Source organism: Tabrizicola soli (assembly GCF_015999335.1).
GTDB classification, from domain to species: Bacteria; Pseudomonadota; Alphaproteobacteria; order Rhodobacterales; family Rhodobacteraceae; genus Tabrizicola; species Tabrizicola soli.
Genome location: NZ_JAEACP010000017.1, coordinates 1 through 53,636, shown reverse-complemented (window position 1 = coordinate 53,636; position 53,636 = coordinate 1). Strand labels below are relative to the sequence as shown.

Genomic DNA, 53,636 nt, shown 5'->3' with positions numbered 1-53,636 from the left:
CGCTCCTTGCCCGGCTGAAGGCCAGGGCCGAGGCCGTGGCCATCGGCGCTCCCGACCGGATGGAGACGGAAGTCGGCCCCCTCTGCACCGCCCGCCAGCGCGAGCGTATCCTGGCGCTGATCGCCCGCTCGACCGCCGCCGGGGCCAGGCTGGTCACCGGCGGGCAGCTCTCCGAAGGGCCGGGCTTCTACTTCCCGCCGACGATCCTGGACTGTTCCGAAGCGCCCGACGCCCCCGCCCTGGCCGAGGAGTTCTTCGGCCCGGTCCTCTCGGTCGTGACCTTCGACACCGAGGCCGAGGCGCTGGCGCTGGCCAATGACACCGAATTCGGCTTGGCCTCGGGCGTCTTCACCCGCAGCCTGACCCGGGCGCACCGGATGATCCGGGGCATCCGCGCCGGGGTGGTCTGGGTCAACACCTATCGCGCGGTCTCGCCCATCGCGCCCTTCGGCGGGCACGGGCTCTCCGGCCATGGCCGCGAGGGCGGGCTGGCGGCGGCGCTGGACTATACCACGGTCAAGACCGTCTGGCTGCGAACCTCGGACGAGCCGATCCCCGATCCCTTCGTCATGCGCTGAGCATCCGCGCGCCCGCGCCGGGTTCCGCCCCGCTTCCGGCGGGAATGCGGCAGGAGGGCGGGTTGACAATCCGGCCCGTCGCGGGCCGACTACGGCGAGGGTCCAAGGGAGGCGAAGATGTTCCGCGCGCTGGTTCTGGAGAAGGAAGGCGATGCCGCCGTGGCCCGTCTGCGCGAGCTGGACGAGAGCGCGCTGCCGCCGGGCGACGTCACGGTGGCGGTCGAATATTCGACGCTGAACTACAAGGATGGCCTCGCGCTGTCGCCGAATGGCGGCGGGATCGTGCGCAGCTGGCCGCATGTGGCCGGGATCGACTTTGCCGGGACGGTCGAGGCCAGCGACGATCCCCGCTACCGGCCGGGCGACCGGGTGGTCCTGACCGGCTGGCGGGTGGGAGAGGCGCATTGGGGCGGCTATGCCCAGAAGGCGCGGGTCAGGGCGGACTGGCTGGTGCCGCTGCCCGAGGGCCTGACCACGCGGCAGGCGATGGCGGTCGGGACGGCCGGGTTCACCGCGATGCTGGCGGTGATGGCGCTGGAGGAGCACGGGCTGACCCCGGACAAGGGCGAGGTTCTGGTGACCGGCGCGGCGGGGGGCGTGGGGTCGGTGGCGGTCGCGATCCTGGCCCGGCTGGGCTATCGGGTCGCGGCGGTGACGGGGCGGCCGGAGACGGAGGGCTACCTGAAGGGCCTCGGGGCGGCCCGGATCGTGGCCCGCGAGGAGCTGGCCGAGACGGTGAAGCGGCCGCTGGAGAGCGAGACCTGGGCGGGCTGCGTCGATGCCGTCGGGGGCGCGATGCTGGCGCGGGTGCTGGGGCAGATGAAGCACGGGGCCTCGGTCGCGGCGGTGGGGCTGGCGGGAGGGGCGGCGCTGCCCGCCTCGGTGATCCCGTTCCTCTTGCGGGGGGTGAACCTGCTGGGGATCGACAGCGTGCCGGTCCCCTATGAGCGGCGGGTGCGGGCCTGGGGGCGGATCGTCACCGACCTGCCGATGGAGAAGCTGGAGGCGATGGTCCGGCCGGCGGTGCTGGCGGACCTGCCTGCCCTGGGGGCGGCGATCCTGAAGGGGGGCGTGCAGGGGCGGGTGGTGGTGGATGTGAACGGCTGAAGGCTGTCCACGCGTGGCGCGGTGGAGGGTGCAAGGGATTTCAAGGGGTTGGGTTTTGGCGTTAAGAGTTTGTAAAGGGGTGGGACCGACAGGCGACGCCAGGCGGGCATGAGGTGCCTCCATCGACAGCCCGGTGCGCCCGCCGGTGGGAGGGCGCGGTCCGGTGCCGGGATGGCGGGGGCGGGATGGTGCGCTGTAGCGCACCCTACGATAGTGCTGCTGGCGGCTTTCCGTGGCGGCGGGGGGCTGTTGACTCCCCCGGTTTCTCCTCTATAAGGCCGCCACGTCCCGGGTCACTCCCGGGGCTTTTCATTGGTGTTGGTGGCCCCCGCAAGGGGATGCCTGTCGCCCTTCGGGGAAAGGACAACGCCCTTCACACATCGAAGGAGATCAGCGGTGACCAAACGCACCTCTGCCAAGTACAAGATCGACCGCCGCATGGGCGAGAACATCTGGGGCCGTCCGAAGTCCCCGGTGAACAAGCGCGAATACGGCCCCGGCCAGCACGGCCAGCGCCGCAAGAACAAGCTTTCGGACTTCGGCACCCAGCTGCGCGCCAAGCAGAAGCTCAAGGGCTACTACGGCGACCTGACCGAAAAGCAGTTCCGCAAGATCTACGGCGAGGCCGAGCGCGTCAAGGGCGACACCGGCGAGATGCTGATCGGCCTGCTGGAGCGCCGGCTGGACGCGGTGGTCTACCGCGCCAAGTTCGTCCCGACCGTCTTCGCCGCCCGCCAGTTCGTGAACCACGGCCATGTGACCGTGAACGGCCAGCGCGTGAACATCGCCTCCTATCGCGTCAAGGAAGGCGACGTGATCGAGGTGCGCCAGAAGTCCAAGCAGCTGGCCATCGTGCTGGAAGCCGTGGCCCTGACCGAGCGTGACGTGCCGGACTATCTGGAAGTCGACCACAACAAGATGACCGCGAAGTTCGTGCGCACCCCGGGCCTGGGCGACGTGCCCTATCCGGTGCAGATGGAACCGAACCTGGTCGTCGAATACTACGCCAAGAACTGATCCTGAGGTGCGCTATAGCGCACCCTACATTCGGGGCCGCGCCGCAAGGTCGCGGCCCTTTCCGTTTCCGGCAAGGAGACCGCCATGACCGACAAACCCGGTGTCGAGACCCGCTTCGAGCAGGGGCTTTACGCCAGCCGCTGGCTGATGGCGCCCATGTATCTGGGGCTGGCGGTCTCGCTGGGGATGCTGATGGTCATCTTCTTCAAGGAAATGGCCTATTACCTGCCGCAGACGCTGGACATGCCGGCCGACCAGGCGATCCTGGCGGTGCTGACGCTGATCGACCTGTCGCTGGCGGGGAACCTCCTGTTGATCGTGCTGTTCTCCGGCTACGAGAACTTCGTCTCGAAGTTCGATTTCGATACCGGAACGGACCGCCCGGCCTGGATGGGCAAGGTCGATTTCTCGGGGCTGAAGATGAAGCTGATCGCCTCGATCGTGGCGATCTCGGGGATCCACCTGCTCAAGGTGTTCATGTCGCTGGGCAAGGGCGATCCGGCCCATGCGGCCAGCGCCGAGACGATACGGTGGATGGTGATCATCCACCTGACCTTCGTCGCCTCGGGCGTACTTCTGGCGCTGATGGACTGGCTGACGTCCAAGGCCAAGGAACATTGACGGAAGGGATGGACGGATGACCATAGGGATTCACGCCCGGATCGAAGGCGCGCTGGTGATGATCGGCTTCGGCTCGATCGGGCGCGGCGTGCTGCCGCTGATCGAGCGGCACATCGGGTTCGACCGCGCGCGCTTCACGGTGATCGAGCCTTCGGGCGATTTCGCCCATATCCTGCGCGACCGCGGGCTGCGCCACCTTCAGCTTGCGCTGACGCCCGAGAATCTGGCCGAGGTTCTGCAGAGCCTGTTCCCGGAAGGGCGCGGGATGATCGTGAACCTTTCGGTCGATGTCGATTCGGTCGCGGTGATGCAACTCGCCCGGAAGATCGGGGTGCAGTATGTCGACACGGTGGTGGAGCCCTGGCCCGGCTATTATTTCGGCGACATGCCCAATGCCGAGCGGACCGGCTATCGCCTGCGCGAGCGGGTGCGGGAGGTCCGGAAGGCCCATGCCGGCGGGCCGACGGCGGTGTCCTGCTGCGGCGCGAATCCGGGCATGGTGTCGTGGCTGGTGAAGGAGGCGCTCCTGCGGCTGGCGGCCGATCTGGGCATCGCGGCCGAACCCCGCCGGCGCGAGGACTGGGCGGCGCTGATGCAGGGGCTGGGCGTCAAGGGGATCCATATCGCCGAGCGCGACACCCAGGTCTCGAACCGGCCGAAGCCGCCGGGGGTCTTCGTGAACACCTGGTCGGTGGAGGGTTTCCTGTCGGAAGCCTTCCAGCCCGCCGAGCTTGGCTGGGGCACGCACGAGAAGAAGCTGCCGCCCGGCGGCCATGTCTTCGACTATGGGCCGGGCCATGCGATCTGGATCGACCGGCCGGGCGCGGATACCCGCGTGCGCAGCTGGTGCCCGGATGTCGGGCCGCAGTTCGGCTATGTCGTCACCCATAACGAGGCGCTGTCGATCCCGGAGTACTATACGGTCCACGACGGGGGCCGTGCGGTCTATCGCCCGACCTGCCACTACGCCTATCACCCCTGCAACGACGCCATCCTGTCGCTGCACGAGGTCAAGGGCGCGGGCCGGCTTCCGGCGGCGCAGCATATCCTGGCGGTCGAGGAGATCGTCTCGGGCGGGGACGACCTGGGGGTGCTGCTTTACGGCCATGCGAAGGGCGCGATGTGGTATGGCTCGCGGCTGACCAGCGCGGAGGCCAGGGGGCTTGCCCCCTGGCAGAACGCCACCGGGATGCAGGTGACCGGGGCGGTGCTGGCGGCGATGGTCTGGGCGGCCGAGAATCCGGACGAGGGAATCGTCGAGGCCGACGAGATGGACCATGTCCGCTGCCTGGAGGTCCAGCGCCCCTATCTGGGCCGGATCGAGTGCCATTACACCGACTGGACGCCGCTGCGGAACCGGATCAACCATTTCCCCGAGGATCGGGACGAGGGCGATCCCTGGCAGTTCACCAACTTCCTTGTGCCGTGAGCTGTCGAATCGCGCGCTGAAGCGCGAAATCCGGTCCTCTCGCCGTCGGGGCCTCGCCCCTCTTCCCCGGCTGACGGGGGGATATTCGGACCGATGTGAAGCCATGCGGACCGGGGCAGGCCCGGTCCCGGCGCGTCATTGCTCTGGCCTTGTGCGCGCGGGGAAGCTAAACGAGGCGGGACTTCCCGGGGGCCACGATGAACGACCAGATCACGCCACAGCCAGGCATCCTTGAGATCGCGCTTTACGAGGGCGGCAAGGCGCAAGTGGCGGGTGTGGCCAATGTGGTGAAGCTGTCGTCGAACGAGAACCCGTTCGGCCCCTCGGACAAGGCGAAGGAGGCGTTTTCCCGCTCTGTCCACGCGCTGCACCGCTATCCGGTCACCGACCATGCCGACCTGCGCCGCGCCATCGCCGAGGTGCATGGGCTGGACGCCCGGCGGATCATCTGCGGGGTGGGGTCGGACGAGATCATCACCTTCCTGTGCCAGGCCTATGCCGGCCCGCGCGACGAGGTGGTGTTCACCGAGCACGGCTTCCTGATGTACCGCATCTCCAGCCTTGCGGTGGGGGCGACGCCGGTCGAAGTGGCCGAGCGCGAGCGGACGACGGATGTGGACGCGATCCTGGCCGCCTGCAACCGGCGCACGAAGCTGGTGTTCATCGCCAATCCGAACAACCCGACCGGCACGATGATCTCGGCCGCCGAGATCGCCCGGCTGGCCGAGAACCTGCCGCCGCAGGCGCTCCTGGTGCTGGACGGGGCCTATGCGGAATATGTGGAAGGCTATGACGGCGGCGCGGCGCTGGTCGATGCGCGCGACAATGTGGTGATGACGCGGACCTTCTCCAAGATCTATGGCCTGGGCGGATTGCGGATCGGCTGGGGCTATGGGCCGAAGCATGTGATCGACGTGCTGAACCGGGTCCGGGGACCGTTCAACCTGTCCACCACCCAGCTGGACACCGCCGAGGCCGCCGTGCGCGACCAGGACTATGTCGCCAAGTGCCGGGCCGAGAACACGCGGATGCGCAGCTGGCTGGCCAATGCGCTGGCCGAGATCGGCGTGCCTTCGGACACGTCGATGGCGAATTTCATCCTGGCGCGCTTCCACAGCCAGGAGGAGGCCGAGGCCTGCGACGCCTTCCTGCAGAAGCAGGGGCTGATCGTGCGCCGGGTCGCGGGCTACAAGCTGCCGCATTGTCTGCGCATCACCATCGGGGACGAGGCCTCGTGCCGGCAGGTCGCCCACGCGGTGGCGCAGTTCAAGGGGGTCAAATGACCTATCCCCGCGTCGCCCTGATCGGATTGGGGCTGATCGCCTCGTCCATGGCGCATGCGATGCGGGCGGGGGGGCTGGCCGGAGAGATCGTGGGCTACGCCAGGTCGGCCGAGACCCGGGCGGTGGCGCGGGCGCTGTTCTGCGACCGGGTGACCGAGACGGCAGCCGAGGCGGTCGAGGGCGCGGACCTCGTGGTGCTGGCGGTTCCGGTGGGCGCGATGGGCGCGATCGCGGCCGAGATCGGGCCGCATCTGAAGCCGGGGGCGACGGTGACGGATGTCGGCTCGGTCAAGCAGGCGGTGGTCGATGCGGTGGCGCCGCACCTGCCGGCGGGCGTGCATTTCATCCCTGGTCACCCGATGGCGGGGACGGAATATTCCGGGCCGCGCTCGGGCTTCGCGACGCTGTTCCAGAACCGCTGGTGGCTGCTGACCCCGCCCGAGGGCTGCGATGCAGGGGCCCTGGCGCGGCTGCGCGGGCTGATCGAGGCGATGGGCGCCAAGGTCGACACGATGGATGCGGGGCACCATGACCTGGTGGTCGCGGTGGTCAGCCATGTGCCCCACGCCATCGCCTATACGATGGTGGGCGTGGCCGACCATATGCGGCGCGTCTCGCAATCCGAGGTGATCAAGTATTCCGCCGCCGGGTTCCGCGACTTCACCCGGATCGCGGCCAGCGATCCGACCATGTGGCGCGACGTGTTCCTGACCAACAAGGAGGCGGTGCTGGATATCCTGGGCCGTTTCGCCGAAGAGCTGTTCGTGCTGCAACGCGCGATCCGCATGGGCGACGGCGAGCATCTGCACGCCTATTTCACCCGCACCCGCGCGATCCGCCGGGGGATCATCGAGGCCGGGCAGGACACTGCCGCGCCGGATTTCGGCCGCGCCGTCACTCCGGCGCAGGATGGCTGAGCGCGTGCGGCGGGCGCTGGCGATCCTGGCCCTGTGCCTTGCCGGTCCGGCCCTTGCCGAGGCCCCCGCCACCTCCTTGCGGCCGATGCCGAATCCGTTGGGCGCTGCCGCGGTCGCTGCCGCCGCGCCCGAGGCACCGGTCGAAGCCGGGGCCGCCCCCGCCATGGCCGCATCCCTGCGCCCGCAGCCCCGGCCGGCGGATCTGGCGCGGCGCATCGCCGAGCTGCGGGCGGCGGCTGCGACCACCGGGCTTGACCTCGCCTCGGCCGCGAGGCCCGAGCCGGATCTTGCCGCCGAGGAACCGCCCAGCCGCAAGGAGCGGCGGAAGAAAAAGCGCGAGATGGCCTCGATGGAGGGTTCGGTCTGCGGGGTCGCCGCGATCAAGGGCGAGCCGATCGCGCCGATCGGGTCCAAGGTGAAGGGTTGCGGCGTCGCGGATCCGGTCCGCGTGACCTCGGTCGCGGGGGTGCGGCTAAGCCAGGCGGTGACGGTCGATTGCTCGATCGCGAAAAGCCTGAACGCCTGGGTTGGGGAGGTGGCGCAGCCGGCCTTCGACGGCAAGCTCTCGGAATTGCGGATCGCGGCGCATTACATCTGCCGGGGCCGCAACAACGTGAAGGGCGCGAAGATCAGCGAGCATGGCAAGGGCCGGGCGGTGGACGTGGCGGCATTCGTGCTGACCAGCGGCAAGACGGTGACGGTCGCGGGCGATTACGGCCGTCTTCTGCGGCGGATCTACAAGGCGGCCTGCCCCTATTTCCGCACCACGCTCGGCCCCGGTTCGGATGGCTATCACGAGGATCATTTCCACTTCGACACCTCGGCCCGCGATGGCGGGTCCTACTGCCGCTAGCCGGTCGGCCTCAGCATCCGGGGCGCCTCGCCCAGGGGCAGGAAGCCGAGCGAGACCCGGCCGTCGGCCAGGGTGAGCGGGAGTTTCAGCGCGTCCGGGTCGCCCGATTCCTGCGCCAGCGCGGTGAGGAGCCGGGTCAGCGTCTGCGCCTGTTCCGGCTTGATCGCCCCGGCGGCGACCAGCGCGGGGACCAGCGGTTGCCAGTTGGTCACCGCGATCTCGACCCGACCGGCGGCAAAGCCCTGGTCGTCGGGCGCGATCCGGCCGCTGGCGCTGGCGGAAAGCTCGCCCCAGGCGAGCAGGCTGTCGGTCAGTTCCAGCGCGGCGAGGCGCGGGTGCGTCTCGGCCGCGAAACGGTCGAGCGGCGCGGTGAGGCTGGCGGTGGCCACCAGGCGAAGGGTGGCGATGCGGGGGGGCAGGCCGGAGCCCTCCCCGATCCGCGCCATCACCTCGGGGTCGGGGGCGAGGTCGGAGGCGTTCAGCGCCAGGACATAGGCGTCCGGCGCGTCGCCCGCGCCCGGCACCTCCTCGTCCGCGCTGATCGAGGCGACCGCGCGCCCCGCCGCCGCCGTCCAGCCCGCGCTGGAGCTGGCGGTGAAGGGCCCGCTTTCCACGATCACCGAGGCCAGCGGCAGATCGGTCGCGGGCCGGGCGCGGAAGCTGGCGCGCAGGCCTTCGGCCGCCAGTTTCACCTCCTGGCCCGGCAGGGTGACGACCTGCTCGGGCGGCAGGGCGGCGATGATGTGCCAGGGCTTCCAGGTCATCGCGAAGACCTGGACGAAGGGGGCCTGCCAGCCGATGCCGCGGGCCGGGTCGCGCAGGACGGGGCCGGTGACGGTCAGGTCGAAGCGGTTGGGGAAGCCCGCCAGCGAAAGATCGGACTTTTCGGCCAGGATGCCTTGCGCGGCGGCACCGGCGAACCAGTCCTCGGCCGCCTGGCGGATCGCGCTTGACCCGAGGAACCAGTAGCCGGACCAGAGCCCGGTCAGCACCAGCACGAGGACAAGCAGTTTGCGCATCCGGCAGCCCTTTTCTTCGCCCGCTTCCCCGTGTCTACAGGGGCGAAACGACAAGGGCCAGCCATGCACGCACCACTCTGGGTCTTCGGCTATGGATCGCTGATCTGGAACCCCGGCTTTCCGGTGGCGGAACGGCGCATTGCCCGGATCTCGGGCTGGCATCGCAGCTTCTGCATGCGCTCGATCCACCATCGCGGCACGGTGGAGGAGCCGGGCCTCGTCCTGGCCCTGGACCGGGCCCGGGCCGCCAGCTGCACCGGCGTCGCCTTCCGGGTCGAGCCGGGGGCCGAGGAACCGACCCTCGCCAGCTTGCGCGAACGCGAGCTGATCTCCTCGGCCTATCTGGAGCGCGTCCTTCCGGTCGCCACCGAAGACGGCGCGCTTCAGGCGGTGACCTATGTCATCGACGCGGAGCACGACCAGTATTGCGGCGGGCTTCCGCTTGCCGAACAGGCCCGGATCATCGCCACGGCCAGCGGCGGCCGGGGACCGAACCGCGATTACCTCTGGTCCACCGTGGCGCATCTGGCCGAACTGGGCATCGGCGACCCCGAACTGGCCTGGCTGGCCGACGAGGTCCGCCGGCTGGCCTGACCTTTTGCTTGGCAGACGCCGCTCACCTGTTACTCTGCCCGCAACATCGAACCAGAGGGCAGGCATGTCCCAGCCATATCAACAGGCCGCCGTCACCACGACCTTCAGCCAGCCGATCCGGGCCATCACCCAGATGCTTCTGGTCTGCCTTCTGGTGGGCGCGGGGGCCTGGGCGATCCACGGCCAGATCATCGACATCCTGCGCACCAACCCGCTGTTGAACGGGCTTATCGCCTTCGTCTTCGTCATCGGCGTGCTCACCTGCTTCTGGCAGGTCTGGATCCTGGCGCAATCGGTCTACTGGATCGAGAATTTCGTCCGCGCCACGCCGGGCGCCGCAAGCGACCGGCCGCCGCTTCTCCTGGCCCCTCTCGCCTCGCTGCTGCGCACCCGCACGGCGCGGATGTCGATCTCGGCGACCTCGTCGCGCTCGATCCAGGATTCGGTCGTCCAGCGCATCGACGAGGCGCGCGACATCACCCGCTACCTGATCAATCTCCTGGTCTTCCTCGGCCTTCTGGGCACCTTCTGGGGCCTTGCCACCACCGTTCCGGCCGTGGTCGAGACCATCCGCTCGCTCGCCCCGCGCGAGGGCGAATCCGGGCTGGACGTGTTCGCCAAGCTGATGGGCGGCCTGGAAAGCCAGCTGGGCGGGATGGGGACGGCCTTTTCCTCCTCGCTTCTCGGGCTGGCGGGGTCGCTGGTGCTGGGGCTGCTGGAGCTGTTCGCCGGTCACGGCCAGAACCGTTTCACCCGCGAGCTGGAGGAATGGCTGTCCTCGATCACCCGGATCGGCCTTGCGGGCGAGGGCGAGGGCGGCGACCAGTCGGCGGTGGCGGCGATGATCGACCATATGGCGCTGCAGGTCGAGCAGTTGCAGGCGATGCACGAACAGGCCGAGGCCGGCCGCGGCGCCTTCGAGGCCCGGATCGCCGAGCTGACCGCCAGCCTCACGCGGCTGGGCGCGCGGCCGGAAGGACAGGGGGATGCGCTCTTGCAGCGGATCGCGGATGGCCAGGACCGGCTGATCGCGGCGCTGGCCGGCGAGGGGCCGGGAAGCGGCGACGCCGAAAGCCGGATGCGCCTGCGCTCGATCGACGTGCAACTCCTTCGGATCCTCGAGGAAATGTCGGCCGGCCGGCAGGAGAGCATCGCCGACCTCAAGGCCGACCTGCTGGCGCTGACCAATGCCGTGCGCCAGCTTGGCCGGGGGGCGGGGCGCTGATGGCCAGCTCCCGCCGCCGCGATTCCTCGCTGATCTGGCCGGGCTTCGTCGATGCGGTGACGACACTCCTGATGGTGCTGATGTTCGTGCTGACCATCTTCACCATGATGCAGGCGGTGCTGCGCGACCAGCTGACCACGCAGGGCACCGAACTGGACGAGCTGACCGCGCAGGTCGCCGACCTGGCCGGGGCGCTGGGGCTGGAGCGGGCGCGGGCCTCCGGCCTCGAGACCGAGATCGCCACCCTGCGCGCCGGTCTGGCCCAGGCGCGGGCCGAGGGCGAGCGGCAGGCGGGGCTGGTGGCGGGCCTGACCGCCGATCTTGCGGCGCGGGAGGGCGAACTGGCGGCGGCCTCGTCGCGGATCACCGATTTCGAGGCCCAGGTCGCCGCGCTGATCCTGGAGCGCGACACCGCGCGGGGCGAGGTGACGGATCTGAAAACCGAACAGGCGCGGCTGGTGAACGAGGCCGAGGCGATGACGCTGGCGCTGGCCAGGGCCCGGCAGGAGGTGGACGCGGGCGCCGAGGCCGCCCGCCTTGCCGCCGCGCGCCGCGAGGCGCTGGAGGCGCTGGTCGCCGAGCTGCGGGCCAAGGACGCCGCCAATACCGAAGCGGTGAGCGAGGCCGAGGCGGCGCGGCTGGCGGATGCGGCCGCGCTGCAGGCGCTGCGCGACCGGCTGGCCAATGCCGATACCGAGCTGACCGCGATGACCCTCGCGCTCGAGGCCGAGCGGAAGCGGGCCGAGGAGACGCTGACGCTGCTCGCCGCGGCGCGGAAGGTGGCCGACACGGCGGGCGAGAAGGACGCGGCACTGGCGGCGGCCGAGACCGAGCTGCTGGCCGAGCAGGAAAAGGCCCTGGCGGCGGCGCGGGAGGTGGAACTGCTGAACCAGCAGATCGCGGCGCTGCGCGGCCAGCTGGGCAGCCTGCAAGCGGTGCTGGACGAGGCGAAGGCGAAGGATTCGGCCGCGCAGGTGCAGCTGGAGAGCCTGGGGACCGAGCTGAACGCGGCGCTTGCCCAGATCGCCGCCGAACAGCGCCGCCGCGCCGAGATGGAGGCCGCCGAGGCGGCGCGGCTTGAGGCCGAGAACCTGGACCTCGCCCGTTTCCGGTCGGAATTCTTCGGCCAGCTCTCGACCCTTCTGCAGGGGCAGGAGGGGGTGCGTGTGGTGGGCGACCGTTTCGTCTTCTCCTCGGAGGTGCTGTTCAACCCCGGCTCGGCCGATCTTGCGCCCGAGGGCCGCGCCCAGATCGCGGGGGTGGTGCGGACGCTGGATGGGATCCGCGACCGGATCCCGGCGGGGATCGACTGGATCATCCGGGTGGACGGCCATACCGACGATGTGCCGCTTTCGGGCAGCGGCGCCTTTGCCGACAACTGGGAGTTGAGCCAGGCCAGGGCGCTGTCGGTGGTCCGCTTCATGCAGGACGAGTTGGGCTTCCCGCCCGAGCGGCTGGCTGCGACCGGGTTCGGCGAGTACCGGCCGGTGGCGCAGGGGGACGACGAGGTCGCGCGCGCCCTGAACCGGCGAATCGAGCTGAAGCTGACCGAACGCTAGGCCCCCACCATTCCGTGACTGCGCCGCCGGGCGATCCGTGCTAGGCTATGACAAAAGATCCGTTGCTTGCATGTCGATGCCACTGGGGCGAACCGGGGCAGGACCGGCCCCGGCGCCCCCGAAACGGGAGGAAAGCTGATGCCGAAGACGATCGGAAATCCCTTGTCCTGGACCATGGGCGCGCTGGGCGCGGCCGCCGGATATGGCAGGGTGGTCGCCGCCCCCGCCGGCGACATGGCGCGGCCCCAGGTCCGCAGGCTGGCCCTGCACGATCTGCGGCTGGTGCTGCGCCGGGGCTGGGACGACCTAGCGGCGATGCGGTCGGACGTGATGTTCGCCTGCCTGCTCTATCCGCTGATGGGGGCGGTGCTGGTCGGGATCGCCACGCGGGGCAGCATGACCCATCTGGTGTTCCCGATCCTGTCGGGCTTCGCTCTGGTCGGCCCGGTGGCGGCGCTGGGGCTCTATGAACTCAGCCGGAGGCGGGAGGCGGGTGAGCAGGTCAGCTGGGCGGCGATGTTCGATGTGCTGCACTCGCCGCGCTTTCCCCGGATCGTGATGCTGAGCCTGTTCAACGGGGTGATCTTCATGGCCTGGCTTCTGCTGGCCGATGCGATCCATGCGGCCACCCTGGGGCCGGAGCGGCCGGCGAGCCTGGGGGCGCTGCTGACCCAGGCGGTCACCACGCCGGAGGGCTGGACGATGACGCTGGTCGGAACCGGAGTCGGGTTCCTGCTGGCGCTGGCGGTGCTGGCGGTCTCGGTCATCTCGTTCCCGCTGCTGCTGGACCGGGACGTGAGCCTGCCGGTCGCGGTGGCGACCTCGGTCCGGGTGGCGGTGGAGAATCCGGTGGTGATCGGCGCCTGGGGGCTGATCGTGGCGGTCCTGCTGGCAGTGGGGATCCTGCCGGTCCTCCTGGGGCTGATCGTGATCCTGCCGCTCCTGGGACATGCGACCTGGCACCTTTACCGGGCGGCCGTGGCCTGATCCCGGAGGGGCTGCTCCTCGTTCGACTTCGTCTCCTCGTCGCGGGGGCGAGGAGTGACGAAGTCATCGACGAGCGGCCCAAGGCAGAACCCCCGCCGGACCAGGGCGGGGGTTCGGTTTTTTATTCGGCGGTCAGCAGCGGGGGCTTCTGGCCGGTGAGGCGCGGCTTCGGCGGCTCGGCGACGTCGAGGACGATGGTATCGTCCTTGACCTCGACCCGCACCAGCCCGCCCTTGACCAGCTTGCCGAACAGCAGCTCCTCGGCCAGGGGCTTCTTGATGTATTCCTGGATCACCCGGGCCAGCGGCCGGGCGCCCATCTTGTCGTCATAGCCCTTGTCGCCCAGCCAGGCGGCGGCTTCCGGCGAAAGCTCGATATGGACGCCGCGGTCCAGGAGCTGGGCTTCCAGTTGCAGCACGAACTTCTCGACCACCTGCAGGATCACCTCCTTGCCCAGAGGCGCGAAGTTGATCACCGCATCCAGGCGGTTGCGGAATTCCGGCGTGAAGGTCCGTTCGATCGCCGCGGTATCCTCGCCCGTGCGGCGGTCGCGGCCAAAGCCGATCGCGGCCTTGGCCATGTCCGAGGCCCCGGCGTTCGAGGTCATGATCAGGATCACGTTGCGGAAATCGACGGTCCGGCCGTTGTGATCGGTGAGCTTGCCGTGATCCATCACCTGCAACAGGATGTTGTAGACATCCGGATGCGCCTTCTCCATCTCGTCCATCAGGAGGACGCAATGCGGATGCTGGTCGATGGCATCGGTCAGCATCCCGCCCTGGTCGAAGCCGACATAGCCCGGAGGCGCGCCGATTAGGCGGGAGACGGCGTGTTTCTCCATGTATTCCGACATGTCGAAACGGATCAGCTCCACCCCCAGAGAGGATGCCAGCTGCTTGGCCACCTCGGTCTTGCCGACGCCGGTGGGGCCGGCGAAGAGGTAGTTGCCGATGGGCTTTTCCGGTTCGCGCAGGCCGGCGCGGGCCAGCTTGATCGCCGAGCACAGCGCGACGACCGCCTTGTCCTGGCCGAAGACCACGCGCTTCAGGGTCTTTTCCAGATCGCGCAGCGTTTCGGCATCGTCCTTCGACACGGACTTCGGCGGGATGCGGGCGATCTTGGCGACGACGGCCTCGATCTCCTTGATGCCCAGCGTCTTGCGTCGCTTCGACTCGGCCACGAGATGCTGCGCGGCCCCGGCCTCGTCGATCACGTCGATGGCGCTGTCGGGCAGTTTCCGGTCATGGATGTAGCGCGCGGCCAGTTCCACCGCCGACTTGATGGCGTCGTTGGTGTAGCGCAGGTCGTGGTGTTCCTCGAAATGCGGCTTCAGGCCCATCAGGATCTTGATCGCATCCGGAACCGAAGGCTCGTTCACGTCGATCTTCTGGAACCGGCGGGAGAGCGCACGGTCCTTCTCGAAGTGCTGGCGGAATTCCTTGTAGGTGGTGGAGCCCATGCAGCGCAGCTTGCCGCCCTGCAGCGCGGGCTTCAGCAGGTTCGAGGCATCCATCGCCCCGCCCGAGGTCGCGCCCGCGCCGATGACGGTATGGATCTCGTCGATGAAGAGGATCGCGTCGGGATGGTCCTCGAGCTCTTTCATCACCTGCTTCAGCCGTTCCTCGAAGTCGCCGCGATAGCGGGTGCCGGCAAGAAGCGCGCCCATGTCCAGGCTGAAGATCGTGGCGCGGGACAGGACCTCGGGCGTCTCGCCCAGCACGATCTTGCGGGCAAGGCCCTCGGCGATGGCGGTCTTGCCGACGCCGGGGTCGCCCACCAGAAGCGGGTTGTTCTTGCGCCGGCGGCAGAGGACCTGGATCGCGCGCTCGACCTCGGCCTCGCGGCCGATGAGCGGGTCGACGTCGCCCTTGCGGGCCTTCACGTTCAGGTCGACGCAGTATTTCGACAGGGCGGATTCCTTGGCCTCGCCAGCCTCGGCCTTCGGCGTCTCATGCTGTTCGTCGGCCCCCTGGACCGGCCGCGCCTCGCCATAGGACGGGTCCTTGGCCACGCCATGCGCGATGAAGTTGACCGCGTCGTAGCGGGTCATGTCCTGTTCCTGCAGGAAATAGGCGGCGTTCGATTCCCGTTCGGCGAAGATCGCGACCAGGACATTCGCGCCGGTAACCTCGGTCCGGCCGGAGGATTGCACATGGATCGCCGCGCGCTGGATGACGCGCTGGAAGGCGGCGGTGGGCACCGCTTCCGAGCCTTCGACATCGGTGACGAGGGTGGAGAGGTCGTCGTCGATGAAATCGGTCAGGGTCTTGCGCAGCTCGTCGAGGTCGACGGCGCAGGCCTTCATCACGCGGGCCGCGTCGGGTTCGTCGATCAGGGCGAGCAGCAGATGTTCAAGGGTTGCGAGTTCGTGACGGCGCGAGTTGGCCAGGGCCAGGGCGCTGTGGATTGCCTGCTCAAGCGTGGTCGAAAACGATGGCACTTCAGTGCTCCTGTCCTGCGGGCCGGAAGGGGCGGGGGCCCGATACCGACCGTGGCCTCATAAGCTTAAAGTTCGGTTTTCTTTCCCGCACTTCAAGCGCAATCTTCCAGATTTAGGGGTTTCGGCCGGAAGATCACGCATTTCGTGATTGGGGGCGGTCAGAACCTGTCTTTCCGGGCCCGGATTTCGGCGAAGACCGTGACGGCATCGGCATCTGGCAGGCCGACGGCTGTCTTCAGCGCGGGCAGATGCGCCCGCAGGTAGGGGTTCGTGTCAAGCTCCACCCGGAGCGGGACAGGAACGGTGGCGATGCCCTGGGCGCGTTTCGCCGCGACCTCGGCGATCCGAGAGATAAGGTGCGGATTGCCGGGTTCAAGGGTCTGGGCGAAGCGCAGGTTCGAGGCGGTATATTCGTGGCCCGAGCAGATCAGCGTCTCGGGCGGAAGCGCGGCCAGTTTCTGCAGGGAGGCGTGCATCTGGGCGGCGGTGCCCTCGAACAGGCGGCCGCAGCCGCCGGACATCAGGCTGTCGGCGGTGAAGGCATGGCCGGGCATGAGATAGGCGACATGGCCGATGGTATGGCCGGGAACCTCGACCACCCGGACCTCGGTCGCGCCGATGTGGAAGCGGCTGCCCTCGGCCAGGGTCTCGTCCAGGCGGGGCAGGCGGTGGGCATCGGCGGCGGCGCCCCAGACGCGGGCCTGGGTGCGGGCGCGCAGGGTATCCACCCCGTCGATGTGGTCGGAGTGGTGATGGGTGATCAGGATGTCGGTCAGCCGCCACTGGTGGGCATCGAGGGCGGCGAGGACCGGCCCGGACTCGGGCGCGTCGATCAGGGCGGTGCGGCCGGAGGCGGCGTCGTGGACGAGGAAGGCGTAGTTGTCGGCGAGGCAGGGGACGGTGACGAGGTGAAGCGGCATGGTCTTTGGCCTTTCCGGGGCTATGATGGTCAGGATTGACGCAACGGGCGGCGACCGCAATGCACCTTGATGTGCTGGACCTGAGGAATTTCTACTACCGCACGCGGCTGGGCCGGGTGGCGCAGCGGGCGATCCGCAACCAGGTGGCGAAGCACTGGCCGCCGGCCGCAGGGCAGACGGTGGCGGGCTACGGGTTCGCGGTGCCGCTCCTGCGCCCCTACCTGCCCGAGGCGCGGCGGGTGATCGGGCTGATGCCGGGGCCGCAGGGGGTGATGCCCTGGCCGGCGGGGATGGAGAACGTCAGCGTCTTGTGCGAGGAGACCGCCTGGCCCCTGCCGACGGGTTTCGTGGACCGGCTGGTGCTGATGCACGGGCTGGAGACCTCGGAGCAGCCCTCGGCCGTGCTGGACGAGGCGCACCGGGTGCTGGCGCCGGGGGGGCGGGCGCTCTTCGTGGTGCCGAACCGGATCGGGCTGTGGTCGCGGCGGGATGTGACGCCCTTCGGCTTTGGCCGGCCCTATACGGTGGCGCAGCTGGAGGCGCAGTTGAAGCGGCACGGCTTCACCCCGGAGCGCAGCCAGTCCGTCCTGTTCGCGCCGCCCTCGCCGGCGCGGTTCTGGCTGCGGACGGCGGATTTCTGGGAGGGTTTCGGGCGGCGGATGCCCTGGCTGGCGGGCGGGGTGCTGATGGTCGAGGCGTCGAAGCAGCTTTACGCACCGACGCGCGGCGGGCTGAAGGCGGCGGTGAAGAAGCCGCTCAGGGTGCTGGAGGGCGTGGGCAAGCCGGCGCTGAACCGCGAGTAGGTGGCGTGTCGCGGGCGGTGGGCGGATCGCCCACCCTCGTCGCGGCCAGGCGGGCCGACGGTACCCGGGGCGGGATGCGGCGGAGCCTCCGGCGGGAGTATTTCCGCCAAGAGGAAGGCGCGGGTGTAGGGTGGGCGATCCGCCCACCCCCCCGCCACCCCCTGTCAGAGGATGCGGACCTGGGTGCCGACGGGGCAGAGGGCGAAGAGCTCCGCGATGTTCTCGTTGAAAAGGCCGATGCAGCCGTCCGAGGACCTCCGGCCGATCTTCCGCGTGTCATGGGTGCCGTGGATGATGTAGGCGGGCCAACTGAGATACATCGCATGGGTGCCGAGCGGGTTTTCCGGGCCGGGGGGCACCGGCTTCCAGTCGGGGTAACGCTGCATCTGAGAGGCGGTGGGGGTCCAGCTGGGGCCGACCTTCTTGCGCACGATCGAGGTGTAGCCGCGTTTGGTCAGCTCGTCGGTCAGCGGGACCGAGGTCGGGTAGATCCGGTAGTCGCTGCCGTCGGCGCTCCAGAAATGCAGCGCGCGCGAGGCGGTGTCGGCGACGACGGTCGCGGGGCCGAGGCTGTCGAAATGGTCGCGCCAGTCCTGCATGACGAAGCCCGAGACGTTGTTGCGCACCGTTGCGCCCTCGCCGGCCCGCGCGGCCGTGCCGAGAAGGGTCATTCCGCCGGCCATGCCGGCCGCCATGCCGAAGATCCTGCGCCGCGTGTAGACGGGGTCCATTCGACCTCTCCTTGTTCTGCTTCCGATGGGCGGGAAGGTTCCCCGCCCGGCCGGAAAGGTCAACCGCCGGCGGCCGCGCCTGACGCCGTTGTGAGCGGTGCGTGAGCCCGGCGGCGGCCCTGCCCGCGCGGCCGCTCCGTGGTGTTTGCGCAACCGGGGCCCCGCCACCGCGAGAGAGGCCCGAGAATCGCTGTTCAACCCGGTTGCGGGGTGGGAAAGCCTCTGCTAAGGACGCCCGCGACGGATGGTGCGCGCCCCAGACGACTGTTGAAGTGTGCGCCAAAGGACCGCCCGGTTCGCATGAGCCCAGGGCATCAAAAAAGCGGAAGGGTTGACGTGTCAGAACCGGCTTCGATCTCTCTGGGCATTGCCTCGCGCTACGCTTCGGCCTTGTTCGACCTGGCGAAGGACGACAAGGCGCTGAAGGCGCTGGAAACCGACACCGCCGCCTTGTCCGAGACGCTGGCCGCCAGCGCCGAGTTGCGCGACGTGATCGCCTCTCCGGTCATCAGCCGCGAGGACCAGGGCCGCGCGATCGCCGCCATCGGCGCCAGGCTGGGGTTGAACCCGCTGGTTGCCAACACGCTGGCCCTGATGGCCGACAAGCGCCGCCTCTTCGTGCTGCCGCAGTTCCTGACCGCGCTGGCCGAACTGATCGCCGCCGAGAAGGGCGAAGTGACCGCCGAGGTCACCGCCGCCCGCGCCCTGTCGGCCGCACAATCGAAAAAGCTTGCCGAGACGCTGAAGGCCCGCGTCGGCAAGACCGTGAAACTGAAAACGACCGTCGATGAATCCCTCATCGGCGGTCTCGTCGTCAAGCTGGGCTCGACCATGATCGACACCTCGGTCAAGGCAAAGCTCGCGGCCCTGCAAAATGCAATGAAAGAGGTTGGGTGATGGGAATCCAGGCTGCTGAGATCTCTGCGATCCTGAAGGAGCAGATCAAGAACTTCGGCAAGGACGCGGAAGTGGCCGAAGTCGGTCGCGTGCTGTCGGTCGGCGACGGGATTGCCCGTGTGCATGGCCTCGACAACGTGCAGGCCGGCGAGATGGTCGAGTTCCCCGGCGGCATCCGCGGGATGGCGCTGAACCTGGAAGTCGACAACGTCGGGATCGTGATCTTCGGCTCGGACCAGGACATCAAGGAAGGCGACACCGTCAAGCGCACCAAGTCCATCGTGGACGTGCCGGCGGGCAACGAGCTTCTGGGCCGGGTCGTGGACGGCCTCGGCAACCCGATCGACGGCAAGGGCCCGATCAACGCCTCCGAGCGTCGCATCGCCGACGTGAAGGCCCCCGGCATCATCCCGCGCAAGTCCGTGCATGAACCCATGGCGACCGGCCTCAAGGCCGTCGACGCGATGATCCCGGTTGGCCGCGGCCAGCGCGAGCTGATCATCGGCGACCGCCAGACCGGCAAGACCGCCGTGGCGCTGGACACGATCCTGAACCAGAAGTCCTACAACGAGGCGGCTGGCGACGACGAATCGAAGAAGCTGTACTGCATCTATGTCGCCATCGGGCAGAAACGCTCGACCGTGGCGCAGCTGGTGAAGAAGCTGGAAGAGACCGGCGCGATCGCCTACACGATCGTCGTGGCCGCGACCGCCTCGGATCCGGCGCCGATGCAGTTCCTGGCGCCCTATGCCGCGACCGCGATGGCGGAATTCTTCCGCGACAACGGCCGCCATGCCCTGATCATCTATGATGACCTGTCGAAGCAGGCCGTGGCCTATCGCCAGATGTCGCTCCTCCTCCGCCGTCCGCCGGGGCGTGAGGCCTATCCGGGCGACGTGTTCTACCTGCACTCGCGCCTGCTGGAGCGGTCCTCGAAGCTGAACGAGGATTTCGGCGCCGGCTCGCTGACCGCCCTGCCGATCATCGAGACCCAGGGCGGCGACGTGTCGGCCTTCATCCCGACCAACGTGATCTCGATCACCGACGGCCAGATCTTCCTTGAGACCGAACTCTTCTACCAGGGCATCCGCCCGGCCGTGAACACCGGCCTGTCGGTGTCGCGTGTGGGCTCGTCCGCCCAGACCAATGCGATGAAGTCGGTGGCGGGCAAGGTAAAGCTGGAACTGGCGCAGTACCGCGAGATGGCGGCCTTCGCGCAGTTCGGGTCCGACCTCGACGCCTCGACCCAGCAGCTGCTGAACCGCGGCGCGCGTCTGACCGAGCTGATGAAGCAGCCGCAATATTCGCCGCTGACCAACGCGGAAATCGTCTGCGTGATCTTCGCGGGCACCGCCGGCTACCTGGACAAGATCGCGGTCAAGGACGTGGGCCGGTTCGAGGCGGGGCTGCTGAAGCACCTGCGCACCAACGGCAAGGCGCTTCTGGAAGACATCACCAGGAACGACCGCAAGGTGGCGGGCGATCTGGAAAAAGCGATCCGTGCGGAACTTGACGCCTTCGCCAAAGACTTCGCCTGAACGCCCTGAAGGAGTAGGCAGATGCCCAGCCTAAAGGACCTGAAAAACAGGATCGGAAGCGTCAAGAACACGCGGAAGATCACCAAGGCGATGCAGATGGTCGCCGCGGCCAAGCTGCGCCGCGCGCAGGAGGCCGCCGAGGCCGCCCGGCCCTTTGCCGAGCGGATGACCGCGGTGATGTCGGCCCTCGCGGCCGGCGTCGGCACCGGCGACGGTGCGCCGAAGCTTCTGGCCGGGAACGGCCGGGACCAGGTGCATCTTCTGGTGGTGATGACCTCGGAGCGCGGGCTTTGCGGCGGCTTCAACTCGTCCATCGTCAAGCTGGCCCGTGCGCGGGCCAACGAGCTGGCGGCGGCGGGCAAGACGGTGAAGATCCTCACTGTCGGCAAGAAGGGCCGCGAGCAGTTGAAACGCGACTGGGGCCATGCCTTCGTCGGCCATGTCGACCTGAGCGAGGTGAAGCGCGTCGGTTACGCCAATGCGCAGTCGATCGCGCGCGAGGTCATGGCGGCCTTCGAAGCCGGTGAGGCCGATGTCGTCACGATCTTCTACAACCGCTTCCAGTCGGTGATCAGCCAGATCCCGACCGAGCAGCAGGTGATCCCGGCCAAGTTCGAAGGCACCGGCGCCACGGCGCTGTATGACTATGAACCCTCGGAAGAGGCGATCCTGGCCGACCTCCTGCCGCGCGGTGTCGCGACGCAGATCTTCACCGCTCTCCTGGAAAACGGCGCCAGCGAGCAGGGCGCGCGGATGTCCGCGATGGACAACGCGACCCGCAACGCCGGCGACATGATCAACCGCCTGACGATCCAGTACAACCGGAGCCGCCAGGCCGCGATCACCAAGGAACTCATCGAAATCATTTCGGGCGCCGAGGCGCTCTGACGAACCCGGAGTAAAGACACATGGCAAAAGCCCCGAAAGCTTCCGCCGGCCGCGTGACCCAGGTCATCGGTGCCGTCGTCGACGTGCAGTTCGATGGCGCGCTGCCCGCCATCCTGAACGCGCTGGAGACCACCAACAACGGCAAGCGGCTGGTTCTGGAAGTGGCGCAGCACCTGGGCGAGAACACGGTGCGCACCATCGCCATGGACGCGACCGAAGGCCTGGTGCGCGGGACCTCCGTGACCGACCTCGGCGCGCCGATCTCGGTGCCGGTGGGCGACGCGACGCTGGGCCGCATCCTGAACGTCATCGGCGAGCCGGTGGACGAGAAGGGCCCGGTCGTGGCCAAGGAAACCCGCGCCATCCACCAGCCCGCCCCGGCCTTCAGCGAGCAGGCGACGGAAAGCCAGGTCCTCGTCACCGGCATCAAGGTCATCGACCTGCTGGCGCCTTACGCCAAGGGCGGCAAGATCGGCCTCTTCGGCGGCGCCGGCGTGGGCAAGACCGTTCTGATCATGGAACTGATCAACAACATCGCCAAGGTGCACTCGGGCTATTCCGTGTTCGCCGGCGTGGGCGAGCGGACCCGTGAGGGGAACGACCTCTACCACGAGATGATCGAATCGGGCGTCATCAAGATCGACGACCTGACCGCCTCGAAAGTGGCGCTGGTCTACGGCCAGATGAACGAGCCTCCGGGGGCCCGTGCCCGCGTGGCGCTGACCGGCCTGACCCTGGCCGAGCAGTTCCGCGACCAGTCCGGGACCGACGTTCTGTTCTTCGTCGACAACATCTTCCGCTTCACCCAGGCGGGTTCGGAAGTGTCGGCGCTCCTTGGCCGTATCCCCTCGGCCGTGGGCTACCAGCCGACGCTGGCGACCGACATGGGCGCGCTGCAGGAACGCATCACCTCGACCAAGGCGGGCTCGATCACCTCGGTGCAGGCGATCTACGTTCCGGCCGACGACCTGACCGACCCCGCGCCGGCCACGTCCTTCGCCCACCTCGACGCGACCACGGTTCTGTCGCGTGCGATCTCGGAACTGGGGATCTACCCGGCGGTGGACCCGCTCGACTCGACCTCGCGCCTCCTCGATCCGGCGGTCATCGGCGACGAGCACTACCAGGTCGCGCGTTCGGTGCAGGGGATCCTCCAGCGCTACAAGTCGCTGCAGGACATCATCGCCATCCTCGGCATGGACGAACTGAGCGAAGAGGACAAGCTGACTGTGGCCCGCGCCCGGAAGATCCAGCGCTTCCTGTCGCAGCCCTTCGACGTGGCGAAGGTCTTCACCGGCTCGGACGGCGTGCAGGTGCCGCTGGAGAAGACCATTGCCAGCTTCAAGGCGGTGGTGAACGGCGAATACGACCACCTGCCGGAAGCCGCCTTCTACATGGTCGGCGACATCGAGGAAGTGAAAGCCAAGGCCGCCAAACTCGCTGCGGCAGCGGCGTAAGGGGGCGAGATGGCCAGCACGGTGCAATTCGACCTAGTCAGTCCGGAGCGGCGCCTCGCGTCCTATCCGGCGACCGAGGTCCAGATCCCGGGCGCCATGGGCGACCTGACGGCGATGGAGGGGCACGCCCCCACCATCACCTCGCTGCGGCCGGGCCTGCTGAAGGTGGTCTCCTCCGAAGGGACGAAGGCCTATGTCGTGACCGGCGGCTTCGCCGAGATCAGCGCGACCGGCGTGTCGGTGCTGGCCGAGCAGGCGGTGGCGCTGGACGAGATGACCCCGGCGCAACTGGATGCGCTGGTGGCCGATGCCTGCGAGGCGGCGGCGGTCAACACCGACAAGGACGCGGCCGACAAGGCGGTGGCCGACCTTTACGCGATGCGGGCCCAGGCCGGGATCTGAGGCCGGGCGGCGGACTGTCCTGAAAGGCCCCGAGGTTTTCGGGGCCTTTTCCATTTGCGGCGCTTAGGCGGAGGGATCTGCGGCGTCCGGCCCGTTCAACCGCGAGCGCGCCAGCCAGCCGGAGACGGTCCAGCACCCCATCGCAATCGCCGCGCCCACATAGCCGTCCACCGCGTAATGCCAGGCAAGCAGCACCGATCCCAACATGATCGAGGTGAGGAAGCCGATAGCGACATAGCCCGCGTGGCGCGACAGCCGGAAGGCGAACAGGGTCATGAGCATGGTCGAAGCCACATGCATGCTCGGGAAGGCGGAGATCCCGTTCATCCCCTTCGGATGGCCGTGGATGTTCCAGAGCAGCGACTGGGTATCGACGACGGAGAGCGCGCCGGTCGCAGCGTGCTGGCCAAGCCGGGCAATCAGGCCGGCGTAGGCGTCCCCAAGACCGAGGAGGGCATAATAGACCGGACCGGCAGAAGAAAACAGGATCGCGACGAGATTGCCCCCGATCGCCCAGGTCAGGACGAAGGCGATGAGAAACTGCATCCGCAGGGCGCTGTCCGGGCGCAGGAAGCAGGCGGCGACCAGCGAGAAATACATCATGAAAAGCCAGATGTTATACAGGCCGGTGAACAGCGAGATCCCGTAATCGCTGCCGAACAGCGCGTGAAGATACTCATGCGGAAGCACACCGAAATGCAGCAGGCGATCCAGCTTCATGAAGGTGACGTCCCAGCTGAAGGGATTGATCTGCGGCAGCAGGTTCTTGATCTGGGCGAAGGCGACCAGCGTCCCGGCCATGAGCAGGACTCCGATAACGCCGCAGATCATGCGGTCGCGATCGGTCAGAAAGCCGCGCACATCGTTTTTCAGGTGGCCGATGCGGTCGTCGACGCGCAGGACATAGGTCAGGTAGAGCAGCCGTCCGAACAGCACGAGAAAGATCATCTGCGGGATCTTGGTGGCAAAGCTCTTGACCAGGATGCCGGCCTTGTCATCCCCGATATTCACCGGGTGGTAGGTGGACAGCCACCAGGCCACGGCGCCGTGGACGAATACCAAAAAGGCCAACACGGCGTGCCGACGCAAAAGCTGCCCGACGCCGGAAGTCTCGCTCATCACAAGGGTTCGCATGATCCGCCACATTTACTGAACAATTGCGTCTTTGGAACGCAATTGCGGCCTAAACTTGGCTGAACCTGACAAAATCCGCGATGATCAGCTGCGCTGATAGAAGCCCTCGTAGATCGGGACCAGGGTATCGGTCTCGAACAGCGAGGAGACGGACATGCCGCCCCAGATGTTCAGGATGGCCTGGGCGAACATCGGCGCGGTGGGGACGATGCGGATGTTCCTCGCGCCCTTCACCTTGTCGCCCTGCTCGATCGAATCGGTGATGACCAGCGATTTCATCACCGAATTCGACACCCGCTCCACCGCCGGACCGGAAAGGACGCCGTGGGTGATGTAGCTGTGGACCTCGGTCGCGCCGGCCTCGATCAGGGTTTCGGCGGCCTTGCAGAGCGTGCCGGCCGTGTCGCAGATGTCGTCGACGATGATGCACTTGCGGCCCTTCACGTCGCCGATCACGGTCATCTCGGCGACCTCGCCCGCCTTCTCGCGCCGCTTGTCGACGATGGCGAGGGGGGCGTTGATCCGCTTGGCCAGTTCGCGCGCCCGGGCCACGCCGCCGACGTCGGGCGAGATGATCATCAGGTCGTCCATCTGGCCCTTGAAGTGATGCTCGATGTCCAGCGCGAAGACCGGCGAGGCATAGAGGTTGTCGACCGGGATGTCGAAGAAGCCCTGGATCTGCGCGGCGTGCAGGTCGAGCGTCAACACGCGGTCGACCCCGGCGGTCTCGATCAGGTTGGCGACCAGCTTGGCGGAGATCGGGGTGCGGGCCTTGGCGCGGCGATCCTGGCGGGCATAGCCGAAATAGGGGATCACGGCGGTGATGCGGCTGGCCGAGGAGCGGCGCAGCGCGTCCACCATGATGAGGAGTTCCATCAGGTTGTCGTTCGCCGGGTTCGAGGTCGGCTGGATGACATACATGTCCTCGCCGCGGACGTTCTCGAACACCTCGACGAAGATCTCCTGGTCGTTGAAGCGTTCGACCCGCGCATCGACGAGGTTCACGCTCATCCCCCGGTGCATCGACATGCGGCGGGCGATCGACTTCGCCAGCCCCTGGTTGGCGTTTCCGGCGATGAGCTTCGGTTCGGTGACGGCGGGCATGGCGGCTCCGGGCAGCGGATTCGGGACTGCCTGTCGCTTATCACCGGGCCGGGGGCTGCGCAAACCGGGGTTGCGAAAAATCAGAAGGCATCGAGGAAGGAATCCACATCGGCCTCGGTCGTGGACCAGCTGGCGACGAGGCGGGCACGCTCGCGGCCCTCGGGGGCGGGGAAGCGGTAGTAGACCGCCCCGGCGGCCTCGAGCCGGGCATGGGTGCCTGCGGCCCATTCGGGGAAAAGCATGTTGGCGGGGGATTCGGGGACATGCGCCTGGCGGTCGCGCAGGCCGTCGGCAAGGCGCTGGCCCATGGCGTTGGCGCGGGCGGCGAGGCGGAGCCAGAGGCCGTCGGCGAGGTAGGCCTCCATCTGCGCGGAGAGGAAGCGGTGCTTGGAGAAGAGGTGTCCGCCGCGCTTGCGGCGGAGTTCCAGCTCCCAGGCCTTCTCCGGATTGAAGAGGACCACGCCCTCCACCCCCAGGCAGCCGTTCTTGGTGCCGCCGAGCGAGAGCACGTCGATGCCCGCCTTCCAGGTCATCTCGGCCGGGGTCGCGCCGGTGGCGACCAGCGCATTGGCGAAGCGTGCGCCGTCGAGGTGGCAGGGGATGCCCTTCGCCTTCGCCATCGCGGTCAGGGCGGCGATTTCAGCCGGTGTGTAGACGGTTCCGGCCTCGGTCACGTTGGTCAGCGACAGCATGCCCCGCTGGACGCCGTGGACGCCGCCTTCGCCGGTCGTCGCCAGCGCGGTGGCGAAAGTCTCGGGGGTGATCCTGCCCTGCGCGCCCGGGACCAGCACCAGCTTGGCCCCCGAATAGAACTCCGGCGCGCCGCATTCGTCCTCGGCGACATGGGCGTGGGTGTGGCAGAAGACCGCGCCCCAGGGCGGGCAATGCGTGGCGATGGCCAGGGCATTGGCGGCGGTGCCGGTGGCGACGAGGCGGACCTCGGCCTCTGGCGCCTCGAAGATCTCGCGCACGAGGGCGGTCACACGCTCCATCGCGGCGTCGGCGCCGTAGCTGCGTTCGTAGCCCGCATTGGCGCGCTGGATCGCGGCCATGACCTCGGGTGCCGCGCCGGAGGTGTTGTCGGAGGCAAAGCGCATCAGGGGGTTTCCTCGATCAGATAGTCTTCCCAGTCATCCTCGGGGACCGCGCCCTCGGGGATGGTCATGCCGCGGATCGACTGGCCGGCCCTGTGGGTGCTTTCGGGATCGCCGGTCAGGAGCGGGTGCCAGTCGGGAAGCCGCTTTTTCTGGAACAAAAGCTTGTAAGCGCAGGTCGCGGGCATCCAGTAGGCGATCTTCGGCAGCGTCTTCGGCGTGAGGACCACGCATTCCGGGACGTGCTGCTTGCGGTTCGGATAGTCGCGGCAGCGGCAGGTGTCGCCGTCCAGCAGGCGGCAGGCGATGCGGGTATAGGCGACCTCGCCGGTATCCTCATATTCCAGCTTGTTCAGGCAGCACTTGCCGCAGCCGTCGCACAGCGCCTCCCATTCCTGTTGGGTGAGCTTGTTCAGGGGGACGGTTTCCCAGAAGCGGGGGCGAAGATCGGTCATGGCCGCAAAGTGGGGCGGCGGCGCGGAAAAGGGAAGGGCCTAAAGCACCAGCCGCATGAGCGGGCGGGTCTCCTTGACGGCGGCGACGGTCTGGAAGCCGGCGTCCTGGAAGGTCCTGGCGGGGCCGACGAAGAGGGGGATGGACTTCGGCCGCGATCCCAGGATGGGCGCGGCCTCCAGCGTCCGGGCGCCGCTGCGGCGGGCATGGGCGATCCCCTCGGCGAGAAGCGCGTGGGTCAGGCCTTTGCCGCGATGGCTGCGGCGGAAGAAGAAGCAGGTGATGGCCCAGACGGCGGGGTCGTCGGCTGGCGCGTCGGGCCGGGGCGAGGAGACGCGGCCGGGGTTGTTCCATTCCGGAACGTCGGCGCGGGGGCCGATCTGCATCCAGCCCACGGGATCGTCGCCGTCGTAGAGGAGAAGCCCCGGCGGCGGGCCGCGGCGGATTCGGTCCAGCATCACCTCGCGCCGTTCGTCGCCGGTCATCGCCTGGCGGACCTTGGGACGGAGGCGGAAGGACGTGCACCAGCAGCCGTAGCAGGCGCCATCCGGGCCGAAGAGGGCAACGAAATCCGGGATGCGGTCCGGGGTCAGCGGATGGATCTGCAGGTCGGGCATCGGACCTCCCGTGCGCTGTCCTCAGGATGTTCGGGCCCGTCCGGCCTGTCAATCAGAGCGCGGACAGAATTTGCCGTGCTCTGGCGCAGTCGGCGTCCATCTGGGCGATCAGCGCGGGAAGGCCGTCGAACTTCAGCTCGGGGCGCAGGTAGTCGACCAGCGCGATCGACAGGTGCTGGCCGTAGAGATCGCCCTTGAAGTCGAAGAGGAAGGTTTCCAGGTTCGGGCGGTTCTCGCCGAACATCGGGCGGACGCCAAGACTGGCGGCGCCCCGGTAGCTGCCCCGATGCGGGCCGGTGAGGATGTCGGCAAGGACGGCATAGACGCCGAGCCGCGGCAGGTGCAGCCCCTCGACCGACATGTTGGCGGTGGGAAAGCCCAGGTCGCGGCCGCGCTTCTCGCCGTGCAGGACCTCGCCGTCGATCCGGTGCCAGTGGCCGAGCATGGTGGCCGCATCGCGGGGGCGGCCCTCGGTCAGGGCGCGGCGGATGTTGGTCGAGGAGATCTCGGTGCCGTTGTCGGCGACCAGCGGCGCGATGGTGCAGCGGATGCCGCGCGCGGCGCAGAGGCGGAAGAGATCCGGCGCGGTGCCGGCGCGGTCCTTGCCGAAGCGGAAATCCGCGCCGACGACGACATGCGCGATGCCGAGCCCGTCATGCAGGACCTGATCCACGAAGCCCTCGGGCGTGAGGCCGGCGAGGGTGGCGTCGAAGGGAAGCTGGAACAGGTGATCGACCCCGAGGCGGGCCAGGCGGTTGGCGCGAGCCTCGGCGTTCATCAGCCGGAAGGCGGGGGCGCCGGGGGCGAAGAACTGGCGGGGATGGGGCTCGAAGGTGACGATGCCAAGCGGAGCCGCGCCGCGCGCAAGGTCGATCACCGCCTGATGGCCGCGGTGCACGCCGTCGAAGTTGCCCATCGCGACCGAGGCGCCGCGGGCGGAGGGGTCGAGGCCCTGCCAGTGAAAGTGCTCTCGCATCCTGCCCTTTGCGGGCCGGGGCCCGTCAGTCGAACTTGCGGCTGGGCGCCAGAACCAGCGCCTCGCCCTTCAGGACAACGGTTTTACCCACCGAGGCGAGGGTTTCAAGGGTGACTCGGCGTTTGGCATGGTCGATCGCGGTCACGGTGACCTCGGCCCGGACCATGTCGCCGGGGCGGACGGGAGCCATGAACTTGAGGCTTTGCCCGAGGTAGACGGTGCCGTGGCCGGGAAGCTGCTCGCCGATGACGGCGGAAATCAGGCCGGCGGTGAGCATCCCATGGGCGATCCGGCCCGCGAAGATCGTGTCCTGGGCATAGGATTCATCCAGGTGGACAGGGTTCCGGTCGGTGGAGACTTCGGCGAAAAGCTCGATATCCCGGTCGGTTACCACTTTCATCAGGTGGCGGGACATGCCGATTTCGATGTCCTCGATGCAGATCGTCCCGCGGGGCATGTTGTCCAGCATGGTGGGCGTGTCCCTTTCATCCATGCGGGAAGGCTAGCACATGCTGCGACGCGGCACAATCGGCCGCGCAACAATTGTTCAAGTTCGATTGCGAACGTGAATGAAAGTTACCCTGTCGTCAGCGAAGCCGCCCGATGGCATAGCTGGGCGAAAGCTCGCGGCCGGCGAGCCAGTCCAGCAGAAGCCCGGCCTCGGGGGCCTCGACATCGGGGCCGAACCTTTCGGCCTCGAGCCCGCCGGTGATGAACAACGTGTCCAGCCCCTCGGCGATGCCGCCCTGCACGTCGGTGGCGATTCCGTCGCCGATGCAGAGGATCTGCGGATCGGGCCTGCCTCCGGCTTCGGTCAGGCGGCGGCGGGCGAGGTCGTAGATCGGTGGATGCGGCTTGCCGAAATACAGCGTGCCGCCGCCCATCTTCTCATACATCTCGGCCAGCGCCCCGGCGCACCAGAGCCGCTTGTCGCCAAGGTCGACCACGATGTCGGGATTGGCGCAGAGCATGGTCAGGCCCATGGTCTTGGCCAGAAGGAGTGCGGCGCGGTAGTCTTCGGGTGTTTCGGTGTGGTCATCGAAAAGGCCGGTGCAGACGATGCCCTCGGCCTCTTTCAGGGGGACGCGGGTGATCGGCGGCTGGGTCGCGGCGAAGGCCGCGAGGTCGGGGGCGAAGTCGTTGAAAAAGCTTTCGTCCTTCGGCGCGCCGATGTGGTGGACGCGGCGGCCGACGGCGCCCGAGAGCATCCCCATCTGCGCCGCATCGCCCGAGGTCGCCACCTCGTCCCAGCAATCGCGGGGGACGCCCATGGCGTCGATCTGGGCGATGACGCTGGCCTTGGGGCGGGGCGAGTTGGTCAGGAGGACGACCTTGCCGCCTGCCGCGCGGAAGCCCTGCAGGGCTGCGACGGCGGCGGGAAAGGCCGCATGGCCGTTGTGCAGGCAGCCCCAGAGGTCGCAGAACAGGGCGTCGTAGCGCCCCGAAAGGTCGGCGAGCGAGCGGATGATTTCGGTCATGCGGGGGGCCTTTCCGGTGGAGCTTCGGCCAAGGTTGCCGCGTCTGGCATCCGTCTGGCAGGCGTCTGGCAAGCGTCGGGCATCAACGCCCGACGCCTCCCTTGGTTTCGTCAGAGCTTCAGCGCCGGGATGATCTGCTTCTTGCGGCTCATGATGCCGGGCAGGACCACGGTGTCGCCGGTGACGGTCGCGCCGAAGGAGGTCTCGGCCAGCTGCTTCACCAGGTCGTTCGGGACGAGGAGGGTCGCCTCTTCCTTGATGATGTCCACCACGAACAGCAGGACCTGATCCGCGCCGTCCTCCTTGGCCACATCGGCCATCGAGCGCATCAGGCTGGCCTTGCGGTCGAGGACGACCTTGGGCGCGGTGGTCTCCAGCACCGAGACGCGCAGTTCCTTGCCGGCGACGTTGTATTCCTTGGAATCCATCCGCAGCAGTTCCGCGTCGGAGAAGGCCGAGACGTCGGACTTGGCCTCGAACATCTTCGCGGCCAGCCCGGAGATCGAGACGCCGAGGTCGGCGGCCAGCTTCTCGGCCACGGCGCGGTCATGCGGCGTGGTGGTGGGCGAGCGGAACTCCAGCGTGTCGGAGAGGATGCAGGAGAGCATCGCGCCCTTGATGCTGTCGGGGGCCTGGGCCAGCGTGTCGCCGATCAGGTCGTGCATGATGGTCGCGGTGCAGGCGAGCGGGCGGATGGTGATCTCGATCGGGTTCTTCGTCCGGATGCCGCCGGCGAGGAGGTGGTGGTCGATGATGGCCTGGATCTTCGCCTCGTTGATCGAGGCGGGCAGCTCGGCCGGGTTGTTGGTGTCGACGATGACGACCTTGTCCTCGGCGGTCACGTCCTGGATGATCGCGGGCTTTTCCAGGCCCCAGTGCTTCAGCACGAAGGCGGCCTCGGTGTTGGGCTCGCCCAGGAGGACGGGTTTGGCGGGGGTGCCGGTCTCGTTCAGATACCAGGCCCAGATGATCGGGGAGCCGGTGGAATCGGTGTCGGGGGATTTGTGGCCGAAGACGAGAGTGGTCATGGGGTTGCCCTTGGGTTTCGCGATTTCGCGCGCGGTATAGGCGAGGGCGGCCGGATTGTCACGTCCGGGCGTGGCGAGAGGGGGGCGGTAGGGGCGGGGCCGGTCGGCGGGGCGGGCCAAAACCTTTCGAAAGGTTTTGCAAATTCCTTCGTAGGAATTTGGGCCCCCGGGCAGGCGTCGGGTCAGAGCGGCAGGGCCTCCAGGGTGAACCCTTCCTGTTGCAGCAGGTTCAGCACGCCCTGTTCGCCCGAGAGGTGCAGCGCCCCGAAGGCGGCAAAGACCGGGCCATCGGCGGCGGCGGCGGTCAGGACCGGAATCCAGGACTGGTTGCGCCGGTTCATCAGCAGCTCCTCCAGCCGGGCGAACTCGGCGTCCACCATTTCCGGCGTATAGCCGGGCAGGCCGTAGGAGACATCGCGCATGTATTCCCAGATCACCCGGCTTTCCCCGGCGAAATAGCTGTCGGCGAGGGTGGCGGAGTAATCCTCGGAGCGATCCTCCAGCGCGAGGGTGGACTGGATCATCGCGACCATTTCCTCATGCGTCATGGCGTCGAAGATGCCGAAGACGGTGTCGAAGGGCTCCAGCCCGCGGACGGGGACCGAGGCGGCCCGGGCGGCGTCGATCACCATGCCGTCCAGGCCCTTGGGGTCCTGCATCCGGGCCATGGCGCAGGGCGGGATCGAGAGCATGACCGTCACATACCAGGGCTGCATCTTCCCGGCCATGAAGGCCGGGATGCCGCGCAGTTCCATGGCGGCGCGCAGCTGGGCCCAGACCTCGGGCGGGAGTTGCTGGTTCAGGGTGGGGCCGGTGGTGATCACCATCCTGGAGGGGTCGCGGGCGACAAGCGCCTGCAGCGCCTTTTCCTCCTCGGGGCCGGCCTCGACCAGGACGGTCGTCGCGGCCCGGATCGCCGGGGTGACGGCCTGCAGCGTGGGGGCGTGGCGCGGGTCGTCGAAGTGATAGGTGCCGATCAGGGTGATGACCTCGTCGCCCCGCGTCGCGCGCCAGTAGTTGCCGCGCGCGAAGGGCACGGCATCGGCGGCGGCGGTGATCGCGGCGCGGCGTTCGGCGGGCATCTCGGCGAGGAGGTTGGTTCCGGCACAGTCGGCGTGAAGCGGCCCGGCGAGGCCGGCGAGGAGGAGGGCGGCGAGGGTCGACAAGAGGCGCATGGGGCTCCATCGGGCAATTCGGGTCGGCCGCATCGTGGCAGGGGATCGGCAAAAGGCAAATCAAAAGACCCGGCCGAGGCTGTTGACACATGGCGAGGCTTGGCCTACGTCAGGGGCCGTTAGCACTCATCGGATGTGAGTGCTAACCGAGATCAAACCTGGAAACTCAAGGGAGTACCCCAGATGGCTTTCAAACCGCTGCACGACCGCGTTCTGGTCAAGCGTATCCAGTCCGACGAAAAGACCAAGGGCGGGCTGATCATCCCGGATACCGCCAAGGAAAAGCCCGCCGAGGGCGAGATCATCGCCGTGGGCGAAGGCGCGCGCAAGGATTCGGGCGAACTGATCGCTCCGTCGGTCAAGGCCGGCGACCGCATCCTGTTCGGCAAATGGTCGGGGACCGAAGTGACCCTGAACGGCGAAGAACTGCTGATCATGAAGGAAAGCGACATCCTCGGCATCATCGGCTGAGCGGTCGCACGGGATGGTGCGCTGTAGCGCACCCTACGAAACGCAATAGGAGCTACGAAAAATGGCTGCAAAAGACGTCAAGTTCGACACCGAGGCCCGCGACCGCATGCTGCGCGGCGTCAACATCCTGGCCGACGCGGTCAAGGTGACGCTGGGCCCGAAAGGCCGCAACGTGGTGATCGACAAATCCTTCGGCGCGCCGCGCATCACCAAGGACGGCGTGACCGTCGCCAAGGAGATCGAGCTCGCCGACAAGTTCGAGAACATGGGCGCGCAGATGGTGAAGGAAGTCGCTTCCCGCACCAATGACGAGGCCGGCGACGGCACCACCACCGCCACCGTTCTGGCCCAGGCGATCATCCGCGAGGGCATGAAGTCGGTCGCGGCCGGTCTGAACCCGATGGACCTGAAGCGCGGCATCGACCTCGCGACCGCCAATGTCGTCGCGGCGATCAAGGCGATGGCCCGTCCGGTCAAGGACTCGGCCGAAGTCGCGCAGGTCGGCACCATCTCGGCCAACGGCGAAACCGAAATCGGCCGCCAGATCGCGGAAGCGATGCAGAAGGTCGGCAACGAGGGCGTGATCACCGTCGAGGAGAACAAGGGCCTGGAGACGGAAACCACCGTCGTCGAAGGCATGCAGTTCGACCGCGGCTACCTGTCGCCCTATTTCGTCACCAACGCCGACAAGATGATCGCCGAGCTGGAAGACGCCTACATCCTGCTGCACGAGAAGAAGCTCTCCTCGCTGCAGCCGATGGTTCCGCTGCTGGAAGCCGTGATCCAGTCGCAGCGCCCGCTGATCATCGTCGCGGAAGACGTGGAAGGCGAGGCTCTGGCCACGCTGGTCGTCAACAAGCTGCGCGGCGGGTTGAAGATCGCCGCCGTCAAGGCTCCGGGCTTCGGCGACCGTCGCAAGGCGATGCTGCAGGACATCGCGATCCTGACCGGCGGCCAGGTGATCTCGGACGATCTCGGCATGAAGCTGGAGAATGTCGGCCTCGACATGCTGGGCCGCGCCAAGAAGGTGATCATCAAGAAGGATGACACCACCGTCATCGACGGCGCTGGCGACAAGGCCGAGATCGAGGCCCGCGTCGGCCAGATCCGGGCGCAGATCGAGGAAACCACCTCGGACTACGACCGCGAGAAGCTGCAGGAGCGTGTGGCCAAGCTGGCGGGCGGCGTCGCCGTCATCCGCGTCGGCGGCATGACCGAAGTCGAGGTGAAGGAGCGCAAGGACCGCGTCGACGACGCCCTGAACGCGACCCGCGCGGCCGTGCAGGAAGGCGTGATCGTCGGCGGCGGCGTGGCGCTGGTGCAGGCTGCGAAAGGGCTGGAAAGCCTGAAGGGCGCGAACAGCGACCAGGACGCGGGCATCGCCATCGTCCGCCGCGCGCTGGAAGCGCCGCTGCGCCAGATCGCCGAGAACGCCGGTGTCGACGGGGCCGTCGTCGCGGGCAAGATCCGCGAATCGAAGGACAACGCCTTCGGCTTCAACGCGCAGACCGAAGAATATGGCGACATGTTCAAGTTCGGCGTGATCGACCCGGCCAAGGTGACCCGCACCGCTCTGGAAGATGCGGCTTCGGTCGCCTCGCTGCTGATCACCACGGAAGCGATGATCGCGGACCGTCCCGAGCCCAAGGCTGCCCCGGCGATGCCGGGCGGCGGCGGCATGGGCGGGATGGACTTCTGATCCACCTGCGATCCAGTTCGGGAAAGGGCGCCTTCGGGCGCCCTTTTTCATGGGCATAAGGTGGGCGGTATCGCCCACCCTACGCTTGCGCTGGGGGACCGGCGGCGCGCATGGTGCCGGCCATGCGCCTCATCCTGTTGACAGCCCTCACCATGCTGGCCTTCGCGGCCAATTCCGTGCTGAACCGCTGGGCGGTGGGGCCGGGACATATCGGCGCGGTGGAGTTCGCGGTGGTCCGCCTCCTGGCGGGGGCGGCGATGCTGGCGGGGCTGGTGCTGTGGCAGCGGGGCGGCTGGGCCTGGCCCGGACCGCGCGGCCGGGTCGCGGGCGTGGCGGGGCTGTCGGCCTATCTTCTGGGGTTTTCGCTGGCCTATCGTGGCCTCGACGCCGGGACCGGGGCGCTGGTGCTGTTCGGGGCGGTGCAGGTGACGATGTTCGCCGGGGCGCTGATCGCGCGCGAGGCGGTGCCGCCCCGGCGCTGGGCGGGGGCGGGGCTGGCGCTGGTCGGGCTGGCGCTGGTCGCGGCGCCGGGGGCGGCGGGTCCTGCGCCGCTGGCGTTGATGGCGGGGGCGGGAGTGGGCTGGGGCGTCTATTCGCTGGCCGGGCGCGGCAGCGCGGACCCGCTGGCGGCGACGGCCTGGAACTTCCTGCTGTCGGTGCCGCTGGTGCTGCCGCTGGCGCTGCTGGCGGGGCTGTCGGCGCCGGATGGCAGGGGCGTGGCGCTGGCGGTGGTGTCGGGGGCGGCGACCTCGGGCCTGGGCTATGCGCTGTGGTATCGGCTGCTGCCGCAGCTGGGCGCGGCGCGGGCGGCGGTGGCGCAGTTGTCGGTGCCGGTGATCGCGGCGCTGGGCGGGGCGGCGCTGCTGGCGGAACTGCCCGGCCCGCGCTTCTGGGCGGCGGCGGGGCTGGTGCTGGGCGGCGTCGCGCTGGCGAGCCTGCCCTACAGGTCCTTGACCAGCCGCTCCAGCCCGTGACCCGTCACGGCGTCCTGGCGGCGGATGCCGGTGGGGCGGAGGCCCTCGCGCAGCCAGAAGGCGCGGCCGCGCGGGTTGGCGTCGAGGACGGCGAGATAGAGACGCCGTGCGCCACGGCCGCGGGCCAGGCCTTCGGCATGGGCGAGCAGGCGGCGGCCGTGGCCCGCGCCCTGCGCCCAGGGGCCGAGGATCATCAGCCCCAGATAGGCGTCGCCAGGATCCGGGAAACCATGGGAGAGTTCGGCCACGCCGGAGAGGCGGTCGTCCAGGAACAGGCCGAGGCGGTGGCTTTGCGCGGGATCGCAGCCGGGCGGGGCGTCGGTGAAGAACTCGCGCGCCTGACGGTCCGGGTCCAATGCGCCCTCGGCGAGCAGCCAGTAGTCGGGGGCCTCGCGGTAGAATTGCGCGACGAGGTCGGTGTCGGCCGGTGAGAGCCTACGGATCGGCATGCGCAATCCCCAGGACCTCGAGTTCCATCTTGCCCGCCGGGCGGCGCCAGGTCACCACATCGCCGACCTCGGCCCCCAGAAGCGCCCTGGCGAGGGGGGAGCCGGGGGCGATGCGGCCGAGGCTGGCGTCGGCCTCGTCCTCGCCGGTGATCTCGTAGCGCGCCTCGCGGCCGTCCTCGTCCGCGACGGTCACGACGAGGCCGAAGGCGACCTCGCTCAGGTCGTGGGTGGCGGGGTCGATCGGCACGGCGGCCTTGAGCCGGGCCTCGAGCCAGCGGATGTCGCGTTCGGCGGCGGCCTCGGGCAGCTTGTCCAGCCGGTCGGGGCGGGCTTTGAGCGCCACAAGCTCGGCCTGCCGCCGGGCAAGCTGCGCCTGCAATTCGGCCAGCCCGCGCGGGGTGACCGGGTTCGGGCCGGGGGGCACGGGACGTTCGGGCAGGTCGGGACGGTCGCTGCCCGCGTCCTCGTTCACGAAGGCGCGGCTCATCGGGTCAGAAGCTCCAGCGGGTCATAGGTCGGGCCCTCGCCCCAGGCGGCGGTCGCCAGGCTGTCGGGCTTGAAGCGGATCCTGCGCAACTCCTCGCGCGAGAAGAAGCGGCGGCGGGTCACCACACGCTCGGGGTCGGCCCAGCTGTCGGAGAGCGTGCCCGAGACGAGGCGGCAGTGGAAGAAGACCTCGACCTGGTGGAAGCGCGAGGGCGGGTGGTGGAACTCGTTGATCAGGGCGGGCGCCCCGACCTCGATCGTCAGGCCGGTCTCCTCATGCACCTCGCGGATCAGGTTCGCGGGGAGCGAGCTGCCGGGCTCGACCCCGCCGCCGGGGGCGCACCAGAGATCGGCGCGCGGTCCGGCCCAGGCGTTGACCAGGAGCAGGCGGTCCTCTTGCAGGATCAGGGCGCGGACGGCGATGCGGGGGCCGGGTCTGGACATGGGCGGAGCCTGTGACGCTGCGGCGGATTTGTCCAGTGCCGCGATTTCCGCCTTGCCGGGCCGGTCCGCCGGGCAGAGTGTTGCGGCATGGGATTGCGCGCACGCCTTGTCCGTTTCCTGTCCGCCCCGGCGACCGAGACCGGCGCGGGCGGGACCGGGACGGTCGTGCTGCTGCATGGGCTGGCGCGCAGCGATGCCTCGCTGGCCCCGATGGCGCTGGCCCTGAAGACGGCGGGCTATCGGGTGGTGAACTGGTCCTATCCCTCGACGAGGGCCGAGCCGGCGGCGCTGGTGGCCGAAGTGGGCCGGGCGGTTGCGGAGGCGGGGCCGGGATCGGGGCCGGTGCATTTCGTCACCCATTCGATGGGCGGCATCCTGTTGCGCGCCTGGCTGGCCGAAGCGCGGCCCGAGCGGTTGGGCCGGGTGGTGATGCTGGCGCCGCCGAACCACGGCTCGGAGCTGGTGGACCGGCTGGGCGACCTGGCGGCCTTCGCCTGGGTGACGGGCGCGGCGGGAAAGGTCCTGGGCACGGGGCCGGACAGCTGGCCGAACCGGCTGCCGGCGGCGGACTATCCCCTGGGCATCATCGCCGGGACGCTGTCGCTGAACCCGGTCTGGAACGCGATCCTGCCGGGGCCGAACGATGGCAAGGTGACGGTGGAGAGCACCCGGCTGGAGGGGATGGCCGGCCATCTGGTGCTGCCGGTCACCCATACGTTCATGATGGTCAACCCATTGGTGATTGCCCAGGTGCTGGCTTTCCTGAAGGCGGGGCGGTTCGATCCTTCGCTGACGCTGGCCTCGGTCGTGAGAGGGACTTTTCAGGCGGGGCGGTCTGGCTGACGACTTCGGGCGTGCCGGTGTCGGGGCGGCCCTTCTGAAGCTGGCTGCGCCCCATCGCGGCCAGGGCCTCGTACTGCTGGACGAAGGCGGCAAGCTCGCGTTCCTCCAGCTCTTCCAGGTCGAGCAGCGACAGATGCGCGCCCTTGGTGGCGCGGATCAGTTCATCCAGCTTGAGCTGCATCGCCACGGTGTCGCGGTTCTGGGTATTCTGGATCAGGAAGACCATCAGGAAGGTGATGATCGTGGTGCCGGTGTTGATCACCAGCTGCCAAGTGTCGGAAAAGCCGAAGACCGGGCCCGTGACCAGCCAGACCACGATCAGCGCGACGGCGAGGAGGAAGGTCATCGGCCGCCCGGAAAGCTGGGCGATCCAGCGGGCGGCGTGGGTGTAGACAGAGGCACGTTCGGACATGTGCGACCTTTGCAGCGGGGGCCCCGAATAACGCCGGTTCCGCCATTTGGTGCCATGCGACATGGGATCAGCGCGTGATGCGGTTCACATGCCCCATCTTCCGGCCGGGACGCGGTGCCCCCTTGCCGTAGAGATGGACGGCCGTATCGCGGGATTTCAGGAGATCCGGCACGCGATTGACGTCGTCGCCGATCAGGTTCTCCATCACCACGTCGGCATGGCGGTTGCCGTCGCCCAAGGGCAGGCCCGCCACGGCGCGGATGTGCTGCTCGAACTGGTCCACCGCGCAGCCCTGTTGCGTCCAGTGGCCGGAGTTGTGGACGCGGGGGGCGATCTCGTTGACCAGGAGGCCGTGGGCGGTGACGAAAAGCTCTACCCCCATGACGCCGACGTAATCCAGCGCGTTCAGGATGCGGGCGGCGACCAGCACGGCATCGGCGCGCTGGGCGGGGGACAGGCGCGCGGGCACGGTGGTGGTGCGCAGGATGCCGTCGCGGTGGATGTTCTCGCCGGGGTCGAAGCAGGCGACGGAGCCGTCGAGGCCGCGGGCGGCGATGACGCTGACCTCGCGCTCGAAGGCGACGAAGCCCTCCAGCACGGAAGGGGCATCGTTCATCGACGCCCAGGCGGCGGGAATGTCGGTCTCGTCGTCAAGTTTCACCTGCCCCTTGCCGTCATAGCCAAGCCGCGTGGTCTTCAGGATCGCGGGCAGGCCAAGCCTGTCGGCGGCGGCGCGGAGGTCGTCTTCCGAATTCACCGCAGCCCAGGGGGCGGTCTGCAAGCCAAGCTCGTTGAGGAACGACTTCTCCTTGATCCGGTCCTGGCTGACGGCGAGCGCCCGGCGGTTCGGGCGGATGGGCCGGAGCGATTCCAGGAGGTCGAGCGCCGAGGTGGGGACGTTCTCGAATTCGTAGGTGATGACGTCCACCGCCTCGGCGAAGCGGCGCAGGGCGGCCTCGTCCTCATAGGGGGCGGTGGTCACGCTGTGGGCGACGTCGCCGGCCGGGGCGGCGCCGGGTTCGTAGACATGGCAGCGGTAGCCAAGGCGGCTGGCCGCGACCGAGAGCATCCGGCCAAGCTGGCCGCCGCCGAGGATGCCGATCACCGAGCCTTGCGGAAGTTCACTCATCCTTGGGCTCCTCGGGGATGGAGGCGGAAAGGGCCTCGCGCCAGGCGTCCAGCCGTTCGGCAAGTGCTGCGTCCGAGACGGCCAGGATCGCGGCTGCCATCAGCCCGGCATTGGCCGCGCCGCCGATCGCCATGGTGGCGACGGGATAGCCCTTCGGCATCTGGACGATGGAATAGAGCGAATCGACCCCGGACAGCGCGCGGGTCTGGACCGGCACGCCGATCACCGGCACCCGGGTCTTGGAGGCCATCATGCCCGGCAGATGCGCCGCCCCGCCCGCGCCGGCGATGATGACCTTGAGGCCGCGCGCCACGGCGGTCTTGCCATAGTCCCACAGGCGATCCGGCGTGCGGTGGGCCGAGACGATCTTCGTCTCGTAGGCCACGCCAAGCTCATCCAGGATTTCGGCGGCTGCCCTCATCGTCGGCCAGTCGCTTTGCGACCCCATGATGATCCCGACCTCTGCCATGGCATACCCCGCTGTCACCCTGCCCGCCGCTTATACGAAAGCGGCCGGGCGGGGCAAGCCGCAGTCAGGGGGTACGATCCTCCCGCAGGTCGCGCAGGAGCATCTCGCGCAGCTGCTGCACCAGGGGCGGCGGCTCGCCGGGTCCGGGCACGAGGCTGAGGTCGAGGACCGGCAGGGCGGGAAGCCCCTCGGCCTCGCCCAGAAGCTTCAGGCCGGGCGGCACGCAGGACTGGATCAGCCCGACGACGGCCAGCCCTGCCTGCGCCACGGTGATCAGCCCCGGAAGGCTGTGGGTTGTCGAGACCACGCGGTAGCGGCGGTCCGTGGACTGCAACGCCTCGACCGCGAAACGGCGGGCGAGGTCCCCGGCCTCGAAGAGCGCGACGGGCAGCGGATCGCGCAGCCAGGCGGCGTGTTCGGGCGAGGCGGCCCAGACGAACCGCTCGCGCCGCAGGACGGCGAAGGGTTGGTGCGGCTCGCGCGTGACCAGGGCGAGGTCGAGTTTCCCCGTCTCGAGCAGGCGCAGGAGGGTGGGCGAGGAGGCGAAGGTCAGCTCGATCTCGGCCAGCGGATACTCCTGCCCGAAGCGGGCGAGCGTCGGGGTCAGAAGATAGGCGGCATAATCCTCGGGCATCCCGAGGCGCACCACGCCCGCGGCCTCGGTCCGGCGCAGGCTGGCCACCGCCTCGTCGGAAAGGCGCAGCAGGCGGCGGGCATAGAGGAGCAGGTCCTGCGCCGCCGGATTGGGGCGGAGATTGCGCCCCTCGCGCTGGAAGAGCGGGCGGCCGACCTCTTCCTCCAGCCGCTTGATCTGCATGCTGATCGCCGACTGGCTGCGCCCGACCCGGGATGCGGCAAGCTGGATGCTGCCGCAGTCGATCAGCGCGACGAAGCTGCGCAGCAGGGCAAGGTCGAGCGGCTGGGGCATCGTTTCAGAAATATTGAAGAATTTCGTCAATTATATTCGTTTGTGTGATGCGTTGGCCAGCCCCTAGATGGGCCGGAACGCAAAGGGGCCGATGATGCGCTACGGAACGGGCATGGTCATGGTGCTGATGGCGGGGGTCCTGTGGTCCTTCCAGGCGCTGATGATCCGCCAGATCGAGGTCGCGGGGCCCTGGACGATTCTGGTCTGGCGGTCGCTGGCCATGGTGCCGGTGCTTCTGGCCTTCCTCGCCTGGCGCGCGGGCGGGTCTCCGCTTCCGGTCCTCCGCCGGGCGGGGCTGGCCGGGGTTCTGGGCGGGATCGGGCTGGTCGCCGCGATGGGCGGGGCGATCCTTGCCTTCCAGACCACGACCGTCGCCAATGCGGCCTTCCTGCTGGCGGCTTCGCCCTGCCTGGCCGCGATCCTCGGCTGGCTGATCCTGCGGGAGGCGGTGGCCCCGCGCACCTGGGGGGCCATCGTGCTGGCGCTGGTCGGCATCTTCCTGATGGTGCGCGAGGGGCTGGCCGCCGGCGCGCTGATCGGCAACGCGGCGGCGCTGGTTTCGGCCCTGGGTTTCGCTGCCTTCAGCGTGGCATTGCGCTGGCGAAGGCTGGAAGACAGCCTGCCGTCCTCGATCCTGGGGGCCGCCTTCGCCGTGGTCGCGGGGACGCTGGCAACCGTGCAACAGGGCCAGCCGCTGGTGATTCCCGGAAGCGACCTGATGTGGTGCCTGCTGATGGGCGTCGTCGCCCTGTCCGGCGGCATGGTGCTTTACACGCTGGGCAGCCGCGTGGTGCCTTCGGCCGAACTGACGCTTTTGTCGAACACCGAGGTGCTGCTGGCCCCGTTCTGGGTCTGGCTGATTCTGGGCGAAACCGCGAGCGCGGGCATGCTGGTGGGCGGCGCGGTGGTGCTGGCGGCGATCCTGTTCAACGCCTGGGCCGGCGTGCGCCGGGTGGTGCCGGCCTGACGCTCCGGACGGACGGCCCCGTCAGGCGATGATGTCGGGGATCAGCTGGTCCTCGATCTTGACGATCTGGTCCTTGAGCGACAGCTTCTGCTTCTTCAGCCGCCGCAGCGTCAGCTGGTCGGGGCGGCCCGTCTCCTCGAGCGCGTGGATCGCCGCGTCCAGATCGCGATGCTCGCGCCGCAGGACCTCCAGCTTGATGCGGAGCATTTCCTCGAAACTGAGTTCGGATGGGGCATTCATCGGCGGCCGACTCGCTTCCTGTCTGTTCCTGCAGAGTATATGAAAGCCGGGGCCCTGGGTGAAGGTTTCTTCCGGTAAGCACCGGGAAATCCACCGGGGACGGGACTTGCGAGGGGGCCGGGATCGCCCCATATTCAAGTTCAAGCGGTTGCCGCATACGGGGCCGCTGGCCGAACTGTCGCTTCATCAAGGACCGTCCGATGACGAAACTGAGCTTTGGGGCCCACCCGTATCTTCTCGGGTTCGAACAGCTGGAAAGGCTGGTGGAACGCACCGCGAAATCGGGGGCCGAGGGCTATCCTCCGTTCAACATCGAGGCGGTGGCCGAGAATGCCTACCGGATCACGCTGGCGGTCGCGGGCTTCCGCGAGGAGGACCTGTCGATCACCGTCGAGGACCGGCAGCTTGTCGTCAGGGGCCGTCAGGCCGATGACGCGGGCGAGCGGGTGTTCCTGCATCGCGGCATCGCCTCGCGCGCCTTCCAGCGGAGCTTTGTGCTGGCCGACGGCGTCGAGGTGGCGGGAGCCACGATGGAAAACGGCCTGCTCCACGTCGATCTGCGCCGGCATGTGCCGGAGACCGTGGTGCAGACGATCAGGATCGGTCGGAACAATGCCAGCCAGAGAGAAGGGGGCAAGACATGAATACTCCATTCCCAGGGTTGCCGCAGGGTGGTGACCGCATCGTCTATGTGCGCGAGGTCCATGTCGAGGACCTGCCGGCCGAAGTGCGCGAGCAGGTGGACGGGCTTGAGGTGATCTGGTCGGTCAACGGGGCCGACGGACGCCAGCTGGCGCTGGTCGCCGACAGGAAGCTTGCGTTCCTGCTGGCGCGGGAACACGATTTCACGCCGGTGAGCGTGCACTGACTGGCCTTCGGCGACGGAACCGCTACGCTTCGGCGTAAGTGTGTTGTGTCGTGAACGGAGGTCGTCGTGAGAACCACAACCGGATATTCGGGCGCCCAGATCGCCCTGCATTGGCTGATCACCATCCTGATCCCGCTGGCCTGGCTGTCGGGCGAAGGCGCTGAAGACGCGCTGGACGCCATCCGAGAGGGCGGCACGGCAGGTTTCGTGCCGCATGTGGCCTTCGGCCTGGCGATCCTGGCGCTGGTCGCGGTGCGGATACTGGTCCGGCTTGGCCGGGGCGCCCCGGCGGCTCCGGGCAGGCCGGGCAGCTTGCCGGTGCTGGCGGCGGACTGGGGACACCGACTGATCTATCTGCTGATGGTCGCGGTGCCGCTGGGCGGGATCAGCGTCTGGTTCCTGGGGCTGAGGGTGGGCGACATCCACGGGCTTGCCGCCAACATCCTGATGCTGGTCGTGCTGGGCCATGCGCTGATGGCGCTTTACCACCAGTATGTGCTGAAGGATGGGCTGATCCGCCGGATGATGCGGGCGGGGTAGCTCTGCGTGGGCAGATTGCCCACCCTACGAATTCGTTGGATTGATACGAAAAGGCCGCGCCCGGAAGCGCGGCCTTTGGATTATCGCCGGGATCAGGCGCGGATCAGGCCCATCTGTTCCAGCTTCAGGAGCACCTGGTGCGCGCAGTGGTCGACGTCGACGTTCTCGGTGTCCACCACAAGCTCGGCCTTGGCCGGGGCCTCGTAGGGGTCGGAGATCCCGGTGAACTCCTTGATCTTGCCCTCGCGCGCCAGCTTGTAGAGGCCCTTGCGGTCGCGGCGCTCGCATTCCTCGAGGCTGGTCGCGACATGGACCTCGACGAAGGCGCCGAAGGCCTCGACCATCTCGCGCACCGCGCGCCGGGTGGCGGTATAGGGCGCGATCGGGGCGCAAAGCGCGATGCCGCCGTTCTTGGTGATCTCGGACGCGACATAGCCGATGCGCTTGATGTTCAGGTCGCGGTGTTCCTTGGAGAAGCCCAGCTCGGACGACAGGTGCTTGCGCACCACGTCACCGTCCAGCAGCGTGACCGGGCGCCCGCCCATCTCCATCAGCTTGACCATCAGCGCGTTGGCGATGGTGGATTTGCCGCTGCCGGACAGGCCGGTGAAGAACACGGTGAAGCCCTGTTTCGACCGCGCCGGGCTGGTCTTGCGCAGTTCGTTCACGACCTCGGGGAAGGAGAACCATTCCGGAATCTCCAGCCCCTCGCGCAGGCGGCGGCGGAGTTCGGTGCCCGAGATGTCAAGGACGGTGGAGCCCTCCGGGATCTCGTTCGCGGGGAAATACTGGGCCTTTTCCTGCACATAGACCATGTGCTTGAAATCGACCATCTCGACGCCGATTTCCGCCTGATGCTTGCGGAACAGCTCCTGCGCGGCATAGGGGTCGTAGAAATCCTTGCCCTGGCTGTTCTTGCCCGGACCGGCATGGTCGCGGCCGACGATCATGTGGGTGCAGCCGTGATTGCGGCGGATGATGCCGTGCCACATCGCCTCGCGCGGGCCGGCCATGCGCATGGCGAGGTTCAGGAGGGAAAGCGCGGTGGTCTGCGCCGGATATTTGTCCAGCACCGCCTCGTAGCAGCGGACGCGGGTGAAGTGGTCGACGTCGCCCGGCTTGGTCATGCCGACGACCGGGTGGATCAGCAGGTTCGCCTCGGCCTCGCGCGCGGCGCGGAAGGTGAGTTCCTGGTGCGCCCGGTGCAGGGGATTGCGGGTCTGGAAGGCGACGATCTTGCGCCAGCCCAGCTTGCGGAAGAGGGCGCGGAGTTCGTTCGGCGTGTCGCGGCGGGCCTTGAAGTCGTAATGCACCGGCTGCTGGATGCCGATGACCGGGCCGCCGAGATAGACCTTGCCGGCCGTGTTGTGCAGGTAGTTCACCGCCGGATGGGCGACGTCATCGGCGCCGAAGACCTTCTCGGCCTCGTTCGCCTTGTTCGGGATCCATTTGTCCGAGATCGACAGGATCGCCAGGATCACGCCTTCCTGGTCGCGCAGGGCGATGTCCTGGCCGGGCTCGACCTTCTCGGCGAAGGCTTCCGAGACGTCCAGCGTGATCGGCATCGGCCAGAGCGTGCCGTCGGCCAGGCGCATGTTCTCGACCACGCCGTCGTAATCCGCCTGGCCGAGGAAGCCCTTCAGCGGCGAGAAGCCGCCGTTCATCAGGAGTTCCAGGTCGCAGATCTGGCGCGGGGTCAGGTCCCAGGAGGGCAGCTGCCCGGCCGTGAGCTTCAGCTTCTGGGCGGATTCGGAGGAGACGTAAAGCTCGGGGATGGGCGCGTGGTTCGGCAGGGACATCGGAAAACCTTTCAGCGGGGTCCGCAGTTGCGCGGGTCCGTAGCCCGGGAAAGGGGCGCAATTCAAGCGAATGAGCGGAGAAAAATGGGAGAAAAGGCGGAAATCGCGGGCGATCCGGGGCAGGCGGGCAACGGTTCTGCGCTGCGGCAAGGGGCGGGACGGATTTCCCGCCGGGCGGGCGGATCGGCGGGTTTGCGGAACGCTGTTCCTGCGGGGAGGCTCGTCGATGACTTCGTCACTCCTCGCGGGATCCGCCGACGAGGAGACGAAGTCGAACGAGGAGGGGTCAGGCCAGGTAGGCGCGGAAGCTGCGGATCACCTGTTCGTAGACCGCGCGCTTGAAGGGGACGATGCCCTCCACCATCTCGTCGGCGAGGATCCAGCGCCAGGTCGAGAATTCGGGCGCGGGCGTCTCGATGCGGATGTCGCTGTCCTTGCCGGTGAAGCGGAACAGGAACCATTTCTGCTTCTGTCCGCGATACCTGCCGCCCCAGACCTTGCCCAGAAGCTCGGGGGGGAGGTCGTAGGTCACCCAGCCATGGGTCTTGCCGACGAATTCCACCATGTCGCGGGTGAGGCCGGTTTCTTCCCAGAGCTCGCGATAGGCGGCTTCGCGGGGCTTCTCGCCCTCGTCAATCCCGCCCTGGGGCATCTGCCAGGCGGGGGCGGGGTTGTCGATGCGTTGTCCGGCGAAGATCAGGCCGCGGGCGTCGATCAGGACGATGCCGACGCAGGGACGATAGGGCCGGTTTTCGGGCTGGGTCATGGTTGGCTGCAAGGGGGCGGGCGCCCGCCCCCCTTCCTTGGTCAGGGCTGTTGCGGGGCGATGGCGGTCAGCCCCTTGATGATGTCCACGGCATAGGCCAGCTGGTAATCCTCGTCCCGCAGCTTGGCGGATTCCTCGGCGCGGACCAGTTCCTCCTCGTAGAGCCGCTTCTCCTCATCCGTCATCGAATCATTGCTGATCGCGCCGCGCAGGTCGGCCTCGGACCGCTCGCGGACGGCGGAGGATTTCTCCTCCTCGGCCGCCGCGACCTCGGCGGGCGGCGGGGCGGGCTGCTGCACCACGATGTCGGGCGAGATCCCCAGCGCCTGGATCGAGCGGCCCGACGGCGTGTAGTAGCGCGCCGTGGTCAGTCGCATCGCCCCGTCGCCCCTGAGCGGGATCAGCGTCTGGACCGAGCCCTTGCCGAAGCTCTTGGTGCCGACCACGATCGCGCGGCGGTGGTCCTGCAGGGCGCCCGCGACGATCTCGGAGGCCGAGGCCGAGCCGCCGTTGATCAGAAGCACGATCGGCTTGCCCGACACCAGGTCGCCGGCCTCGGCGTTGTAGCGTTCGCCGCTTCCCGCCTCGCGGCCGCGGGTCGAGACGATCTCGCCCTTTTCCAGGAAGCTGTCCGAGACCGAGATCGCCTCGTTCAGGAGGCCGCCGGGGTTGTTGCGCAGGTCGATCACGACGCCGTCCAGCTTGTCCATGCCGCCCAGTTCCTCGATGCCCTTGTTCAGGGCCTCGACCATGCCGCTGGTGGTCTGGTCGTTGAAGGTGGTGATGCGCAGGACGACGGTGCTGCCGACGGTGCGGCCCTTGACGGCGGTCAGCTTGATCGTGTCGCGGATGATCGAGACGTCGAAGGGCTCGGTCACGCCTTCGCGCACGACGGTGATGATGATTTCCGATCCGACCGGGCCGCGCATCTTGTCCACCGCCTCGTCCAGCATCAGGCCCAGGATCGACTCGCCGTCGACATGGGTGATGAAGTCGCCGGCCTGGATCCCGGCCTTGGCGGCGGGGGTGCCGTCCATCGGCGAGATCACCTTGATGAAGCCTTCCTCCTGCGTCACCTCGATCCCGAGGCCGCCGAACTCGCCCTTGGTCTGGACCTGCATGTCCTCGAAGTCCTTGGCGGAGAGGTAGGAGGAATGCGGGTCGAGCGAGGTGAGCATGCCGTTGATCGCGGCGGTCACCAGGTCCTCGGTCGAGACTTCCTCGACATACTGGGCGCGGATGCGCTCGAAGATGTCGCCGAAGAGGTCGAGCTGTTCGTAGACCGAACCTTCCTGCGCGCTCTCCTGCGCCAGAAGCGGACCCGCGACCTGGGTGGTGACAAGGCCGCCGGCGACTGTGCCGACCAGGGCGGCCATCAGGTGTTTCTTCATGCTGCGTCAGTCCTTTGTGCGGGCGGTGGCGGCGAACCAGTCCATCGGGTCCACCGGGGCCGCGCCCTGTCTCAGTTCAATATAAAGCGTTTCCGTGTCGCGCCCGCCAGAGCCATCTGCGGACGGGGCCATGAATTCCTCGGAGGCGGAGGCCGGGCCGCCCATCAGGCCGACCGCCGCGCCCGCGGCCACGACTTCCCCCACCTCTCCGTAAAGCGTTCCGAGGCCGGCCAGAACCAGAAGATAGCCGTCCCCCGGCTCCAGGATCATCACATTTCCGTAGTCGAGCAGCGGGCCCCGGTAGCGGACCGTCGCGGGCCAGGGCGCGGCGACAAGGGCGCGGGCCTGGGTGGCAAGGGTCAGGCCGGGGCGGCGGACGCCGGCGGCGTCGGCCTCGTCCGGGCGGCGCAGGAGGGTGCCGAGCGCGGGCAGCGGCAGGTGTCCCTTCTGCGCGGCGAAGCTGGTGCCGGCCTGCGGGTCGGGGGAGAGACCGGCGGCGAAGGCGTCCAGCGTGTCGGCGCTTTCCAGAAGGCCGCGCAGCGCCTCGGGATCCTCGGTGAAGCGGAGGGGCAGGTCGGTGCGGTCCGAGATCGCCTGCGAAAGCCCGGTCCGGGCGATCTGGGCGGCGGCGAGACCGGCCTCCAGCGTCTGGCCGGCCGAGAGCTGCAGGGCGCGCAGGTCCGCGAGTTCCTGAAGCTCGGCCTTCAGCGCCAGCGCCTCGGCCTGCAGGGAGGGGGTGACCTCGGCCATCAGCATCCCGGAACGCGCGGTGCCGAGCGCGCCTTCGGGGTGCAGCAGGAGGAGCGGGCCGGGGTTCGCCTCCATCGTCGCGAGGACGCCGAGGAGGCGGCCGATCCCGTCGCGCTTGGCGTCGAAGGCGCGGACGAGGGTCGCCTCGCGCAGGGCGGCCTCGCGCAGGGCGGCGCGCAGGGCGGCGAGGCCCTGTTCATAGGCGCGGATCGTGCGGGAGAGTGCGGCCACCCGGTCGCGCGCCTCGGTCGCCTCTTGCAGGGCGGTGACGGAGGCCTGCAGGTCCGCCGCCGCCTGCGCCGCCTGCTGGGCCACGGTCTGCGCCCCGGCCGGGGCGGCGAGGAGCAAAAGCAGGGCGGCGGCGCGGATCATGCGATGAGGGTCTGGCCGGTCATCTCGGCGGGCTGCGGCAGGCCCATCAGCTGCAGAAGCGTCGGCGCGAGGTCGCAAAGCCGCCCGTCGCGCAGGGTCGCGCCCGCGGGGCCGCCGACCAGGATGACGGGGACGGGGTTGACCGTATGCGCCGTATGCGGCCCGCCGGTGACGGGATCGACCATCACCTCGCAGTTGCCATGGTCGGCGGTCACGATCATCGCGCCGCCTTTCGCCTTTAGCGCGGCCAGCACGCGGGTCAGGCCGCGGTCCACCGCCTCGCAGGCCTTGATCGCGGCGGGAAGGCTGCCGGTGTGACCCACCATGTCGGGATTGGCGTAGTTCACGACGATCAGGTCATAGCCCTTGTCGATGGCTTCCACGAGGCGGTCCGAGACCTGGTCGGCGCTCATCTCGGGCATGAGGTCATAGGTCGCGACCTTGGGCGAGGGCGGCATGGCGCGGTCCTCGCCGGGGTAGGGTTCTTCGCGGCCGCCGTTCAGGAAGAAGGTGACATGGGGGTATTTCTCGGTCTCGGCGAGGCGGAACTGGGTCTTGCCGTGGCTGGCGACCCATTCGCCGAGGGTGTTGACCAGCACGCGCTTGGGGAAGGCTGTGGCCATGAAGGCGTTGTGGGCGTCGGAGTATTCGACCATTCCCAGCAGCGCCGACCAGCCGGGCCGGGGGCCGGTGGCGAAAGCCGCGAAACCGGGCGCACCGATCGCCGACAGGATCTCGCGCGCGCGGTCGGCGCGGAAGTTCAGGCAGAAGACGCCGTCGCCGTCGCTGGCCCCGTGATAGCCGTCGATCACCGTGGGGGCGAGGAATTCGTCGGTCTCGCCCTTGCCGTAGCTATTGGCGACGGCGGTCAGCGCATCGGGCGCGGTCTCGCCCCGGGCGCGGACGATCGCGTCATAGGCGCGGGCCACGCGCTCCCAGCGGTTGTCGCGGTCCATCGCCCAGTAGCGCCCGGTGACGGTGGCGATGCTGGCGCCATAGGGCAGGCGCCTGACCAGCGCCTCGACGAAGCCCTGCGCCGAGGAGGGCGCGACGTCGCGCCCGTCGGTGATCGCATGCAGCGCGACCGGCACCCCCAGCGCGGTCAGCGCGCGGCAGGCGGCGAGGACGTGGTTGACATGGCCGTGCACGCCCCCGTCCGAGACGACGCCCAGAAGATGCGCCACCCCGCCCCGGGCCTTCACCTTCGCGGCGAAGTCGAGGAGGGCCGGGTTCCGCGCGAAGCTGCCGTCCTCGACCGCGAGGTCGATCGCGCCGAGGTCCATCGCCACCACGCGGCCCGCGCCGATGTTGGTGTGGCCGACCTCGGAATTGCCCATCTGCCCGGTCGGCAGGCCCACGTCCGGCCCGAAGGTGGTCAGCGTGGCATGCGGGCAGGTTGCCCAGAGCCGGTCGAAGGCCGGCACATCCGCCTGCGCCGGGGCCGAGGTCGCCGGGTTGGGGCCGATGCCCCAGCCGTCGAGAATGCAGAGGACGACGGGTTTCGGCGCGGACATCGGCGGGCTCCTTCCTGGCGTGTCAAGGCTTTTACGCGCGCCGAAGGGGCGGGGCAACCGGGACCGCTCTTCGTGTCGCTGCGCTCGCTCATCGCTGTGTCAGGCCTGCCGGGTCGCCGCCTTCTCGCGCAGCCGCTGGCGCCAGAGGGTGAAGACCCCCGCCGCCACGACGATCCCCGCGCCGATGGCGACATTGGTGCGCAGCGTCTCGCCGAAGACGGTCAGGCCGATACCGGCGGCGAACACCAGTTGCAGATAGGCGAAGGGCTGGATCGCCGAGGCCTCGGCCACCGCGAAGGCGCGGATCAGGAGCCAGTGGCCAAGGACCGCCGTGCAGCAGAGCGTGGCCATCCAGCCCCAGTCGGCCAGGGCCATCCATTCCCAGGTCCACAACCCGAAGGGCGTCATCGCCACGGCTCCGACGGCGCCGGTCCAGAAGAAGCTGACCGCGGCGCTGTCCTTGCGCGCGACATAGCGGGTCAGGAGGCCGTAAAGCGCGAACATGAAGGCCGCCAGAAGCGGCACCAGCGCCCAGGGCGAAAAGACCGAGATGCCGGGCTGCAGGATGATCAGAACGCCGGCGAAGCCGACCAGGATCGCCGTCCAGCGCCGCCAGCCGACCTTCTCGCCCAGCACCGGGCCGGAAAGCGCGGCGACGAGCAGCGGATAGCAGGTGAAGACCGCATGCGCCTCGATCAGGCCGAGCTGGACGAAGGCCACGACCATGACGCAGATCTCGGCCACCAGGATCAGCCCGCGCGCCATCTGCACCAGCGGATAGGACGAGCGGCTGGCGGCGGCGATCCCGCCGGGGGCGCGGGCGGCCAGCGCCACGACGAACAGCGCGAAGAACCAGAAGCGGATCATCACCACCATCATCACGCTGTAATTCTCGGCCAGATGGCGCGAGATCCCGTCCTGCGCGGCAAAGACCACCGTGGTGGCGATCATCAGCCAGATGCCGAGCCGGGTGTTCTGCGGGGCGGAGTGGCTGGTGCTCATGCGGCGCGGCGCTCCAGCGACAGCGAGTAGAGGCCCGCGCCGACGACGATCGCGCCGCCGATGGCGACGGGAAGCTCCAGCACCTCGCCGTAGATGGCGATGCCGATGCCGGTCGTGAACACCAGCTGCAGGTAGGAGAAGGGCTGGACGCGGGCGGCCTCGACCTGCTGGTAGGCCTTCAGGACCAGCCAGTGCGACAGGATCGTGAGGCCGGAATAGATCGCCAGCAGGCCGAGGTCGAGGGCGGCGATGGGTTCCAGTTGCGGCAGGCCGATCCCGGTCATCAGCACCGCGCCGATCACGCCGGGCCAGAAGAAGGCGGGGAAGGTCGGCTCCTCGCGCGTGGTGAGGCGGGTCAGGACCGAGTAGAGTGCGAAGAGAAGCGCCGAGGCGAGCGGCAGGAGGGCGGCCCAGGAGAAGACCCCCATCCCCGGCCGCAGGATCACCAGCACCCCCACCAGCCCCGCGCCCACCGCGGCCCAGCGTTGCCAGCTGATCCGCTCGCCCAGGATCGGGCCCGAGAGGGCGACGATCAGGAGCGGGCAGACCGAGAAGACGGCAAGGCTGTTGATCAGCCCGATCAGCGTATAGCCCCAGACGATCAGGCAGATCTCGGAGACGAGGAAGACCGAGCGCAGGACATGCGCCGGCAGCCGGGAGGAGCGGATCGCCGCATGCGGCCCCTCGGGGCGGCGCAGGGCAAGCAGGATCACGAAGGCGGCAAAGACCCAGTAGCGGATCATGATGATCGACAGGGTCGAATAGGCGCTGGCGAGATGCTTGGCGAAACCATCCTGCGCCGCGAAGGTGGCGACGGCGGCGATCATCAGCCAGATGCCGAGGACGGGGTTCTTGGATGCGGTCATGGCGGGCCTCGCTAGCACGGGGCGCGGGCAGGGGGAAGGGTTGCCGTCAGGCGGACAGGCGGCCGGTCGTCATGTGGCGCTTGCGTCCGAAGCCCGGCTGGCGGGTGACCTGGAACCCGGCCCCGGCCAGGGCGCGGCGCACGTCGCCGGCGGCGGTATAGGTGGCGAAGCTGCCGCCCGGCGCGGTGTGGCGGGCGACCTCGGACAGAAGGCCGGGCGACCAGAGTTCGGGGTTCTTCGCCGGCGAGAAGCCGTCGAGGAACCAGGCATCGGCCCGGCCCGGCCAGCGGGGCAGCGTCTCGCGCGCGTCGCCGATCAGGATTTCGGCGGTCAGGCCGGGGAAGCGCAGGCGGCGGACCGGCGCCTCGGGGGGTGCGGCCCATTGCGCCAGGAAGGCCGGGGCGAGAGGGGCGGTCTCGGGGAAGGCCCGCAGGGCGCGGGCGATGGCCTCGGGCGGCAGGGGGAAGGCCTCGAAGCTGGTATAGCGGAGCTGTCCCGGCCCCCGGTGGGCGAGGAGCGTTGCCAGAAGGTTGAGGCCGGTGCCGAAGCCCAGCTCGGCGATATGGAAGCCGTCGCGGAACCGGCCCGGCAGGTCGTTGCCGCTCAGGAAGACGTGCCGCGTCTCCTCCAGCCCGCCGGCGAGCGAGAAATAGGGATCGTCGAACCGGCGCGAGACCGGGGTCATCTCGTCGCGCCAGTCGAGTTCGGGGTGGTCGGCGTGGGGCATCGGCGTTAGTCCTCTGGTCCTGTTTGATGCTTGGGGGACGGCGGGATGGCAAGGGTGGATGTCACGGTCAGGGGTGCGGGGATCTTCGGGCTGTCGGTCGCCTGGGCCTGCGCCCGGCGCGGCGCGCGGGTGCGGGTGATCGAGACCGCGCGGCCCGGCGCGGGCTGCTCGGGCGGGCTGGTCGGCGCGCTCTCGCCGCATGTGCCCGAGGCCTGGAATCCGAAGAAGGCGTTCCAGCTGGAGAGCCTGCTGATGGCCGGGGACTGGTGGGGCGCGGTCGAGGCGGAGACGGGCCTCGTCTCGGGCTATGGCCGGGTGGGCCGGTTGCAGCCCCTGGCGGACGAGGCCGCGGTCGGGCTGGCGCGGGCGCGGGCCGAGGGGGCCGCGAAGCTCTGGCAGGGGCGCGCGGAATGGCGGGTGGTCCCGGCGCAGGGGCGGGACTGGGAGCCGGCCAGCCCCTCGGGCTGGCTGGTGGAGGACACGCTCTCGGCCCGGCTTTCGCCCCGGCTGGGGCTGGCGGCGCTGGAGGCGGCGCTGAAGGCGCGGGGGGGCGAGCTGCTGCTGGGCGAGGGCGAGGAGGCGGGGGCGGTGGTCCATGCCACGGGCCTGGCCGGGCTGGAGGCGCTGTCGGCGGCGCTGGGGCGCCGGGTCGGGGCGGGCGTGAAGGGTCAGGCCATGGCGCTGCGCTTCGAGGCGGGCGGGCTGCCGCAGATGTTCCTGGAGGGGCTGCATGTCGTGCCGCATGTGGACGGGACGGTGGCGATCGGTTCCACCGCCGAGACGGCCTGGGAGGCGGAGGGGACGGACGGGCAGCTGGAGGACCTCCATGCTCGGGCGGTGGCGGCGGTGCCGGTGCTGGCGGGCGCGCCGGTGGCGGCGCGCTGGGCGGGCGTGCGGCCCCGGGCGGCGAGCCGTGCGCCGGTGCTGGGGGCCTGGCCGGGGCGGGCGGGGCATTGGGTGGCCAACGGGGGATTCAAGATCGGCTTCGGGATGGCGCCGAAGGTGGCCGAGGTGATGGCCGACCTGGTGCTGGAGGGCCGCGACGGGGTGCCGGAGGGGTTCCGGGTCGAGGCGCGTCGCTAGCTGTGAATTCTCAGGAGGTTGTTCACCCGAGGCGGGGTTAGGCTGCAATCGCCAAACTCCAGCCGAGGACCCCGCAGGATGAACAACCCGCACCAAGGTGCCCGCCTTACCGTCTACAGTCGA

General features: G+C 68.8%; 57 protein-coding genes (1 of these 57 running past the window's edge). 27 read left to right on the top strand and 30 right to left on the bottom strand.

Going from position 1 to position 53,636, the window contains the following annotated elements:
• From I7S92_RS16035 to I7S92_RS16000, 8 genes are all read left to right on the top strand, one after another.
• Positions 1–578, top strand: the 3' portion of a protein-coding gene (locus I7S92_RS16035; RefSeq protein ID WP_197646211.1) for an aldehyde dehydrogenase. Its footprint begins 886 nt before the window's first position; the window shows 578 of its 1,464 coding nt (coding positions 887–1,464); its start codon lies beyond the left edge, outside the window; it ends in the stop codon at positions 576–578.
• 117 nt (positions 579–695) lie between these two features.
• Positions 696–1,685: an MDR family oxidoreductase gene (locus I7S92_RS16030; protein WP_197646209.1), complete on the top strand. Its 990-nt coding sequence runs from the start codon at positions 696–698 to the stop codon at positions 1,683–1,685.
• A 396-nt stretch (positions 1,686–2,081) separates the two neighbouring features.
• Positions 2,082–2,702: a 30S ribosomal protein S4 gene (gene rpsD / locus I7S92_RS16025; protein WP_197646207.1), complete on the top strand. Its 621-nt coding sequence runs from the start codon at positions 2,082–2,084 to the stop codon at positions 2,700–2,702.
• Between the two features lie 84 nt (positions 2,703–2,786).
• Positions 2,787–3,323, top strand: coding sequence for a TIGR00645 family protein (locus I7S92_RS16020; protein ID WP_197646197.1), 537 nt, complete (start codon positions 2,787–2,789; stop codon positions 3,321–3,323).
• A 16-nt stretch (positions 3,324–3,339) separates the two neighbouring features.
• A complete protein-coding gene (locus I7S92_RS16015; RefSeq protein WP_197646195.1) occupies positions 3,340–4,752 on the top strand; it encodes a homospermidine synthase in 1,413 nt (470 codons plus the stop codon).
• A gap of 197 nt (positions 4,753–4,949) precedes the next feature.
• Positions 4,950–6,035: a histidinol-phosphate transaminase gene (gene hisC / locus I7S92_RS16010; RefSeq protein ID WP_197646193.1), complete on the top strand. Its 1,086-nt coding sequence runs from the start codon at positions 4,950–4,952 to the stop codon at positions 6,033–6,035.
• Positions 6,032–6,952 (top strand): prephenate/arogenate dehydrogenase family protein, encoded by a 921-nt coding sequence (locus I7S92_RS16005; protein ID WP_197646191.1) that lies wholly within the window; start codon positions 6,032–6,034, stop codon positions 6,950–6,952. Before hisC ends, I7S92_RS16005 begins: the two co-directional genes overlap by 4 nt.
• Positions 6,945–7,805, top strand: coding sequence for an extensin-like domain-containing protein (locus I7S92_RS16000; protein WP_197646189.1), 861 nt, complete (start codon positions 6,945–6,947; stop codon positions 7,803–7,805). Before I7S92_RS16005 ends, I7S92_RS16000 begins: the two co-directional genes overlap by 8 nt.
• Here the strand turns inward: I7S92_RS16000 and I7S92_RS15995 are convergent.
• Positions 7,802–8,824, bottom strand: coding sequence for a DUF2125 domain-containing protein (locus I7S92_RS15995; RefSeq protein WP_197646187.1), 1,023 nt, complete (start codon positions 8,822–8,824; stop codon positions 7,802–7,804). The genes I7S92_RS16000 and I7S92_RS15995 overlap by 4 nt on opposite strands.
• 63 nt (positions 8,825–8,887) lie before the next feature.
• On the opposite strand from I7S92_RS15995, the gene I7S92_RS15990 reads away from it, so the two are divergent.
• From I7S92_RS15990 to I7S92_RS15975, 4 genes are all read left to right on the top strand, one after another.
• Positions 8,888–9,418, top strand: a complete 531-nt coding sequence (locus tag I7S92_RS15990; RefSeq protein ID WP_197646185.1) for a gamma-glutamylcyclotransferase — start codon at positions 8,888–8,890, stop codon at positions 9,416–9,418.
• A gap of 64 nt (positions 9,419–9,482) precedes the next feature.
• Positions 9,483–10,643 carry a biopolymer transporter ExbB gene (locus I7S92_RS15985; RefSeq protein WP_197646183.1) on the top strand — a complete coding sequence of 387 codons (1,161 nt, stop codon included), beginning with the start codon at positions 9,483–9,485 and terminating at the stop codon, positions 10,641–10,643.
• Positions 10,643–12,202 (top strand): peptidoglycan -binding protein, encoded by a 1,560-nt coding sequence (locus I7S92_RS15980; RefSeq protein ID WP_197646182.1) that lies wholly within the window; start codon positions 10,643–10,645, stop codon positions 12,200–12,202. The genes I7S92_RS15985 and I7S92_RS15980 overlap by 1 nt, the downstream gene beginning before the upstream one ends.
• A gap of 138 nt (positions 12,203–12,340) precedes the next feature.
• Positions 12,341–13,189, top strand: a complete 849-nt coding sequence (locus I7S92_RS15975; protein WP_197646179.1) for a DUF2189 domain-containing protein — start codon at positions 12,341–12,343, stop codon at positions 13,187–13,189.
• Between the two features lie 121 nt (positions 13,190–13,310).
• Here I7S92_RS15975 and clpA read toward each other — a convergent pair whose 3' ends face one another.
• Both clpA and gloB read right to left on the bottom strand, forming a co-directional pair.
• The gene (gene clpA / locus I7S92_RS15970; RefSeq protein WP_197646177.1) at positions 13,311–15,629 is read right to left on the bottom strand and encodes an ATP-dependent Clp protease ATP-binding subunit ClpA; all 2,319 of its coding nucleotides are present in this window, start codon (positions 15,627–15,629) and stop codon (positions 13,311–13,313) included.
• Between the two features lie 158 nt (positions 15,630–15,787).
• Positions 15,788–16,549, bottom strand: a complete 762-nt coding sequence (gloB, locus tag I7S92_RS15965; RefSeq protein ID WP_197646175.1) for a hydroxyacylglutathione hydrolase — start codon at positions 16,547–16,549, stop codon at positions 15,788–15,790.
• A 59-nt stretch (positions 16,550–16,608) separates the two neighbouring features.
• Between gloB and I7S92_RS15960 the strand changes: the two genes are divergently transcribed.
• Complete coding sequence (locus I7S92_RS15960; RefSeq protein ID WP_197646173.1) at positions 16,609–17,352, top strand: class I SAM-dependent methyltransferase; 744 nt, start codon at positions 16,609–16,611, stop codon at positions 17,350–17,352.
• Between the two features lie 164 nt (positions 17,353–17,516).
• Here I7S92_RS15960 and I7S92_RS15955 read toward each other — a convergent pair whose 3' ends face one another.
• Complete coding sequence (locus I7S92_RS15955; protein WP_242070241.1) at positions 17,517–18,035, bottom strand: L,D-transpeptidase; 519 nt, start codon at positions 18,033–18,035, stop codon at positions 17,517–17,519.
• A 384-nt stretch (positions 18,036–18,419) separates the two neighbouring features.
• Here I7S92_RS15955 and I7S92_RS15950 point away from each other — a divergent pair, with 384 nt between their 5' ends.
• The 5 genes from I7S92_RS15950 to I7S92_RS15930 are packed head-to-tail and all read left to right on the top strand — an operon-like array spanning position 18,420 to position 23,265.
• Entirely contained in the window at positions 18,420–18,980 is a 561-nt protein-coding gene (locus I7S92_RS15950; protein ID WP_197646168.1) for a F0F1 ATP synthase subunit delta, read from the top strand.
• Entirely contained in the window at positions 18,980–20,518 is a 1,539-nt protein-coding gene (atpA, locus tag I7S92_RS15945) for a F0F1 ATP synthase subunit alpha (RefSeq protein WP_197646166.1), read from the top strand. Before I7S92_RS15950 ends, atpA begins: the two co-directional genes overlap by 1 nt.
• 21 nt (positions 20,519–20,539) lie before the next feature.
• Positions 20,540–21,406, top strand: coding sequence for a F0F1 ATP synthase subunit gamma (locus I7S92_RS15940; protein ID WP_197646164.1), 867 nt, complete (start codon positions 20,540–20,542; stop codon positions 21,404–21,406).
• 20 nt (positions 21,407–21,426) lie between these two features.
• Complete coding sequence (atpD, locus tag I7S92_RS15935; RefSeq protein WP_197646162.1) at positions 21,427–22,863, top strand: F0F1 ATP synthase subunit beta; 1,437 nt, start codon at positions 21,427–21,429, stop codon at positions 22,861–22,863.
• A 9-nt stretch (positions 22,864–22,872) separates the two neighbouring features.
• Positions 22,873–23,265: a F0F1 ATP synthase subunit epsilon gene (locus I7S92_RS15930; protein WP_197646160.1), complete on the top strand. Its 393-nt coding sequence runs from the start codon at positions 22,873–22,875 to the stop codon at positions 23,263–23,265.
• Between the two features lie 63 nt (positions 23,266–23,328).
• Here the strand turns inward: I7S92_RS15930 and I7S92_RS15925 are convergent, their stop codons facing one another.
• The 10 genes from I7S92_RS15925 to I7S92_RS15880 form a co-directional block, all read right to left on the bottom strand.
• A complete protein-coding gene (locus I7S92_RS15925; protein WP_197646158.1) occupies positions 23,329–24,384 on the bottom strand; it encodes a phosphatase PAP2 family protein in 1,056 nt (351 codons plus the stop codon).
• Between the two features lie 99 nt (positions 24,385–24,483).
• On the bottom strand, positions 24,484–25,503 hold the full coding sequence (locus I7S92_RS15920; protein WP_197646156.1) for a ribose-phosphate pyrophosphokinase: 1,020 nt from the start codon (positions 25,501–25,503) through the stop codon (positions 24,484–24,486).
• A gap of 80 nt (positions 25,504–25,583) precedes the next feature.
• Complete coding sequence (locus I7S92_RS15915) at positions 25,584–26,600, bottom strand: threonine aldolase family protein (RefSeq protein ID WP_197646154.1); 1,017 nt, start codon at positions 26,598–26,600, stop codon at positions 25,584–25,586.
• A complete protein-coding gene (locus I7S92_RS15910) occupies positions 26,600–27,052 on the bottom strand; it encodes a YcgN family cysteine cluster protein (RefSeq protein WP_197646152.1) in 453 nt (150 codons plus the stop codon). The genes I7S92_RS15915 and I7S92_RS15910 overlap by 1 nt, the downstream gene beginning before the upstream one ends.
• A 39-nt stretch (positions 27,053–27,091) precedes the next feature.
• Positions 27,092–27,667, bottom strand: coding sequence for a GNAT family N-acetyltransferase (locus I7S92_RS15905; RefSeq protein WP_197646150.1), 576 nt, complete (start codon positions 27,665–27,667; stop codon positions 27,092–27,094).
• Positions 27,668–27,719: 52 nt separating this feature from the next.
• A complete protein-coding gene (locus tag I7S92_RS15900) occupies positions 27,720–28,643 on the bottom strand; it encodes a bifunctional riboflavin kinase/FAD synthetase (protein WP_197646148.1) in 924 nt (307 codons plus the stop codon).
• A gap of 25 nt (positions 28,644–28,668) precedes the next feature.
• Complete coding sequence (locus tag I7S92_RS15895; protein ID WP_197646306.1) at positions 28,669–29,112, bottom strand: MaoC family dehydratase; 444 nt, start codon at positions 29,110–29,112, stop codon at positions 28,669–28,671.
• A 118-nt stretch (positions 29,113–29,230) separates the two neighbouring features.
• A complete protein-coding gene (locus I7S92_RS15890) occupies positions 29,231–30,121 on the bottom strand; it encodes a TIGR01459 family HAD-type hydrolase (RefSeq protein ID WP_197646146.1) in 891 nt (296 codons plus the stop codon).
• 110 nt (positions 30,122–30,231) lie between these two features.
• Positions 30,232–31,149: a manganese-dependent inorganic pyrophosphatase gene (locus I7S92_RS15885; RefSeq protein WP_197646144.1), complete on the bottom strand. Its 918-nt coding sequence runs from the start codon at positions 31,147–31,149 to the stop codon at positions 30,232–30,234.
• Between the two features lie 182 nt (positions 31,150–31,331).
• Complete coding sequence (locus I7S92_RS15880) at positions 31,332–32,324, bottom strand: TraB/GumN family protein (RefSeq protein ID WP_197646142.1); 993 nt, start codon at positions 32,322–32,324, stop codon at positions 31,332–31,334.
• Between the two features lie 183 nt (positions 32,325–32,507).
• Here I7S92_RS15880 and groES point away from each other — a divergent pair, with 183 nt between their 5' ends.
• From groES to I7S92_RS15865, 3 genes are all read left to right on the top strand, one after another.
• Positions 32,508–32,795, top strand: a complete 288-nt coding sequence (groES, locus tag I7S92_RS15875) for a co-chaperone GroES (protein ID WP_197646140.1) — start codon at positions 32,508–32,510, stop codon at positions 32,793–32,795.
• A 61-nt stretch (positions 32,796–32,856) separates the two neighbouring features.
• Positions 32,857–34,494, top strand: coding sequence for a chaperonin GroEL (gene groL, locus I7S92_RS15870; RefSeq protein ID WP_197646139.1), 1,638 nt, complete (start codon positions 32,857–32,859; stop codon positions 34,492–34,494).
• Positions 34,495–34,616: 122 nt separating this feature from the next.
• Complete coding sequence (locus I7S92_RS15865; RefSeq protein WP_197646136.1) at positions 34,617–35,468, top strand: DMT family transporter; 852 nt, start codon at positions 34,617–34,619, stop codon at positions 35,466–35,468.
• Here I7S92_RS15865 and I7S92_RS15860 read toward each other — a convergent pair.
• Genes I7S92_RS15860 through I7S92_RS15850 form a run of 3 tightly spaced genes read right to left on the bottom strand, consistent with a single transcriptional unit; the run spans position 35,435 to position 36,847 of the window.
• Positions 35,435–35,917: a GNAT family N-acetyltransferase gene (locus I7S92_RS15860; protein ID WP_197646134.1), complete on the bottom strand. Its 483-nt coding sequence runs from the start codon at positions 35,915–35,917 to the stop codon at positions 35,435–35,437. The two genes, I7S92_RS15865 and I7S92_RS15860, sit on opposite strands and share 34 nt — an antisense overlap.
• Complete coding sequence (locus tag I7S92_RS15855; RefSeq protein WP_197646131.1) at positions 35,904–36,404, bottom strand: GreA/GreB family elongation factor; 501 nt, start codon at positions 36,402–36,404, stop codon at positions 35,904–35,906. Before I7S92_RS15855 ends, I7S92_RS15860 begins: the two co-directional genes overlap by 14 nt.
• Positions 36,401–36,847, bottom strand: coding sequence for an NUDIX domain-containing protein (locus tag I7S92_RS15850; protein ID WP_197646129.1), 447 nt, complete (start codon positions 36,845–36,847; stop codon positions 36,401–36,403). Before I7S92_RS15850 ends, I7S92_RS15855 begins: the two co-directional genes overlap by 4 nt.
• An 87-nt stretch (positions 36,848–36,934) precedes the next feature.
• On the opposite strand from I7S92_RS15850, the gene I7S92_RS15845 reads away from it, so the two are divergent.
• The gene (locus tag I7S92_RS15845) at positions 36,935–37,690 is read left to right on the top strand and encodes an alpha/beta fold hydrolase (protein ID WP_197646127.1); all 756 of its coding nucleotides are present in this window, start codon (positions 36,935–36,937) and stop codon (positions 37,688–37,690) included.
• Here I7S92_RS15845 and I7S92_RS15840 read toward each other — a convergent pair.
• The 4 genes from I7S92_RS15840 to I7S92_RS15825 form a co-directional block, all read right to left on the bottom strand.
• On the bottom strand, positions 37,575–38,102 hold the full coding sequence (locus I7S92_RS15840; protein ID WP_197646125.1) for a low affinity iron permease family protein: 528 nt from the start codon (positions 38,100–38,102) through the stop codon (positions 37,575–37,577). The two genes, I7S92_RS15845 and I7S92_RS15840, sit on opposite strands and share 116 nt — an antisense overlap.
• 67 nt (positions 38,103–38,169) lie before the next feature.
• Positions 38,170–39,231 carry a 5-(carboxyamino)imidazole ribonucleotide synthase gene (locus I7S92_RS15835; RefSeq protein WP_197646123.1) on the bottom strand — a complete coding sequence of 354 codons (1,062 nt, stop codon included), beginning with the start codon at positions 39,229–39,231 and terminating at the stop codon, positions 38,170–38,172.
• Positions 39,224–39,700 carry a 5-(carboxyamino)imidazole ribonucleotide mutase gene (gene purE, locus I7S92_RS15830; RefSeq protein WP_197646121.1) on the bottom strand — a complete coding sequence of 159 codons (477 nt, stop codon included), beginning with the start codon at positions 39,698–39,700 and terminating at the stop codon, positions 39,224–39,226. Before purE ends, I7S92_RS15835 begins: the two co-directional genes overlap by 8 nt.
• Positions 39,701–39,764: 64 nt before the next feature.
• Positions 39,765–40,628: a LysR substrate-binding domain-containing protein gene (locus tag I7S92_RS15825; protein WP_197646119.1), complete on the bottom strand. Its 864-nt coding sequence runs from the start codon at positions 40,626–40,628 to the stop codon at positions 39,765–39,767.
• A gap of 94 nt (positions 40,629–40,722) precedes the next feature.
• On the opposite strand from I7S92_RS15825, the gene I7S92_RS15820 reads away from it, so the two are divergent.
• Positions 40,723–41,595: a DMT family transporter gene (locus I7S92_RS15820; RefSeq protein ID WP_197646117.1), complete on the top strand. Its 873-nt coding sequence runs from the start codon at positions 40,723–40,725 to the stop codon at positions 41,593–41,595.
• A 21-nt stretch (positions 41,596–41,616) separates the two neighbouring features.
• On the opposite strand, the gene I7S92_RS15815 is transcribed toward I7S92_RS15820, so the two are convergent.
• The gene (locus I7S92_RS15815) at positions 41,617–41,835 is read right to left on the bottom strand and encodes a YdcH family protein (RefSeq protein ID WP_197646115.1); all 219 of its coding nucleotides are present in this window, start codon (positions 41,833–41,835) and stop codon (positions 41,617–41,619) included.
• 200 nt (positions 41,836–42,035) lie between these two features.
• On the opposite strand from I7S92_RS15815, the gene I7S92_RS15810 reads away from it, so the two are divergent.
• The 3 genes from I7S92_RS15810 to I7S92_RS15800 all read left to right on the top strand — a co-directional run bounded on the left by I7S92_RS15810 (position 42,036) and on the right by I7S92_RS15800 (position 43,243).
• On the top strand, positions 42,036–42,479 hold the full coding sequence (locus tag I7S92_RS15810) for an Hsp20 family protein (protein WP_197646113.1): 444 nt from the start codon (positions 42,036–42,038) through the stop codon (positions 42,477–42,479).
• The gene (locus tag I7S92_RS15805) at positions 42,476–42,703 is read left to right on the top strand and encodes a DUF1150 family protein (protein ID WP_197646111.1); all 228 of its coding nucleotides are present in this window, start codon (positions 42,476–42,478) and stop codon (positions 42,701–42,703) included. Before I7S92_RS15810 ends, I7S92_RS15805 begins: the two co-directional genes overlap by 4 nt.
• A gap of 66 nt (positions 42,704–42,769) precedes the next feature.
• On the top strand, positions 42,770–43,243 hold the full coding sequence (locus I7S92_RS15800; protein ID WP_197646109.1) for a cytochrome b: 474 nt from the start codon (positions 42,770–42,772) through the stop codon (positions 43,241–43,243).
• Between the two features lie 92 nt (positions 43,244–43,335).
• On the opposite strand, the gene I7S92_RS15795 is transcribed toward I7S92_RS15800, so the two are convergent.
• From I7S92_RS15795 to mnmC2, 8 genes are all read right to left on the bottom strand, one after another.
• Complete coding sequence (locus I7S92_RS15795; protein ID WP_197646107.1) at positions 43,336–45,042, bottom strand: bifunctional sulfate adenylyltransferase/adenylylsulfate kinase; 1,707 nt, start codon at positions 45,040–45,042, stop codon at positions 43,336–43,338.
• A 286-nt stretch (positions 45,043–45,328) separates the two neighbouring features.
• On the bottom strand, positions 45,329–45,808 hold the full coding sequence (locus I7S92_RS15790; RefSeq protein ID WP_197646105.1) for an RNA pyrophosphohydrolase: 480 nt from the start codon (positions 45,806–45,808) through the stop codon (positions 45,329–45,331).
• Positions 45,809–45,849: 41 nt separating this feature from the next.
• Positions 45,850–47,199, bottom strand: a complete 1,350-nt coding sequence (locus tag I7S92_RS15785; RefSeq protein ID WP_197646103.1) for a S41 family peptidase — start codon at positions 47,197–47,199, stop codon at positions 45,850–45,852.
• A 6-nt stretch (positions 47,200–47,205) separates the two neighbouring features.
• Entirely contained in the window at positions 47,206–48,321 is a 1,116-nt protein-coding gene (locus I7S92_RS15780) for a murein hydrolase activator EnvC family protein (RefSeq protein ID WP_197646101.1), read from the bottom strand.
• Positions 48,318–49,835: a 2,3-bisphosphoglycerate-independent phosphoglycerate mutase gene (gene gpmI, locus I7S92_RS15775; protein WP_197646099.1), complete on the bottom strand. Its 1,518-nt coding sequence runs from the start codon at positions 49,833–49,835 to the stop codon at positions 48,318–48,320. Before gpmI ends, I7S92_RS15780 begins: the two co-directional genes overlap by 4 nt.
• A 99-nt stretch (positions 49,836–49,934) precedes the next feature.
• Positions 49,935–50,837, bottom strand: coding sequence for a DMT family transporter (locus I7S92_RS15770; RefSeq protein WP_197646097.1), 903 nt, complete (start codon positions 50,835–50,837; stop codon positions 49,935–49,937).
• Positions 50,834–51,703 (bottom strand): DMT family transporter, encoded by an 870-nt coding sequence (locus I7S92_RS15765; RefSeq protein WP_197646095.1) that lies wholly within the window; start codon positions 51,701–51,703, stop codon positions 50,834–50,836. Before I7S92_RS15765 ends, I7S92_RS15770 begins: the two co-directional genes overlap by 4 nt.
• Positions 51,704–51,749: 46 nt before the next feature.
• Positions 51,750–52,430, bottom strand: coding sequence for a tRNA (5-methylaminomethyl-2-thiouridine)(34)-methyltransferase MnmC2 (gene mnmC2, locus I7S92_RS15760; RefSeq protein ID WP_197646093.1), 681 nt, complete (start codon positions 52,428–52,430; stop codon positions 51,750–51,752).
• A gap of 45 nt (positions 52,431–52,475) precedes the next feature.
• On the opposite strand from mnmC2, the gene I7S92_RS15755 reads away from it, so the two are divergent.
• Positions 52,476–53,513 carry an NAD(P)/FAD-dependent oxidoreductase gene (locus tag I7S92_RS15755; RefSeq protein ID WP_197646091.1) on the top strand — a complete coding sequence of 346 codons (1,038 nt, stop codon included), beginning with the start codon at positions 52,476–52,478 and terminating at the stop codon, positions 53,511–53,513.
• The last annotated feature ends 123 nt before the right edge of the window (positions 53,514–53,636 follow it).

What these genes read in the sequence shown, in the direction of transcription:
- I7S92_RS15805 (WP_197646111.1), top strand. Translation starts at nt 42,476, where the DNA reads ATGAATACTCCATTCCCAGGGTTGCCGCAGGGTGGTGACCGCATCGTC.
- I7S92_RS15810 (WP_197646113.1), top strand. Translation starts at nt 42,036, where the DNA reads ATGACGAAACTGAGCTTTGGGGCCCACCCGTATCTTCTCGGGTTCGAA.
- I7S92_RS15895 (WP_197646306.1), bottom strand. Translation starts at nt 29,112, where the DNA reads ATGCTGGACAACATGCCCCGCGGGACGATCTGCATCGAGGACATCGAA.
- I7S92_RS15980 (WP_197646182.1), top strand. Translation starts at nt 10,643, where the DNA reads ATGGCCAGCTCCCGCCGCCGCGATTCCTCGCTGATCTGGCCGGGCTTC.
- atpA (WP_197646166.1), top strand. Translation starts at nt 18,980, where the DNA reads ATGGGAATCCAGGCTGCTGAGATCTCTGCGATCCTGAAGGAGCAGATC.
- I7S92_RS15985 (WP_197646183.1), top strand. Translation starts at nt 9,483, where the DNA reads ATGTCCCAGCCATATCAACAGGCCGCCGTCACCACGACCTTCAGCCAG.
- purE (WP_197646121.1), bottom strand. Translation starts at nt 39,700, where the DNA reads ATGGCAGAGGTCGGGATCATCATGGGGTCGCAAAGCGACTGGCCGACG.
- I7S92_RS15915 (WP_197646154.1), bottom strand. Translation starts at nt 26,600, where the DNA reads ATGCGCTTTGCCTCCGACAACACCTCCGGCGCGGCACCCGAGGTCATG.
- I7S92_RS16015 (WP_197646195.1), top strand. Translation starts at nt 3,340, where the DNA reads ATGACCATAGGGATTCACGCCCGGATCGAAGGCGCGCTGGTGATGATC.
- I7S92_RS15865 (WP_197646136.1), top strand. Translation starts at nt 34,617, where the DNA reads ATGCGCCTCATCCTGTTGACAGCCCTCACCATGCTGGCCTTCGCGGCC.
- I7S92_RS15940 (WP_197646164.1), top strand. Translation starts at nt 20,540, where the DNA reads ATGCCCAGCCTAAAGGACCTGAAAAACAGGATCGGAAGCGTCAAGAAC.
- I7S92_RS15855 (WP_197646131.1), bottom strand. Translation starts at nt 36,404, where the DNA reads ATGAGCCGCGCCTTCGTGAACGAGGACGCGGGCAGCGACCGTCCCGAC.
- I7S92_RS15780 (WP_197646101.1), bottom strand. Translation starts at nt 48,321, where the DNA reads ATGATCCGCGCCGCCGCCCTGCTTTTGCTCCTCGCCGCCCCGGCCGGG.
- I7S92_RS15880 (WP_197646142.1), bottom strand. Translation starts at nt 32,324, where the DNA reads ATGCGCCTCTTGTCGACCCTCGCCGCCCTCCTCCTCGCCGGCCTCGCC.
- groL (WP_197646139.1), top strand. Translation starts at nt 32,857, where the DNA reads ATGGCTGCAAAAGACGTCAAGTTCGACACCGAGGCCCGCGACCGCATG.
- I7S92_RS15765 (WP_197646095.1), bottom strand. Translation starts at nt 51,703, where the DNA reads ATGACCGCATCCAAGAACCCCGTCCTCGGCATCTGGCTGATGATCGCC.
- I7S92_RS15840 (WP_197646125.1), bottom strand. Translation starts at nt 38,102, where the DNA reads ATGTCCGAACGTGCCTCTGTCTACACCCACGCCGCCCGCTGGATCGCC.
- I7S92_RS15900 (WP_197646148.1), bottom strand. Translation starts at nt 28,643, where the DNA reads ATGCGAGAGCACTTTCACTGGCAGGGCCTCGACCCCTCCGCCCGCGGC.
- I7S92_RS15925 (WP_197646158.1), bottom strand. Translation starts at nt 24,384, where the DNA reads ATGAGCGAGACTTCCGGCGTCGGGCAGCTTTTGCGTCGGCACGCCGTG.
- I7S92_RS15990 (WP_197646185.1), top strand. Translation starts at nt 8,888, where the DNA reads ATGCACGCACCACTCTGGGTCTTCGGCTATGGATCGCTGATCTGGAAC.
- gpmI (WP_197646099.1), bottom strand. Translation starts at nt 49,835, where the DNA reads ATGTCCGCGCCGAAACCCGTCGTCCTCTGCATTCTCGACGGCTGGGGC.
- I7S92_RS15960 (WP_197646173.1), top strand. Translation starts at nt 16,609, where the DNA reads ATGCACCTTGATGTGCTGGACCTGAGGAATTTCTACTACCGCACGCGG.
- I7S92_RS16000 (WP_197646189.1), top strand. Translation starts at nt 6,945, where the DNA reads ATGGCTGAGCGCGTGCGGCGGGCGCTGGCGATCCTGGCCCTGTGCCTT.
- I7S92_RS16020 (WP_197646197.1), top strand. Translation starts at nt 2,787, where the DNA reads ATGACCGACAAACCCGGTGTCGAGACCCGCTTCGAGCAGGGGCTTTAC.
- I7S92_RS15785 (WP_197646103.1), bottom strand. Translation starts at nt 47,199, where the DNA reads ATGAAGAAACACCTGATGGCCGCCCTGGTCGGCACAGTCGCCGGCGGC.
- I7S92_RS15885 (WP_197646144.1), bottom strand. Translation starts at nt 31,149, where the DNA reads ATGACCACTCTCGTCTTCGGCCACAAATCCCCCGACACCGATTCCACC.
- I7S92_RS15890 (WP_197646146.1), bottom strand. Translation starts at nt 30,121, where the DNA reads ATGACCGAAATCATCCGCTCGCTCGCCGACCTTTCGGGGCGCTACGAC.
- I7S92_RS15755 (WP_197646091.1), top strand. Translation starts at nt 52,476, where the DNA reads ATGGCAAGGGTGGATGTCACGGTCAGGGGTGCGGGGATCTTCGGGCTG.
- I7S92_RS15905 (WP_197646150.1), bottom strand. Translation starts at nt 27,667, where the DNA reads ATGCCCGACCTGCAGATCCATCCGCTGACCCCGGACCGCATCCCGGAT.
- I7S92_RS15795 (WP_197646107.1), bottom strand. Translation starts at nt 45,042, where the DNA reads ATGTCCCTGCCGAACCACGCGCCCATCCCCGAGCTTTACGTCTCCTCC.
- hisC (WP_197646193.1), top strand. Translation starts at nt 4,950, where the DNA reads ATGAACGACCAGATCACGCCACAGCCAGGCATCCTTGAGATCGCGCTT.
- I7S92_RS15820 (WP_197646117.1), top strand. Translation starts at nt 40,723, where the DNA reads ATGCGCTACGGAACGGGCATGGTCATGGTGCTGATGGCGGGGGTCCTG.
- gloB (WP_197646175.1), bottom strand. Translation starts at nt 16,549, where the DNA reads ATGCCGCTTCACCTCGTCACCGTCCCCTGCCTCGCCGACAACTACGCC.
- I7S92_RS15850 (WP_197646129.1), bottom strand. Translation starts at nt 36,847, where the DNA reads ATGTCCAGACCCGGCCCCCGCATCGCCGTCCGCGCCCTGATCCTGCAA.
- I7S92_RS15835 (WP_197646123.1), bottom strand. Translation starts at nt 39,231, where the DNA reads ATGAGTGAACTTCCGCAAGGCTCGGTGATCGGCATCCTCGGCGGCGGC.
- mnmC2 (WP_197646093.1), bottom strand. Translation starts at nt 52,430, where the DNA reads ATGCCCCACGCCGACCACCCCGAACTCGACTGGCGCGACGAGATGACC.
- I7S92_RS15825 (WP_197646119.1), bottom strand. Translation starts at nt 40,628, where the DNA reads ATGCCCCAGCCGCTCGACCTTGCCCTGCTGCGCAGCTTCGTCGCGCTG.
- I7S92_RS15920 (WP_197646156.1), bottom strand. Translation starts at nt 25,503, where the DNA reads ATGCCCGCCGTCACCGAACCGAAGCTCATCGCCGGAAACGCCAACCAG.
- I7S92_RS15815 (WP_197646115.1), bottom strand. Translation starts at nt 41,835, where the DNA reads ATGAATGCCCCATCCGAACTCAGTTTCGAGGAAATGCTCCGCATCAAG.
- I7S92_RS15995 (WP_197646187.1), bottom strand. Translation starts at nt 8,824, where the DNA reads ATGCGCAAACTGCTTGTCCTCGTGCTGGTGCTGACCGGGCTCTGGTCC.
- I7S92_RS15845 (WP_197646127.1), top strand. Translation starts at nt 36,935, where the DNA reads ATGGGATTGCGCGCACGCCTTGTCCGTTTCCTGTCCGCCCCGGCGACC.
- I7S92_RS15955 (WP_242070241.1), bottom strand. Translation starts at nt 18,035, where the DNA reads ATGGCCGGCGGAATGACCCTTCTCGGCACGGCCGCGCGGGCCGGCGAG.
- atpD (WP_197646162.1), top strand. Translation starts at nt 21,427, where the DNA reads ATGGCAAAAGCCCCGAAAGCTTCCGCCGGCCGCGTGACCCAGGTCATC.
- groES (WP_197646140.1), top strand. Translation starts at nt 32,508, where the DNA reads ATGGCTTTCAAACCGCTGCACGACCGCGTTCTGGTCAAGCGTATCCAG.
- I7S92_RS16030 (WP_197646209.1), top strand. Translation starts at nt 696, where the DNA reads ATGTTCCGCGCGCTGGTTCTGGAGAAGGAAGGCGATGCCGCCGTGGCC.
- I7S92_RS15975 (WP_197646179.1), top strand. Translation starts at nt 12,341, where the DNA reads ATGCCGAAGACGATCGGAAATCCCTTGTCCTGGACCATGGGCGCGCTG.
- I7S92_RS16005 (WP_197646191.1), top strand. Translation starts at nt 6,032, where the DNA reads ATGACCTATCCCCGCGTCGCCCTGATCGGATTGGGGCTGATCGCCTCG.
- I7S92_RS15790 (WP_197646105.1), bottom strand. Translation starts at nt 45,808, where the DNA reads ATGACCCAGCCCGAAAACCGGCCCTATCGTCCCTGCGTCGGCATCGTC.
- I7S92_RS15860 (WP_197646134.1), bottom strand. Translation starts at nt 35,917, where the DNA reads ATGCCGATCCGTAGGCTCTCACCGGCCGACACCGACCTCGTCGCGCAA.
- I7S92_RS15910 (WP_197646152.1), bottom strand. Translation starts at nt 27,052, where the DNA reads ATGACCGATCTTCGCCCCCGCTTCTGGGAAACCGTCCCCCTGAACAAG.
- I7S92_RS15770 (WP_197646097.1), bottom strand. Translation starts at nt 50,837, where the DNA reads ATGAGCACCAGCCACTCCGCCCCGCAGAACACCCGGCTCGGCATCTGG.
- I7S92_RS15930 (WP_197646160.1), top strand. Translation starts at nt 22,873, where the DNA reads ATGGCCAGCACGGTGCAATTCGACCTAGTCAGTCCGGAGCGGCGCCTC.